This is a genomic window from Streptomyces fuscichromogenes (genome assembly GCF_014645815.1).
In the GTDB taxonomy this organism is placed as follows: Bacteria; Actinomycetota; Actinomycetes; order Streptomycetales; family Streptomycetaceae; genus Streptomyces; species Streptomyces fuscichromogenes.
In genome coordinates this window covers 173,015-229,841 of sequence record NZ_BMML01000003.1, presented here as the reverse complement: position 1 = coordinate 229,841, position 56,827 = coordinate 173,015, and the positions used below count along the sequence as shown (strand labels likewise).

The window sequence follows — 56,827 nt, the reverse complement described above, 5'->3', positions numbered from 1 at the left end:
CACGGTGTGATCGGAGTCGGCCCGGAGTGTGATGAAACGGCAACAGCCGATCCACCGAGGGCTCGTCCCGCGGGTATGTGATCATCCGGTAACAGCCGCTGACCGGCCCGTCCTGGTGCGGATACTGAGCACATGCCACGTGTCCTGCTCATCGAAGACGACCGCGCTGTCCGTGACGGCATCCAGCTCGGCCTGCGCCGCCAGGGACACGACGTCGCCGCCGCCGGGACCGGCGAGGAGGGGCTGGCGCAGCTGGAGTCGTTCCGGCCGGATGCCGTGGTGCTCGATCTGATGCTGCCCGGCATGCCCGGACTGGAGGTGTGCCGCCGTATCCGCGGCGCCGACAACCAGGTCCCGATCATCATGGCGACCGCCCGGGGCGACGACGTGGACATCGTCGTGGGCCTCGAAGCGGGCGCGGACGACTATGTCGTCAAACCCGTCCAGGCCAGGGTGCTCGAAGCCCGGATCCGGGCCGTCCTGCGACGGGTCGGCGGCACACCGGGCGAGGGCGGTCCGCCGAAGACCGAGACCCATGGCGAACTGACCATCGACCGGGCCGCGTTGATCGTCACCCGCGAGGGCGCACCGGTCGCTCTCGCTCCCTCCGAACTACGGCTCCTGCTGACCGTCTCCGCCTCGCCCGGACAGGTCTTCAGCCGGCACCAGCTCCTCGAAGCGGTGTGGGAACACAGCTACCACGGTGACTCACGGCTGGTGGACGCCTGTGTCAAGCGGCTGCGCACCAAGTTGGGCGAGCCCCCGGGGCAGCCGCGCTACATCCAGACCGTGCGCGGCTTCGGCTACCGGTTCACGTCCCGGTGAAGGCCCCTCCCCCACTGCGCGGCCTGCGCGGCCGGCTGCTCGTGGCCTTCCTGCTGGTCGCCTGTGTCGCCACCCTGACCACCGGCGCCCTGACCTTCCGGGAGGCGCGCACCGGGGTGCTCCAGCAGAGCCAGGACAGCGTGATCGCGCAGTTCCGCGACCATGCCAGCACCCTCGCCGCCGACCTGGACTACCCCCCGAACCAGCACGGGCTGGCGGCGTTCGCCCGCCAAGTGGCGCGGTCCGAGCCGTCGAACAACTGGCGGGTGCTGGCCACCTACGGCGGTCTGAGCGCCGCCTCCGCACCGGGAGACCGCTTCGAGGAACTGACGCCCGCCCTGCGCAAGGCCGTCGCCTCCGGCGGGAGCACCGTCTTCCAGCGGGTGACGACGAATGGAAGCCCCGCACTCGTCGTCGGCCTGCCGATCACCTTCGGCACCGCACAGCACCCCACGTCCGAACCCTCCGGCGTCGGAGTCTTCCTCACCGTGCCGCAGACCACCGAACAGGCCTACGTCGAAGCCCTGGTACCCGCCGTCGAGCGGGCCACGGTGCCGGCCCTGGTCCTGGCCGTGCTGCTCGCGCTGCTGGCCGCCCGCGGCGTACTGCGCCCGGTACGCGAACTGCGCCGGGCCACCCGCAGTATCGCCGAGGGGCACCTGGACACCCGGCTCGCCGTCAACGGCTCCGACGAACTCGCGGACCTCTCCCACACCTTCAACGAGACCGCCGCCGCCCTGGAGGAGTCGGTGGCCGAACTACGGCGCATGGAGGCACGCGCGCGCCGCTTCGCCTCCGACGTCTCGCACGAACTGCGCACCCCGCTCGCCGCCATGTCGGCGGTGACCGACGTCCTCGACGAGGACGCCGCCCGGCTCGACCCCGACACCGCCACCGCGGTCCGGCTCATCAGCGAGGAGACCGTCAAACTGGCCCGCCTGGTGGAGGACCTGATGGAGATCTCCCGTTTCGACGCGGGCGCGGCCGGACTTCACCTGGAGGAGGTCGACCTCGCCGACTCGATCCGCCGTACCCTCGCCTCCCGGGCCTGGCTGGGGACGGTCGAGACCCACCTGCCCGAGCCCGACGCGGTCCGCGGCCGCCTCGACACGCGCCGCCTCGACGTCGTCGTCGCGAACCTGGTCGGCAACGCCCTCCGCCACGGCGCGCCCCCCGTACGGCTGCGCATGTACGCGTGGGATCCCGACGACACGGTACGACGAGCGGTCGTCGAGGTGGCGGACAGCGGACCGGGCATCCCCGAGAGCGTTCTGCCCCACGTCTTCGACCGGTTCTACAAGTCGGACACCGCGCGCACCAGAACCGAGGGCAGCGGCCTCGGGCTGGCCATCACCGCGGAGAACGTCCACCTGCACGGCGGCACCGTCACCGCGGCGAACGGGCCGCGCGGCGGCGCGGTCTTCACCGTCGAACTCCCGCTGTGGCCGGACCCGGACGAGCCACCGCCCGCACCGCAGGAGAAGAGCCGCCCATGAGCCGTGCCCACCGAGCCGCCCGCCCCGCACTGCTGGTCGCGGCAGCGTTCCTGCTCTCCGCCTGCGGCATCCCCACGACGGGGGTGGTGGAGTCCGGAGAGCCGGCCACCGGTCTCCGGTCGACGACCACGGTCTACTTCCTCAAGAACCGCGTCCTGACCGCGGTGCCCCGCAGGATCGCCCGCCGGGCCGATACCGAGGCGGCCGTGGAAGCCGTGTTCAGCGGCCCGGACGACTCCGACCGACTCTCGGGCCTGACCAGCAGACTTCCTAGGCTGCCGAAGGACCCGACGGTCCGGACCGCGGGCGCCACGGTCCGGATCGCGCTGGGCTTCGACACCCGGCCCCAGTTCGTCCAGGCCCGCAGGCTGCTGCTGGGGGCCGCCCTCGGCCAACTGGTGTGCACCGCCGCCGCAGCCCGCCGAGCCGAAGACCCGGCCGTCGTCGGACCGGTGTCCGTGACCGTCACCGCCTCCGTGAACAGCGGGGACAGCGGGGACAACCTCTGGAACACCGAGGGGAACAGCACGATCTGCACGAAGCCGGACCGCACCCTCGACACGGCCGCCCGGCCCGGATAGCGGACCCGCCCGCCTATGACCGCCCGCCGAGCAGCCCTGTGCCATCACCCTCCGGGACGTGGGCCGCAACTCACCACTGACACCGCGTAGTTGGCTCCGGCCGCCACGGCGGCCCCGTCCGAGCGGGCGGGGCCGACGACCCGATGGCCTACCGCGAGAAGTTCACGGACGACCGCGGATCCGGTGTACCCGGTGGCACCGGCGACGAAAATGCGCACGATGCCAATCCTCAGTGGCTGTGAGTCGGCCCGGTGACCGCCGCCGGAGGACGGTGGCGACCTGGGCGGAGGCGGTGCGGGCACGGCCGGTTCGGTTCCTGGCCGACGGCTTTCGAACCGCTTGCGCACGGCGGATACGCCCTCGACGGGCCGTGTCCGTCGTCTGTGCGGGGTGGCGAGGGCCGAGCCGACCTGGCGGGGGGCGTTCACGGGGCGGCGGCTGCGGAGTCCGCGGAGTCCTTGGTGGGGTTCCAGTGGGTGCGGGTGAAGGCCGCGGCGGAGTTCAGTGCCTCGTCGGCTTCGTCGAGCATGACGGCGAACGACTGGAAGACGTGCGGGACTCGGGGCCAGACCTGGAGTTCGACACGCACGTCGTGCTCGGCGGCGCGGGCTGCCAGCCGTACGGCGTCGTCCAGCAGGATCTCGTGCGAGCCCACCTGGACGAGCAGCGGGGGCAGGCCCGTGAGATCGGCGAGGACCGGGCTGGCCAGCGGCTCGGTGCCGGCCGACGACCCCAGATAGTCCCGGGCGCGGGTGCGCAGGGCCTCGGGGGTGAGTGACGGGTCGAGGCGGGCCTTGCCGGCCGCGCTGGCGCCGGACACGGTGAGGTCGGTCCAGGGCGAGAACACCGCGGCCGACGCGGGCCGGGGCAGGCCCGCGTCCCTGGCGGCGACCAGTGCCGCAACGGCCAGGCCGCCGCCGGCGGATTCACCGACGAACGCGATCCGCTCGCCGGGGATCCCCTGATCGAGCAGCGCGCGATAGGCGGCCACCGCGTCATCCACGGCCGCGGGGAACGGGTGCTCGGGCGCCAGTCGGTACTCGACGCAGACGGCACGGGCGCCGCAGCGCCGGGACACGTCGGCGGCCAGGCCCGCCGCGTCGGCAGCGGAGCCGATGGCGTAGGCGCCGCCGTGGAAGTACAGCAGGACACGGTCCGGATCGCTGCCGGGTGTGTCGACGGTGACGACGGGGATGCGGCCGAGGTGTCCGGGGGTGGTCGTGACGTCGGGAGGCAGGGGTATCGAGGTCATCATCTCGTGGAAGACGGCGCGCGCTTCGCTGACGTCGCCTCCGACGTCGAGCGGGGCGTGGCGGAGCATCTCGTCGAGGTCACGGCGTTGCTGCCCGGACATGGTGGTGCCTTTCGCGCGGGGGGACTCTGGAGCGGAGGGGTGAGTGCGGTCGGTGTTCAGCGGGGCGGGCCGAGGATGACCTGTCCGTACATGTCGGCGGCCTCGGCCATCAGCTCACGCGAGATCTCGAAGCCGTCGGGCCGCGGGGTGGACAGGTCACGTCCGGCGTGCCGGAACATGCCCTCGATACCGCCCGGGGTGCAGATCATCAGCAGGTCCGCGGTGTCGGAGGTGATCCGGTAACCGTGCGGGACGTTCCTGGGCAGGTAGACGATGCCGCCCTCCGACAGTTCCATCTCCTGATCGTCCGACCACAGCAGCGCGGTGCCCTTGATGAGCATGAAGATCTCGTCCTCACGGGTGTGCAGGTGGTACGGTGGCGCCTCGCCCTTGGCCACGCTGAACCGCCCGACGGTCACCTGCCCCTCGGTGGCCGCGCTGTCCAGGAGCACGGCGAACTGACCACCGTCGAGCCATTCGAGCTTCTGCTGCTGATCGGGCTGTGCGAGATAGGCCATGCTCACGACGATGTCCGTTCTGTGTGCCATTGCCGCTCCGGCGTGGGACGGGGCGAGGCCGCGCGCCGTGCCCGTACCCGGCTCCGCGCCCGGAAGTTCATGGTCCACTTCCGGGACTCGCTGCCGCCAGACGCGAGGGTGGGACCAGCAGTACCACCGGCGGTCTCGGGGTCGGCGACGGCGGAGACGTCCGCGAGCATGCGCGGGGGATCCTCGGTGTGCTGCCGCCAGGCCGGTTTGTCGGTCCAGGCCGGGCAGCCCGCCGGGTTCACCGCATCGGTGACCTCCGACCGCGGCCACCGTGCGCGCGGGCCTCACCGTCGCGTGAGCACCCGGAAGGTGTTGCCGTCCGGGTCGGTCAGCAGCACCGCGCCCTGCTCGCCGTGCGCGTCGCCGAGACGCTTCGCCCCGAGGGAGAGCAGGCGCTCGACCTCCGCGTGTCGATCGCCGTCCGGCGCGAGGTCGAAGTGCAGGTCCTTGCCGGGGTCCGGCATCAGCGGCGGACCACCCCACGTGATCTTCGTACCGCCGTTGGGCGACTGGACGGCGGTCTCCTCGTCCTGGTCCCAGACCAGCGGCCAGCCCAGCGCCTCGCTCCAGAAACAGCCCACGGTCCGCGAACCGTCGCAGGCGAGCGCTCCGATGAAGCCGCACCCGGCCAGGAAACCGTTGCCCGGCTCGATGACACAGAACTCGTTGCCCTCGGGGTCGGCGAGCACCACATGAGACGCGTCCGGCCCCTGGCCCACGTCGGCGTGCCGTGCGCCGAGGTCGAGCGCCCTGGCCACGGTCTCCTGCTGGTCCTCCGGGGAGGAGCTGGTCAGGTCGAAGTGCAGCCTGTTCTGGGCGGTCTTGCGCACCGGGGAGGAACGGAAGCCGAGTCGGTATCCGGCGTCGTTCCCGGACATCAGGGCGACACCGTCGGAGGAATCGTCGGCTCTCTCCAGGCCAAGAACCCCGGCCCAGAAATGCGCCAGGCGCTCCGGTTGGTGAGCGTCGAAGGAGATGGCGACGAGCCGGCTGGTCATTGCGCCCCACTTCCTCGACCCGTCGAGGGCCAACTGTCGGCAGGACGCGAGGTCCACGCCTCGGACGAGGATAGGTGTTGCGCGCGACGGTGCGGAACTCCTTTTGTTGCAGGGGTCGTTGTCGAATCGCCGGCCGGGACGGCACAGCCGCCGGAGGCGCAGATACCCAGGGCGCCGATCCGGTCGGAGTCGATCTCCGGGCGGGGTCGTGGTGGAGTCCGCGCCGGACGCGCTCTCTCAATCCCTTTGCGTGACCGACCAGGTCGCCCCTAGCGTGCAGGCGCATCCGAACCTCGCGCCACACCGATGAGGAGAAGCCGCCGTGGGAACCATGGTCTCGGTCAGGGGCTGGCTGGAGTGTGACGACGGACAGCTGGCCCGGATCAAGGAGATCGTGGCGGCTGACGATCCGGAGCGCACCTACAGCGGGGGCTGGGCCTTCCCGGCTCGGCAGTACAACAACGTCAGGTGGGCCTTCTACGGGGGCGACATCCGCGCGGTGTCCCTCGACTGGTTCGAGGAGAGGTTGCGTCGGATCGCCCGGATCCCGGCCTCTTGTCCGGATGACGAGTACGACGAGCGGCCCCGGGGACTGTTTCTGGTCAGCCACGACGTCGACGGCATGAGCGAGTGGAGGGTCCACGACGGCGGCCTGGTGATCGGCCCCCCGGATGGGGACTACCACTACCTCGACGCCTAGCCGGGCCTCGGACGAGCCCCTTCGGCGGACCGGCGGCGTCTGCCACCGGTCCGCCGGTGCTCCCGCGGCCGGTCGTCGGTCCGGCGGTGGGTCAGCTCGGCAGCTTCCAGTTCTGGGCCGCCGTGCCGTTGCAGGTGTAGAGCTGAAGCTGGGTGCCGTTCGTCGTCGAGGAGTTGGGGTCGTCCAGGCACAGGTTCGACTCGGGGTTGACCAGCGACCCGTTGCTGCCGGCGGTCCACTGCTGGGCGCCGGTGCCGTTGCAGGTCCACAGCTGGATCAGTGTGCCGTTGGTGGTCCCGCTGTGAGTGGCGTCCAGGCACTTGCCGAGGGCCCGGATCGTTCCGTCGCCGGCGATGATCCAGTCCTGGGCGTAGGTGCTGTTGCAGCCCCAGATCTGGACGTGGGTGCCGTCGGAGGTGCCGGAGGACGCGTCGTCCACGCAGAGGGTCGAGGCCACCGACGAGGTGAGCGGACCGATGCGTGGCGAGGCCGGTGCGGTGGTGTCACCCGCGTAGGAGGGAGGTGCCGCGGTGGCCGCCGTCGCCCAGGACGTGTTGGCGCTGGTGCCCAGCGTGAAGTCAAGCGTGCCGCCGGACGTGATCGCCGTGGTGGGGGCGTAGGCGTTGTTCCAGGCCGTGCCGTTCCATGCCGCGGACTGCACGTACGGGGCGTTGTCGGCCGCGCCGTCGCCGTCGACCGTCAGCGTCCCGCCCGCGGGAAGGGCGATCACGGCCTGGGTGAACAGCGGTGATCCCAGGGCGAGATCGGCGGTGCCCGGTGTCTCGGGGAACATGCCGAGCGCCGACCACACGTACCAGGCACTCATCGCGCCGAGATCGTCGTTGCCGTCCGCCAGGCCGCCGGGGGTGTTCGCCCAGATCTGGTCCTGGATCGCCCGTACCGTGCCCTGGGTCTTGTAGGGCTGCCCGGTGTAGTCGTACTCCCACGGGAGCTCGATGCTCGGCTCGTTGCCCACCCAGGCGTAGCCGTTGGCGCCGGTGTAACTGCGCAGCACGGTGTCCAGGTAGTGGCTCATCGCGGTGTTGCCGCCCTTGGCGTGCGCCAGGCCGCCGATGTCGAAGGGGACCATTCCGGTGTAGATCCACGAGTCGGCCTCGACCATGTCGGTGCCGCTGGTGGGGTCGAAGCCACCGGTCCACGAGCCACTGGCGTTACGGGGTTCCACGAAACCGGAGGCGGGGTTGAGCACGTTGCGCCAGTCCTGTGCGCGGTTGGCGTACGTCTTCTGGTCGGCGGTGTCGCCGAGCGCTCCGGCCATCGCGGAGACCGCGAAGTCGGCGGTGTCGTACTCCAGGGTGGTCGCCACCGGGCCGTAGAAGTTGCAGCAGCCGTAGCTGCCGTCGTGCGGCATGTATCCCGGCGAGTTGAGGTACGCGAGGCCGGGGCGGTCGTTGTTGGTGGTGCTCGCCTGTCTGACCATGTCGGCCAGGGCGGTGGTGGTGTCGAAGTTCCGGGCGCCGAAGGCGTAGTAGTCGGCGATGATGGCGTCCGCCGGGTCACCGACCATGACGTACGACTCCCCGTTGTTCTCGGACCACTTGGGGAAGACCCCGGTCTGCGTGTAGTCGTCGACCATCGACTGCGCGGTGTCCGAGGCGACCTGGGGGGCGACGAGGGCTTCGAGCTGGGCCTGGGAGCGGTAGATGTCCCAGCCCGAGTAGTTCGCGTACACCGCGCTGTGGCCGGAGTCCACGGTGTGCGTCCTGCCGTCGAAGCCGTAGTACTGGCCGTTGCTGTCGCTGATCACGTTCGGGTGCAGCAGCGAGTGGTAGAGCGCGGTGTAGAAGGTCTGTTGCTGTGCGGCCGTCCCGCCGGCGATCTGCACCTTGCCGAGGGTGCTGTTCCACGCGTTCTGCGCGGCGGTGCGGGTCGCGTCGAAGTCCCAACCGGTGTTCTCCGCCGTCCGGTTGGCGACCGCGCCCGCGACCGACACGTAGGAGACGCCGACCTTGGCCTGCACGACCGGGTCGGACGTGGTGTTGAAGGTGACGTAGCCGTTCGAGGCCGCGGCGGCGGGGGCGACGCCGGCCTCGGTGGACCGCCCGGACGCCGGGTGCGGGGTGCCGGGGTTCTTTCCGTGCAGCACCGGCTTGCCGGGTTTCTCGGCGGAGTTCTTCGACGCCTTGGCCGACGGGGTGGCAGTGCTGGTCGTCGCCTCGGCCGGCGAGCTGCCCTGTGTGGTGAAGGGCTGGTCGAAGAGCATGTCGAAGTACACGGTGTACGTGTTGCCCGCACCGCAGAAGTGGCCGCTGGTGACCTGCCCGCTCACCTCCGTGCTCGACACCTTGGTGAACTGGGTGGAGCTGGCACCGTTCTGACTGCCTGTCAGTTTGAAGACGAGGTTGGCCTGGCTGGTCGAGGGGAAGGTGAAGCGGGCCATCCCGCTGCGGGTCGTGGTGGTCAGCTCGGTGGTCACCTGGTTGTCGAGCGTGACCTTGTACGACCCGGCGGACGCCGACTCATTGGTGTGCGAGAAGGTGTCCGTGGCACCGGTGTTCACGGCTCCCACCGTGGGCAGCACCGGTATGTCACCGGCCGCGCCACAGCCCGGTCCGGCGATGTGGGTCAGGCTGAAGCCGGTGATCGACGAGTCGTTGTACTCGTAGCCCCCGCCGTCGGGACGCGACGGTGTGTCAGGGCTCCACTGCACCATGCCGAACGGGACGTCGGCACCCGGAAAGTCGTCGGCCTGGTTCGACGTTCCGATGAACGGATTGACGAGCGTCGCCGGCGAGGTGACGAGCGCGGCCTTCCCGGCCGCCCACGCGGGCGTGCACAGCCCGGCCGCGGCCAGCGCCGCGGCGGCGAGGAGACCGATCGCCATGGTTCCGGGAGGTCTGGACGGTCGTGTGATCACGGGATTTGCTCCTCTACTCGGAAGTTGAGGTCCGACAACGTTGTCTCCGCGTCGGGAACGCGGCCCCGGGTGATGAACGGCATGCCGGGAGCGTCTTGGCCACCCAAGGCTGACAACGTTGTCCGACCGTGGAGATGAGGTGCCTGAGGTGCGAACGCCTCGATGGGCCCCTGGGTCATGGGCACCCAAGGAGCCCAGCGGGAACTCCTCGTGAAGCTAGCCACAAGGCAGGGGCATGTCAACGACGCCCGCAAGCCGGTCCCCACCGTGAAGTCCGGGTATCGGCCACGGATCCGGTATTCGGGTACTGCCACGGAGACCGGGGCTCCGCCACGCCTGTCCGAGGTAGAGATGTGATGTGACGGCGTCTCCGGCAGTCGTCCGGCCGCACCGCGCCCGCCCGCCGGGCCGAGCGGCAACCCACGACGGCGCGCCTGGCGCCAAGGGAGGCAGTACATGATCGACGTCGTCCTCGGAGTTGACGTTGGCACCTCCAGCACCAAGGGCGTGGTGGTCGACGCCGACGGCCGCATCCTGGGCGAGGCCGTGCGCGCCCACGCGGTCGACCGCCCCCGTCCGGGGCATGTCGAGATGGACGCCCACGTCTGGTGGGACGAGTTCGTCTCGCTCGCGGCCGAACTGCTCGACCGCGACGACATCGCCGTCCGGGCCGTCGGAGTCAGCGGCATGGGCCCGTGCACCCTCCTGGTCGACGACGCGGGAGAGCCGGTGCGGCCGGCGGTGCTGTACGGCGTGGACACCCGCGCCGGAGCACAGATCGCGCGGCTGAACCGGGAGTTGGGGCCGGACGCGGTCTTCCGCAGGTGCGGGTCGGCGCTGTCGTCCCAGGCCGTCGGGCCGAAACTCGCCTGGATCCGCGAGCGGGAGCCCGAGGTGTGGGCACGTGCCCGCCGCCTCCTCATGCCCGCGTCGTGGCTCGCCCACCGGCTGACCGGCGCCTATGTGCTGGACCTGCATTCCGCCAGCCAGTGCACCCCGCTGTTCGACATCCACGAGCAGTGCTGGATCCCCGAGTGGGCCGAGCACATCGCACCCGGCATCGAGTTCCCTCCGCTGCGCTGGCCTGGTCAGGAGGCCGGCCGGGTGAACGTTCCCGGCACGGGCATCCCGGCCGGGACACCGGTCATCGTGGGGACGATCGACGCCTGGAGCGAGGCCATCAGCGTCGGTGGCCACGGCGTCGGCGACCTGATGCTGATGTACGGCACCACGATGTTCCTGGTGAACACCGTCGACCGGCTGGTGACCAGTCCGTCGATGTGGTCCACGGTCGGCGCCCTGCCCGGCACCCGTTGCCTGGCCGGCGGCATGGCCACGTCCGGAGCCGTCACCGACTGGCTGGGGCACCTGTGCGGGGACGTCGGCCCCGGCGTGCTGTTCGACGAGGCGGCCGCCTCGCCCCCCGGAGCGAACGGCCTGGTGATGCTGCCGTACTTCGCCGGGGAACGCACACCCGTCATGGATCCCGACGCCCGGGGCGTGATCGCGGGCCTGACGCTGGCTCACACCCGGGGCGACCTGATGCGGGCGGCGCTGGAGGCCACCGCCCACGGTGTCCGGCACAACGTCGAGACGATGCTCGCGGCCGGCGCCGACATCCGGCGGATCGTCGCGGTCGGCGGCGGTACCCGGGGCGGGCTGTGGCCTCGGATCGTCAGCGATGTCACCGGCCTCGAACAGGTCGTCCCCCGCACGACCATCGGCGCCAGCTACGGTGCCGCCTTCCTCGCCGCCGGTCTGATCGGCCGGCCGGACATCGCGGCCTGGAATCCCGCCGAGACGGTCGTCCGCCCCGATCCCGCCACCGCGGCTGTCCACGACCGCCGGTTCAGCCAGTACCGGGCCCTGTACGAGAGCACCACCGCGGTCACCCACGCCCTGGCCCACGACCAGAACACCGGCCCTGAAGAAGCCGCGCCATGACGTCACCTCACGCCCTCCGCCTCCGGGTGTCCTGCTCGGCGGGGCGGCCCGGCTCCCTCCGGTCGCCGAAAGGGGGCGCCTGACCGGGCCGGACGTCCGAACGGCGCCGCTCGCGACGCGGACCGGCGCGTTCGTCGACGTACGGCGGCCGGGAGGCCGGTGCCTTGTCCGCGAAGGCCTTCTGCAGCACCTTCAGGCCGACCCGGTGGGCTTTGGTGACGTCGATGTCCAGGATGTACAGCGGGCGGTCGGGGACGCGCGCGGCGTCGACGGCATGGGCGTGGCCCTGGCTGTCGTACGCCGTGATGTCCTTGGCGTGGTCGTCGGCCGCGGCGACGGCGATCCGGGGAGTGACTCCGGCGTCCAGGTGCGGCCGCGTGGACGGCGAGCCCAGCCGGACCCGCAGCGGCGACCCGGTCGACGCGGGCAGGCCCTTCAGCCCCGCGAGGCGGCGGTCCGCGGCAGAGACGGAGGCGAGCGGTTTCCCGCCCGCCGGAGCGGCGGTCCTGCCCGTCAGCGCCTGGAGGTCCACGTCCTCGGTGCCGAGCACGGCCGTACGGACCTGCTCGCGCCACCGCGGGTCACGCAGCGAGGCGGACAGCGTCCGGGCGATCTCCCGTTCGGTCGACCGCACGGGAGACTTCCGGAACGGCGTGGCCCGGTCCCCCGCGTCCCGCACCGGCGCGGCGACCGCCGGCTGGACGGCACCGCCGACGACCGCGGACAGCGGCACCCCGATGAGGCCGCCGCGTCGCTTGCCTGATCTGTTCATCATGCTCCTCGTGCTGTGCGGCGGTGAGGGCTCGAATGCGGTCAGGATTGACGCCCCGTCGGTGAGCGCGCGGAACAGAGGTGCCGTGACGGGATGGTGACGGGCGGACGGGCAGGCTGAGTCGGATCGGCGGCACCTGAGGCGAAGCGGCTCGACACGACTCGACGGAGGCGGACGTGGGCAGTGAGCATGCACCCGAGCCCGGGTCGGCGAAGGCCTGCGGCCCGGCCGAGGTCAGGAGCAGGCTGCGCGCCGCGCCGCGGGCGGGCGGAGCCGGGCGGACGGTCCCGCTGTGGGCCGAGTCCGGTGGCGCGGGCGATGCGCGGCGCGGTCGTACGGACGGGCTGGAGGCCGTCGCGGACGTCGTCGACCGGCGGGCGGGAGAGCCGCTCGGTACGGCGGTCCGGGCTCGGTTGGAGGCGGTCTTCGACCGCGGTCTGGGTCACGTCCGTGTGCACACGGACGCCGAGGCGGCGGAGTCCGCCCGATCCATCGACGCGAGCGCGTGGACGGTGGGGAACCACATCGCCTTCGCCACGGGCCGCTACGCGCCGGACACGACGGCGGGATTCCGGCTGCTCCGGCACGAGGTGAGTCATGTCGTCCAACAGGGCGGCCGCATGCCCACGGCGCCGACCAGGCTCAGCTCCCCCGGTGATACCGCCGAACGGGCCGCCGACGCCGTCGGCGCGGGGGCCGCGCCCGGGACGGCGCTCGCGGGGACCGGGGAGGCAGGGGTCGTCCACCGGCAGGCGGCTTCCGCGCAGAGCCACACCGCGCACGGCGACCCCCGGGATCCGCAGAATCCCGAGAACATGCTCACTGATCAGGAGATGTTCCTGCTCTGGAGCCGGTACTGGTCCAACCGGCACAACCGGGCCGCCGCGCGCGACGCCGTGATCCGGGAAAGGTTGCGGAGCGCCGACGTGCGGAAGTACGTCGACGGACTGTACAAGGTCCGGGATCTGGGGGTTCGATCCGCTCTGGGGCCCGAGTACGAGGCCGCCCTCAACGAGTGGGACCTGTGCAAAGTGATGCTGTCCATCCAGCCGCAGGTGCGCGCCTGGCTCGGATCGCCCCTGCGACACGGCCGGCCGGTGACCTTCGACCAGGTGAACGCCAAGGCCCTGTATCTGGCGGACGTGCGGGAGACTCTCCACCTGTACATGGCCTTCCTGGTGGGAATGGCCGGAGCGGGCCCTCGCCCGCGGACGGGATCCGTACCCGCCGGTCTGCCCGAGGCACCGGTCGAGGAGTCTCTCACCACCGAGATCCCGGCGCCCCGCCCGCAAGGAGCGACCGGCTTCCGCGGGGCCGTCCAAAAGGTCCTGGCCGCCGGGATGCTCGGCGTGTCCACGGCGGAGCCGGTGACCCAGGGACCGGCTGCCGGAGGTCCCCCGCGAGCCGGTGTCACCGAACCGTTGCGGCCGGCGGCGGAAATACCGTCGCCCGTGCCGCCTGCCAGCGGGCCGGCCGTGCGGACCGCCCCCGCACAAGTCCCGGCTCAGGTCCCGGCACAAGTCCCGGCTCAGGTCCCGACCCAGGTCCCGGCCGAAGTCGCCCCGACCGCCTCGGCGGCCGCTCCGAAGGGGCCCGGGCCCGCGGCCGGGTTCGACGCGGCGGGCCGGCAGCGGGCCGCCGAGAGGCTGGAGGGCAAGCAGCAGGCGGTCGCGGCCGCCGAGGCGGCGGTCTCGTCGCACCGGGCGGAGCAGCGCAGTGCCCAGGAGCGGCTGCTGAAGCAGGCGGGAGAGCGACCCGCGAAGCCCGCTTCGCTGCGGGCCCGGCTCGATCGGATCAGCCGGTTGCCGAGTTACGACGACAGGGTGGAGGCCGTCGGAGAACTGCGCCGGGAGGCCGGGCGAACGGCCGAGGAGACGGCGTACCTGGACTGGCTGGGCCGCAACTACGCCCTGCAGCACGAGGCCCAGGACGCCGGGGGCGCGGCCACCGCGGTGACGGACAGGCAGTTGCCGGCCGCCGCCGAGGAGCGGGACGCCGCGCAGAAAGCGCTCGGTCAGGCGAGCAGGAGCCTGAACGACCTCATGCGGAGCAACGGCCCGAACTACGTCGCCGCCGGCCGGGTCCAGGTCGACCAGGTGATGTCCCCCGCCGCGTGGAACGCTCAGGTCACCAAGCCGAAGCTCGCCACGGATCACCTCGTGTCGCTGGACCGCATCACCAGGCTGCCGCAGCTCCGCAGGCTGCTGGCGTTCTACGCGCAGGCACCCGCCGAGGTGCAGGCAGTGCTCAGGACCGAGCTGGCCGCTCTCGGCGACCTGCCGGACAACCTCGTGCGCATGCGGGCGGACGCCAACGGCAGCAGCCTGAAGTCCAACAAGAGCTGGGCGGACATCCCGTACGCGAAGGCGGAGAGGTTCGGGTACAGCGCGGCCGACGTCGACGGCGCCCGGGCCCGCGAGGCGCGGGCGTACGACGAGATCGTCCGGAGGATCGCGGAACTGGAAGCCGAGTACGTCAAGTAGGGGGCGAGACCGGGCCGCTCAGGTCCGCGGGGAGCGGTAGAGATCGAGGTCCGGACCGAGCAGCGCCCGGACCTCCTGCGTCGACGCGGGCGAGGCATGGACGTTGCGGCTCGACTTCGCGACCGTGTTGGCCGGGTGCACCAGGGCCACGAGGGCGTCGCCGGGTGTGGTCAGGGTGGGGGTCCGGTTGATCAGGCGGTGGACGAACGCCGAGTCCTCGGCGACGGCCTGGTCCGGGAAGGGGGAGCGGACCCAGAGGTCGCGACGGAAGCACAGGCTCTGGCCCGCGAGCCGGCGGGGCAGCCGGGACGGCCAGGTGAAGCGCCAGGCCCGGTCGGCCGCGGGGTCGTAGTAGAGCAGGCTGGTCATGCCGCACAGTTCGGCCCGTCCCGCGGTCAGCTGCCGGACCTGCCTGCTCAGGCGGTCGGGGGCCTGCCAGTCGTCGTCGTCCCAGTGCGCGATGACGCTGCCGGCGGCCGCCTCGCAGGCGAGGTTGCGCGCGGCGCCGAGCGTGACGCGCCGGGTGAGCCGGTGGTAGCGGACGGTCGGCAGCTCCGGCACCAGGTCCTCGACGGGGTCCGTTCCGTCGTCGACGATCACGAGTTCTTTGCGGGGGTGGTCCTGGCGCAGGAAGTAGGCGATCGCACGCGGTACGAACCGCCGCCGGTTGTGCGTCGGCATGATGCAGCTCACGAGCGGGAGCACGGGCACGCCCGGTGGTGTGCTCATGCGCGGACCGGGACGTGGTTCGGCAGCGGGCAGGAGGCCCCGGTGCGGCGGTACTCCCGCCGTACCGCCTCGATGAGGTCCTCGTCGCCGACGGGCGTGCCGTTCTCCAGGCCACGGAGGACCGCGTGCAGCGCGGCATTGCGGATCTGACCGCCGGTCAGGTCGCACCGGCGGGCGGTGTCGGCCAGCACCGCGGGGCTGACCCGGTGCTCGCCGGGCAGGTGAGCGGACCACAGCCGGCTGCGCAGTCCGGCGTCGGGCGGCACGAAGTCGACGGTCACGTCCATCCGGCGCAGGAAGGCCGGATCGATGCGGTTGCCGGCGTTCGTGGTGACCACGACGATGCCCTCGAAGGTCTCCAGCCGTTGCAGCAGGAAGTTGGTCTCCAGGTTCGCGTACCGGTCGTTGGCGCTCGCGACGTCGGTACGCCGGGTCATCAGGGCGTCGCCCTCGTCGAGCAGCAGCAGGACGTCCAGTTCCTCGGCCCGGCCCAGGAGTTGGTCGAGGTTGCGTTCGGTCTCGCCGATGTACTTGTTGACGACCGCCGCGAGGTCCACCCGGAACACGTCGAGGCCGAGCGTCGCGGCGAGGTGCCGCGCGGCCAGGGTCTTGCCGGTGCCGCTCGGCCCCCCGAACAGGGCGCGTACGCCGCGGTTCGGACCGCCGCGCCCGCCCCCGGCGGTGGTCGTCAGGCGTTCGCGGTGGCGGCACCGCATGACCAGGGTGCGCAGTTCCGCCGCGGCAGCCGGGGTGAGCACCGGCGGGTCACCGGCCGGCAACGGGTCCAGGGGACGGGCCAGCACCTCCAGGCTCTGCCGGTCGAGCGTGCGGGTCGCGGCGGCGACGTCGGCCGGCGTGACCGCCGTACGGCCTGCGGTGCGCGCTCCAGCGACGGCCAGCGGAGCCGCCCGGTGGATGCTGCCCGGGGTCAGCAGGAACCGGTCCACGATGGTGTCGAGGTCGGTCGCGGCACCCGTCACGCCCAGGGCGTTCCAGAGTCGGCGGCGGTCCGCCGGGCCGCATGGGCCGAGGGTCACGGTCAGCGCCGGGTCCAGGGCCTCGCCGGTCACGCCGCCGGTGCGGCCGATCACGACGCCGAACGGCTGGTCGACGCCGGGCGGCCGGGGCAGCGCCAGGGTCTCGCCCGGCCCGGGTGCGCACCGGACGACGGGGAGCACGTCCGCGACCGAGGCGAGGGCGCCGAACAGCCGCCAGGCGTCGTCGCCCGGCCGTCCCTCGTACACCAGCAGATCCCGGTCCAGCGCGGCGGCCAGCGAGCCGAGCAGGGTGGTCCGGCCGGAGCCCGCCATTCCGCGGACGACGAGGGCGGAGACGGAACCGTCCCGCAGCAGCGCGGGCAGCGTCGGGACCAGGGCGGCCGCGGCCGCCGAGAGCACGACCGCCTCCGGCGGCGGGAACCCCGACCGCGGCCGGAGGGTCAGCCCGGGGGGCAGCGTCTCGGGGCCGATCCGGCCGGTCCGCAGCAGATCCCACACCGGCACCGGAACCTGCACCACCCACTCCGAGCGCGGGTCGGCCGGGTTGTCGACCTCCAGCAGCCCTCGGCGTACGAGGTTCTGCACCCGGCCGGTGAGCTCGGTCGCGGGCCGGGAGTCGTCCGCGAGCAGCCAGCTGAGCAGGCCGACGCAGGGCCGGCGGGACGGGAGGGGGTCCTGGAGATGCGCGAAGAGCGCGCCGAACCGGACGTCCTCCTCGATCAGGCCGGCCGCCATGAGGAGCAGCCTGTCGGGGGCGTCGAGCCGGTGCGGTGACGGCGGCTGTCGTACGTGCTGTGCCGTGGGGGCGTCGGCGTGCGCGGCGGCTCGGTACTCGTCGAGCCAGGGCGGGTTCGCCAGGGGGTCGGACGCCGTGTGCGGCGCCTCGGCGAGCCTGCGGAGGATCCGGTCGAGCAGATCGCGGCCGGTGAGGTCGGTCGTCGGAGCGATGGTCGGCATCTCAGTTCCCGCCGTCGAAGCTGTCGTGGACCAAGCCGTCGCGGACCAAGCCGTCGTGATCCAAAACGTCGTGGTCCAAGCCGTCGTGGTCGAAGCCGTCGTAGTGGAAGGCGATGATCCGGCCGAGGGCCGGGACCCAGCCCGGATCCTGGTCCAGGCCGCTGGACCGGGCGGCGAGGTCGATCTGGTGCAGGCCGAGGAGCACGTCGACGTGGGTCCGGCCGATCACGACGGTCCCGGGCCGCGCGAACACCTCGGGGGTGAGCCGGCGGCGGTCCAGGAGGTCCCGCAGCCGGTCGGTGAGCCGGTCGAGCCGCAGCGACGCGGGAGTGGACGGGTCCCGGCCGTCGAGTTCGGCCAGGGTCCGCCAGATCGGGTCCCGGTCCCCGGTCCCGGGTCCGGTGGCGGACGCGTCGGGCAACAGCCAGGCGCCCAGCGCCTCCAGAGTCGCCCAGCCGGACACGGGCCCCGAGCCCGGCTCGTCGGCGTCGACGTCGATGCGTGGCAGGTCCAGCCAGGTCATGAGGTTGACCGCGTAGAAGAGGGTGGCGAAGCGGGTCTCGATGACGGTGCCCGCACGGGCGGCCGTCCCGACGGCTCGGCTCCCGCCCCTCGTTCGGGCTTCCGCGCGTTGGAGGCCGGCGGTCGGCATTGCGGTCGCATCGGATGGCTGGGGGGTACCGGGCGGGCACGAGTCCGAGAGGTCATCGGTGGGCGCCTCCCACGGTCGCGGCGCGATGCCGGTCGTGGGAGGCCTGCCGGCCGGTTCCGGGCGGCCTGCCGCCGGCGGCCGGACACTCGCCGGACGAGCGGACTCGGCGGCCCCGAAGTCGACGCAGGTGTCCACCGGTTGACGGTCACCGGGACTCGTCGAGCGGTCCGCGATCCGGTCCGGCGTGGCATACGCCTGCGGTCCGGCAGGGTGCGGGGGCGCCGGGGCCGCGGGCCGCAGCAGGTCGTCGATCTCTCCGGCGAGGCGGCCGTCGCGGGCGGCCCAGGGCCTGGCCGCGAGGGTCAGTGCGAGGGCCAGCAGCGCCCGCCCGGCAGGCCGGAGCGCGGCGCCGGTTGTCTCCGGCCCGTACGAGGCCACGGCGAGCGGCCGATCCGGTGCCCGGGCGGACAGCCGATCCGCCGCGGTCACAGCCCCGGCCGACACCGCCCCAGCCCCAGCTCCTGCCCTTGCCTTTGCCCTTGCCCCAGCCCCGACCGGCACCGCCCCCGCGCCGGCATCGACGCCGTCCGGCTCAGCCGAGGCCCCGATTCGCAGCCCCGTCAGCCCAGTTGACTCCCCCGTCGCATGGAATGCCGCCAGGACCGCGCCGATCACGGCCCTGGCCTCGGCGTCCGACAACAGGGCTGTCGCGCGTACCGCGTCCCCCTGCCGTGCGCCCGGGAAACCCGGGGAACGCCGCGCCAGTTGGGCCAGCGTCGCGGGTACCCAGGCCGGCCGGTCCAGCCAGATCCGGGCCAACGCCGTGCCGGTGCCGGTGGAATGCACACCCCTGCGGATCTCGGCGGGCCAGTACCAGCGGTCCGCGGCGCGGCCCGCGAGCAGATCGGTCGTCAGGCAGGTCATCGCCTCGACCTCGTCGCTGAACATCACCGCCGTGCAGTCGGGCGGCGTCGGGCCCAGCGCGGGCCGGGCCGCGCTCCCGCGCAGGGCCGCGACCCGGTCCCGTACCGTACCCGGCTGCGCGGCGGGCACGCTCAGCCGCCGGATCACCAGTACGGACCGGTCCGGCACGGTCGGTGCGAGGTCGAGCGCACGGACCGCGGCGTACGCGTCGGGCGGGCCGTGCCGCGGCCGGGGCAGGCGCATCCTGGCGATGCGTACGGTGTCGCTCACGTGCCGGTGCCCTTCGGCGGGTCCGCGGTCCCGGCGGCCTTGGTGACCGTCCCGCCGGAGCTCTGCTGCCAGGGCAGGTCGGTCATGAACACCACGTAGGTCGGGATGCTCTCGGAGGCGTCGAGGTTCTCCCGGACCCAGTAGAACGTCAGCCGGACTCCCCGTTCGTCGGAGTTGAACGAGGTCAGTTCCGGCGGCAGTTGCCAGGACTGACGCAGCGCGAGGTCGGCCACCGACCAGGTGACGACACCACCGAAGTTCGCCGCGCCGCCGAAGAAGGTCCACGGGTCGAACAGGGACCCGGTGAAGGCGGCCGACAGCTTCCGGCCCGCCGTCGCCGCCGAGGCGGCGTCCTTGCTCGCGGCGATGGTCCCGTTCTGGAAGGCGGCGGGCAGGAACCCGACCGGGGGCAGCAGCCCGAAGTGCTGCGTGGCCTCCATGAAGCGGGCCTCACCGCCGGCGGTGATCAGGTCGACCTGCTCCTGGAACTGCAGGAAGCGCGCCTGGCCGTCGGCGTCGCGCCGGTCGGCCACCGTCGCCGACCAGCCCGAGGTGACCGGATCGGGGGTGGTGATCCGGCGCCGGGCGGACCAGTTGTCGAGGTCGACCACGCGCTGGCCGTCCCAGCGGAAGACCGCCAGGGGCAGGTCCAGTTCGGTGAGGTCCGCCGGGTCGAGTCGGTCGAATCCCGAGTACGCCGGGTCGAAGGTGAAGGGATAGCTGGGCAGTTCGACCAGTTGTTCGGCGCCGAAGCACCAATGGGCTGTCAGATTGCGCAGGTTGTCCGTCGTGGTGTCGACCCCGAAGACCGTGGTGAGGGCGGGCAGCGAGATCGCCCGGACCTCCACCCCGTCCGCGGTCCAGCGGGCCGCGCACCCCGGTGACAGGGTGCTGTCCGGCGACGCGGCCAGTGGCACCTGGCCCTGCCGCTGCTGGGCCGGTCGGGCCGTGAGCAGGTAGCTTCCCGTGGCGACGCCGGTGCTCGTGCCGCCGCCCGAGCAACGCGAGAAGACCGCGGTGTCGACGGTGGTGGTGGCCGACAGGGCCAGCGGCAGTGTGATCGTCCGCGCGGCGACGACGGGCTGCCCGGACGGGGTGATGCCGGTGCCCGCGGCCACCGTGAGGGTGGTGGCGCCCGAGGTCACCCAGAGTCCCTGGACGACCCCGGCACCGGCTGCCCGGCCGATGCGGTTGTCCCGGGCGAGCAGGCTCGCCTGGCCGGTCGCCAGGTCCTCGGCGGCGAGCAGCCGCCCGTTGACGTAGTTCGGCAGCAGCGCGCCGCCGGTGAAGTCCGACCCGATCGTCTGGCTGCTCATCGCTGCTGTCCCCGCCCGCCGGTCGTCCTGGGCGCGGCGGTCTTCGCCCGGGTGGTCCTGGTGCGGGTGGTCGGGGCGGCATCCGGCTGCTCGCCGCCGGAGGCCGGGACGCGGTGGAAGACCACGATGCTCGCCTCGCCCCGGTCCCAGCCGGTGAACTCGACGGCCGCACTGTCGATCCAGCTCGCCAGCGCGGTACTGCCGGAGTCGGCGCCGGTGAGGGTGAAGCCCTCGGCGGGGAAGACGAAGCGCAGGTGGGCCGGGAGCGGGCCACTGCCGGCGGGGGCGCTCGTCGTCACGTGCCAGACGTTGCCGTTGCGTGGGTCCTGGGTCGGGTCGGTGACCGTCAGGGGATCGCCGGTGGTCTCGTCGTACGCCCGGACCTGCGGGGTCTGGACGAGCATGTCGCGCCGGGTGCCCCGGGGGTCGGGGTGGAACCACAGCTCGAAGTCCAGCCGGTCCGCCGTCGCGCCGGTGTCGGTGATGGTCACGAAGGGGGCGGAGGTGAGGGGGGTGGCGGCCGGCGGGGTCTGCGGGTCGGCCGCGGTCCGCTCGCTCTGCGGGGCTTCGGGCAGCAGGGTGCTCGTCGTCCCGTTCGCCGTCGTGTAGGCCAGGACGGCTCCACCGAACTGGGCCGTGTTCAGGAAACGGAGGCTCGACCGGTCACGCCACTGGTTCAGCGTCAAACTGCCCGCGACGTGCACCGCGTCGGACTCGAACCGCGCACTCAGTTGCTGGCCGGCGGTGGGCTTGAACCCGGACGGCGGAGTCAGCGTCCATACGCTCGCGGAGGTCGAGGACTCCCCCGGACCGACCGGCTTCGCGGTCGCCGTGAACGCCAAGGCGATGCCGGCCTCCGTGACGACCTGGATCGGTCCGGTCAGGGTGACGGGGTTGTCCAGGTGGAACCAGGCATCGATGGTGAAGGCACTGGCCGTGGGCGGGGAGGGCACCAGCGTCACCAGTTCGACCGGTTCCCTGTCGGTCCGCTGCGGCGGGGGCAGTTCCTGGATCAGCTGGGTGTTCAGGACGCTGGGCCGGCCCGCGTCTTCGACCTGTATGCCCCAGATGGTTCCGACGTCGGCGCTGATCCCGAAGATATCGATGGCCCCGAGGAGGACCGCGGGATCCGAGGTCTCCGACGGGGTGATCAGATCCGGTTCGAGCCGGGGCCTGACCTCGCTGACCCAGATGGCGAAGACCTCGTCCCAGACGCGCGCCGCCTGCCATCTGCCGATCTCGTAGCCCAAGGGCTGCGTGGGCAGCTGGTCCACGTCCCCTGGTCCGTTGGGCGCGTCGTCGGCCAGGGCACGGACCGCGGCGAACAGGTCGGTCTCGTTCGGGAGACTTCCCACTTGCTGCTCGACCACCGAGACCGAGGCGAGGAGGCGTCCCAGCCGTCGGTCGCTGTCCCAGCGCGGCATCGGTGGGGGGTCCCAGCGCAGCTCGATGGTCCAGGAGTCGCGGATCCGGGACGGCACCTGGGTCTGCTCGCCGGTGCCGCACGGCTGGCCGGGCAGCGGCACCAGACTGTCCAGGCACTCGGCGTAGCTCGCGACGGCGTAGATCGTCGCGCCCCCGGAGCCTTCGTTGTGCTCCTGGATGATGCCCGGCTGCGCCTGTTCCTGGGCCGTCAACCAGTCCTGGAGCCGAAGGCACTGCGGCTCGGGGACGGTGAACTCCCGCCCCCACTGGTCGATGCCCGCACCGCGGCTGACGCCGATGACGTAGTCCCGGCTGCCGCCGGGGCCCGGGTCGATGGACACCTGCAAGCCGTAACTGGTGCCGTACCCGTGCAGCAGACGGCGGTGCCGGTAGGTCTTCTCCTGGTGGTACAGCTGTTCCTGGAGGAACTCGTCGAGGCCGAGCACCATCCCGTACGAATAGTTGACCCGCTGGTCGGGGCAGAGCGTTCCCGTGGACAGGGAGACGCAGGGCCCGGCGGTGGGCTCCGTGGTGGTCATCGCGGACTTCTCCTGATCTCAAGAAGGCATCGTGCGGCGTCTACAGGGCGTGCAGGGCGCCGATCCGGTCGCGGTCGCTCACGACGCGGTCGGTGATGTCGAAGGGGTGGGCGTAGCCGAGGTGGCCGGCGGCGAGCACGCCGCTGCCGGTCACGATCGGCGTGAACTTCGGGCCGGCCACGACCTGGGTGTCGATGCCGAGCCGGGCCCGGCCGATCACGAACAGATCCTGGAAACGGCGGACCTCGAACGCGGTGTGGCCCGGTTTCGCCGCGGCCACGATGCGGGTCACCATGGCGGCGGCGTCCGCCGACAGGTCACCGGGCACCAGCACGTCGAACCGGTGGGCGAAGCGGCGGACCCGGGTCCGTGGGTCCTCGTCGGCGGTGCCCGGTGCCGGGGCGGCGTCCCGGGTCAGGAACCGCTCCACGACCCGGATCGCCGAAGGGGCCGCCGCCCCGGCGCACTCCCCCACCGGGTCGAAGACCCGTTCGTCCACGACCGGGTCGAGGAACACCCGCAGTGTCGCGACGAGGCCGGGGACGGTGCCCCGCCGACGGTAGAACGTGTCGACGTGCCGGATCAGGAAGCGACGCCGTCCGGTGTCCCACAGCGGGTCGAGGGCGAGCCCGAACCAGGCCGCGAGCCACGGCAGATCGGCGGTCGGCGCGGTGCGCGCGTCGAGCAGCAGGTGCAGGTGCTCGATGCGTTCCTCGATCGCGGTGTAGAGACCCTCGGGGTTGGCGAGGAACCGCTCCAGGAAGCGGTCGGGGCCCTGGGTGCCCGTGTAGACCTCGGGCAGGTAGTGCTCGGGGTAGGAGAACCGCGGGTACCAGGCGCGCAGCGAGCGCAGCAGCGGCGAGGAGCGGCCGGTGCCGGTGAGGGTGATCTCCAGTTGGACGTGCCGGCCGGTGATCCCCTGGAACAGCAGCTCCCAGGTGCCGGTGGCGTCGGGCAGGGTGCCGTCGGGCTGCCGGCGGTCGGCCCAGACGTCGGTCCAGGGCAGTTCGGGTCCCCCGGAACGCAGGTACGGGACCGGCTGGTCGAGCCATGGCCGCAGGGACAGCAGGGCGGGGTCGTCGTCGGCGCGTGCCCGGACGGTCATCGCGGTGCCGGTCGGCACCTGGGCGTCGAGGAGGAGCCGGTGCCATACGCACCCCGGCAGCCTGCTGTCGAAGGTGTCCCCGGGGACGGTCCGGGCGCTGTCGACGGCGGTCACGAGTGTCGCCGTGGTGGCGAACCGGCACTCGGTGAACACCTCCAGGGAGATCCAGCGTTCCCCGAAGTCGTACCAGGCGCCGGCGCCGGAGCGGACCAGCGCCCGCCCGGCCCACCGGCGCATCGGCAGGAAGTCGTCGTGCGCCCGCACCGCGCCGGTGTCGGGGTCCAGGTCGAAGGCGATCACCTGGGCGCCCTCGGCGTCGGCCACGTACAGGACGGGCGGCGGCAGCGGGCCCGTCGCGGGCGGCCCCGCCAGGTAGCAGAAGTCGTGGCCGAGCAGCGAGTAGAGGGTCGGGGTGCTGGTCGGGTCCCGGGGGTCGACGGCCTCCACGACGTCCTGGAGGGGTGTCGTCCAGCGCAGTTGTCCCTCGTCGAAGCGGTACAGCGTGGAGTGGCCGGGGCCGGCGTCCAGCACCAGCACGCTGCCGTCGGGCCCGGGTTCGATGGCGACGGCGTGCAGGGGGTTGCCCTCCGCGTCGGCCAGCGGCCAGGGCTCGGGGACGGCGGGACCGCTCGGCATCGTTGCCGGGGTGCCGTCGGCGGGCCCGAACTGCACTGCGGGTGTGCTCTGTCGAGCCTGTCGGCCGCGGAGCCGGAAGTGCTCGTCGAGCCGCCAGTACGCGGAGTGCGTGGCGTCCAGGACGAGGACACCGCCGTCGGCGGTGTCGGCGAGGTCCCACGGGTCGAAGGCGTCGCCGTCCGGCCATACCAGCCGCAGGGGCGCGCCGCCGCCGCGCAGGTCGAACACGAGCAGCCCGGCCTCGCAGGGCGTCTGCCGGCCGCGGTAGCCGACGAGCAGGTACTGGTGGGTGGTGACCGCGAGCCCCTGGAGCAGGATGTCCACCGGCGGGCAGGCCCCCGTGTGCGTGAAGGTGCCCGGTGCGGCGCTCCGGCAGGCGCAGTTGTCCGCGAGGTCGTCGACGGACCACCAGGTGGAGGCCGACCGGGCGGACCCGGTACGGCCGCGGACGGTACGCCGGTCGGTGTCGATCCAGTACCAGTTGCCGTAGGCGTCCCGGCCGGAGCCCCGGCGGCTGTCCGGGGTGAGGAGCGGGGTGCGGCTCGCCCGGCGGAACAGCGGTGTGTCCCGGCGCAGCCGGAGCACACCGAGGTCCGCGTCGTACTCCCAGGCGGTGCCGTCGGCGGCGGGTGCGGTGTCGGACCACGCGTCGGAGAGGGTGCGTCCCGAGGCCGCGTCGGTGCAACGGCCCCAGTCGTCCATCCCGTTGACGACGTGGTACTGGGAACCCTGTACATCCATCGTTCACAGCTCCTTGGCGTGGTGATCCCGGTGCGGCGGTCGCCGGTCAGCAGGTGTCGGGTACGACCGGGACCGGCACCTGGGTCGGCGGTGCGGGCTGGCTGCCGCCGGTCAGGGCGGCCGGGTCGGGCGCGGGCCCGGAGACGACGGTCACGGTCGCGGCGGGCAGGCGCAGGCCGCTGATCGGCACCGCGTCCACCGGTGAGATCACGCTTCCGTCGGCGGCGGTCATGGCGATCAGGACGGAGTCGACGTAGCGCACCCCCGGGACGCGGGTGGCGATCGCCTCGATGTCCTGCGGCCGGACGTCGACGCCCAGGGGCCAGCCGGTGCCGGTCGCCGCGGCGGACGCGACCAGGCCGTCGTCGGCGGCGGCCGGAAGTCCGCCGGTCAGCGGGGAGAGGTAGGTCTCCACGGCCCGGGTGACGGCCTGTTCGACGAGCGAGGGCACCTGGCCGGGCAGGGCGACGATCCCGACGGAGACCCGGATCGGCTGGTACTCCGGTCCGCGCACGTGCAGTTCGGTGGTGACCAGGCGGCGCGGGTCGAGCCAGCCGCAGACCGCGTTCAGGAACTGCCGGTCCGGCAGCGGGGCCGTGGGCCGCAGCGGGTCGGAGCGGGGAACGACCATGACGGTCACCATCCCGGCCCAGTCCTGCGGTTCGCCGGGCCGGTCGGGGTTGAACAGGGGCAGTACCTCGACCCGGCCGAGGTCGACGCCCGGGGTGCGCCGGGTGAGGTCGCGGAAGTCGTCGGCGGTGACGAGCCGGTCGCGGTGGCGCAGCCAGCGGGTCACGGCGCCTTCGCCGTCGGCGGTGGACTCCCCGTCGCCCGCGCCCCATGTCGGCACCGGGTTGGTGAGGCTGAAGCCGCCGGGCAGGGCGGCGCTGCGGTTGATCCCGCCGATCGCGACCTGTCCCTGGAGGCCGCCGCCGAAGGAGTAGGAGGCGCGGATCGCGGCCCCGCGCGGCGGGCGTCGCCCGGACAGGCCGTTGCCGAACAGGAGCTTGCCGGTGGCGCGTTCGAGGGTGAAGACGGTGTCGTCGGGGCCCGCGGCGTAGATGTCGTCGGTCTCGGACCAGGCGTGCCAGGTGCCGTCGGTGTCCTGGACCTCGACGGTGCGGCCGCCCGGCGCGTCGTCGCCCAGGACCGGGGTGCGGGCCAGGGTGAAGGTCTGGAACGGGGTGCCGGTACCGGTGCCGACGCGCTCGGCCGGGACCGTCACGGACTGCACCGCGCGGGTGGCGTTGACTCCGGCCCAGGTGATCCGGCCGGTGGGCCCGCCGGTCGCGGCCGACAGTGCCGCCGAGGTCGTCGTGGACGTGGTGGTGGACGTGCCGGTGGCCGAACCCCCGCATCCGCAACCGCAGTCCGACCCGGCTCCCGTGCCGGTGCCGGTGCCGGCCGCCGTGGGCTCGTACCGCAGGCGGATCCAGGTCACCAGGCGGGCGGCGACCGCCGCGTCGTCGAGCCGGGGCGGGAAGTCGCCGGTGCCCTCCTCCTCGGGGTCGAAGTCCCACAGCAGCAGTTGTTCGTACGGCGGCAGTGTGACCTGGACCAGGCCGGGCCGGTCCAGGACCGGGTCTGCGTAGGTCACCGGCAGCCGGGTGTAGCGGGCCGGGCCGATCCCGAAGCCGGGGCCGGACGGGTCGGGTTCCGGTGCGGCGATCTCGAACACCAGCCCGGGGTCGGTGTTCTGGGTGCCGGTCTGCTGCGGCGGCAGCACCTGACCGGAGACCCGGGTCGCCGGGTAGACGCCGATGGACAGGGTCTGGCCGGCGATCGCCCGCCGTACCGCGTCGAGTTCGGCGTTCTTCGGCGCGAGCAGCGCGACCCAGAGCGAGCGGTCGACGGTGCCGTTCACCGGGTCGCCGAGGTCGACGACCGGATCCGGCTTACCGGTGGCCGGCGGGTCGAGCGCCACCGGTTTGTAGAAGGTGAGGACGTCGGAGTCGGTCTCCAGAAACGTCTGGTAGATGAGCTGGTAGCGGCTGCGGGTGGCGGCGTCCAGGGCGGTCTGCGGCTGCTTGTAGTACAGCGCCGAGGTCACGGGCAGGACGGCGAGCGGGGCGCTCGTGGTGAACGGGACCTGTCCGGCCCGCAGTTCGGTGCCGGCCGGAAGCGGCAGCGGCGGGGCGAGGGGGCCCTTGTCGTTGCCGACCGTGACCAGGCCGGTGCCGGGGCTCGGCGGCTGCAGGGCGATGCCCAGCATGCTCAGGAACTTGAGCCGGTTGGCCTCGGGGATCCGGTTGCTGCGGTAGAGCAGGTTCTCGGTGAGGAACGCGAACAGTTCGAGGAGGGTGACACCGGGGTCGGACTCATTGAGGTTGGACCACTCCGGTGTGTGCACCGGGACGCGGGCCAGCGCCTCCTGGACGAGCTGGTCGAAGGAGCGGTCGTCGAGGACCGGAATCGGCAGGGTCACGGCTGGTCCTGGCCTTCCGCGCCGAGGGTCATGCGCAGTCGTTCGCGGTCCCCGGTGGCGATCAGGGTGTAGACGAGGGTGAGGTCCACGTCGCGCGGGTCGGTGGCGTTGACGTCGGCGGTGACGTCCTCCAGCCGGATGCGCGGCTCCCAGCGGGTCACCGCGCGCTGGACGTCCTCGACGATCAGCCGGAGCGTGGCCACCGTGTTCGGTTCGAACAGGTACCGGTCGAGGCCGCAGCCGAAGTCGGGGCGTTCGACCCGTTCGCCGGGGCGGGTGCGCAGGATGGTGACGACGGACTCGCGGACGTTGGTCTCGCCCGCGGACCGGACGACGCCGCCGTCGGGGCCGACCCGGGGCGGGAACGAGATGCCCTGTCCGTAGAGCGCTGCCGGCGTTGTCATGGTGTGGGTCCTTTCGGGAGGCCCGTTGGGAGGAGGTCCGTGCGCAGGCCGATGGGAGGCGGGAGCGGACCGGCGAAGACGAAGGAGTGGCTCGGTGCGCCGAGCACCGGCGGACAGGGGTCGCGGGCGAGGACGGTGCGGATGACGTAGAGGGTGGGGTCGCGGACGTCGGGGTCGCCGTCGGACACCGGGACGAACCCGTAGAAGAGCGTGCGCGTCGACCGGCCGCCCGCGGCCATGCCGAGCGTGGCCGCCGTGGATGCGGGCGGTGCGAAGGCGGCGACCGGCGCGGCGTGCAGCGGCAGTTGCCGCTCGCCGGGCAGCAGCGCGTCGTCGGGTCCGGCCGCGGCGGCCGGGCGGATGACGAAGAACGGCCGTTCGCCTGACCCGGGCGGTACGGCGTGGTCGGGGATCCCCGGCCGGCGGCAGACGAGGCTCGCCGCGACGAGGTAGTACCGGTGAGCCGTCGGCCAGTACAGCGGGTAGGTTCCGTCGGGGTCCGGGGCGGGCGGCAGGCCGGCCAGGTCCGCGGGGGTCCGGCCGCCGGTGCCGCCCGTCATCGCCAGGAACACGTCGAGGAAGGCGTCGGTGTCCAGTTCGGCGATCAGCGGGCGCAGGAAGGCCGGGCTCGCGGTGCCGACGGTGTCCGCGGTCCACAGCGGTGCCGGGGCGGTCCACTGGAGCCGCTCGGGTCCGGCGCTCACTGGAGGTTCCCGGGGCCGCCGGCGTAGATCTTGCCCACCACGTTGTTGGCGATGAGCGTGTCGCACTTGAGCGCTCCGTCGTGGGACCACATCGCCGGGCTCGACTTGGCCGAACCCGCGTCGATCTGGAGGGCCTGGGCCTTGATGGAGAGCGTGCTCGCGGCGGTGAGGGTGATGCCGGCCGGTGCCAGCTCCAGCGAGTTGCCGCCGGAGTCAGCGAGCCGGATCGTGCTGCCGCCGTCCTCCAGGGTCAGCTGCTGGCCGCCGGGGGTGCTCAGCGACAGGGTGACGGCGCCCTCGGTGTCGTCGAGGGTGATGCGGATCCCGGTCCGGGAGACGATCGACCTGAGGTTGTTGCCGTCGTCCATCGACTCCGGCGGCTCGTCCTGTCCGTTCCACAACGCGCCGATCACATAGGGCCAGTCGGGGTCGCCGCCACCGAAGCCGACCAGCACCTCGTCGCCGGTCTCCGGTACGAACCAGGTGCCCCGGCCGGCGCCGGCCATCGTGGTCGCGAGGCGGGCCCACACGGCGTACTCGTCACCGCCGGAGTCGGGCGACCAGGGCAGCCGTACCTTCACCCGGCCCTGTCGTTCGGGGTCCTGGTTGTCGCAGACGACTGCGGGATACATCCCGAAGTACTGTGCGCGCGGGGTGGTCATCGGGCACTCTCCAGTCCGGGCCGCTCGACGTCGAACTCGGTGCGGTAGCCCTGTGCGAGGTCGTAGCCGTGCCGGACCCGGCAGACGTAGTACTCGCCGTCGAAGAGGGTGCCGAGGCCGGTCAGGCGCACCCGGACACCGACGCGCAGGGCGGGGTTGCCCGCGGTGAGGCCGGTGCCGGACACGAAGCGGCGGGCCCGCTCCAGGTAGGCGGCCCTCGCCTGGGCCCGTGCGTCGTCGCCGGCGAGCGGGGTGGAGCGGACGATCCGTTCCCTGCGGTCGGCGAACGCGGCCGCCAGGGCCGCCGAGCCGCCGCGCTGGCCGGGTGCCAGCTCGGCGGCCAGGTCGGCGTCGTCCGCGGTCTCCAGGACGGCCGCCTTGTCCGCGACGGACCAGCCGGTCACCGCGAGCTCCGTGACCTGGTGCGCCAGGTCCGCGCGGACGGAGAACGACAGCAGGTCGCCGCCGTAGTCGAGGCTCAGCGTGTCCCCGTCCCGGTCAGGGCGGCGCCGGACGCGCAGGGTGTCGCCGTCCAGCTGGATCTCGCCGTCGTCGCCGCGGACGAGGCCGCGCAGGAAGGCGAGGTCGCTCTGGTTGAGCTGGGCGGTGACCTTGCGGACCGGGCCGTCCAGGTCCACGTCCGCGGTCAGACCGTGGTCGCGGGCGAGCCGGTCGGCGATGTCGGCGGTGCTGGCGTCGTCGAAGCTGCGGGTACGACGGGTGAGCCGGAGGTCCTGGAGCCGGTCCTCGGCGAAGACCAGTGCCCGCGCCGGGCGGTCGGCGGGGTAGTCGGCCTGGAGGGCACTGATCTTTCCGTCGAAGACCGGGGTGTCCGTGCCGTCGGTCGCGAAGGACACGCCGAGCGGGGTGCCGAGGTCGATCGGGTCGCCGCCGAGGTAGCGGTATCCGGGCACCGCGTCGCGGGCTCCCCAGTTGCTGAAGGTGGCCTCGCACCAGGACAGGCCGACGGTGGTCTCCTCGACCGTGAGCGCCATGAGGTCGCCGGCCGCGCCGGGGTCGACCGTTCCGTTCAGGACGATGGCCGGGGTGGACACATAGGCCGCGAGCAGGGGGCTCATGGCTCAGTCCGCCAGCAGCCGCTGTTCGCGGGCCAGGGTCTCGCGCTGCCAGCGGCGCAGCTGTTCGCCCAGGTCGGCGGCCGGTCGGCGCGCCGGGCTCGTGTCCTCGGCGGGGTGCGTGTCCGGTCCCGCCGGGGTGTCCGGTTCGAGGATCTCCAGCTCGTTGATGTCGATGCGCACGGGTGGTTCGGTCCTTCCGGGTCAGGAGAGACGGGCGCTGGGGTCGAGGACGGTGCCCGGTGGCAGCAGCCTCGGGTTGTCGATGCCGTTCGCGGCGGCGATGGTCTTCCACGAGACGCCGGCGCCGGACCGTGCCGCGATCGACTGCACGGTGTCCCCGGACTGGCTGAGCGTCAGCGGTGTGGTCCCGACCGGGGCGGCGGGGGCGGCCGCCCCGGCTCCGGCTCCGGCGCCGAAGCTGACAGGCGGGGCGGACGGCGGCGGGGCCGCGCTCTGGTCGGGCGGCCGCACCTCGGTGAGGGTCATCTCCACGGTGGCCCGCAGCGGGACACCGGTGTCGGAGAAGAAGTCGATGGTCTGGCCGAGGCTCTGCACCACGCCCTCGAACAGGAACGAGCCCCAGGCGAACCGCATCCCGCGCCGTGCCGGGGCGCTGGGGTTGGAGGTGTCCGGCTTGGTGAACCGGACGATCTGCTCGGTCTTGGCCTGGACGGTGGTGTTCTCCGCGCTGGTGTCGAAGAGGAGTTCGACGCTGAGCGTGGTCGACTGGCCGGTCTGCTGGGACGCGAACTTGCTCAAGGCGCCCGACCTGGTGGCCGCGTCGGCGCCGGTGACGCCCGTCGGGCTGTAGGTGAGCCGCAGGCTCTTCGGGTCGAAGTCGACGACGAGGTGGACGCCCGGGTCGACCTGGGTGTGCTTGACCAGGTCCCATTCGGTGATGGTCGCCGTGCCCATCAGAGGGACCCCCCGCCCAGTGAGGCCGTGGCCGGGGTGCCGGGCGCGGCGGAGGGGGTGGTGTCGTCGGGCAGCGCGATGTCCAGGTGCTCGTAGACGAGCCCGAGTTCCTCGACGGCGATCAGTCCGTCGCGGGCGTGCAGGGCCGGTGCGCGCATCCGTACCGGCAGACAGTGGGTCAGGGTGAACCGCAGCGTGGGGGTGCCGTCGGCCGCGCGCAGGGTGATCGTGCCGTGTGCCGTGCGGATGTTGCCGGGCCGGGTCCCCCGGGTGAACCACTGCCAGAGCTGGAGATTGTCGGTCATGCCGCGGCGCAGGGTGAGCTGTCCGTGGGTGACGGGTCCGACCAGGTGGACCTGGCCGTCGTTCTTGCCGCCGACCTCGACGGTCCTGGGCTGCATGGTCATCTCCAGGCCCTCGCACTCGGCGAAGGCCGCGTCGCACAGCGGGCCGGTGAAACCGGGGGTGGCGGTGTCCAGGTCGAGGGTCACGTCGAAGCGGAACGCGGTGAAGGGTGGATCGTTGGCCGTCATCGTCAGCCCTCCCGTACGTCGAGCAGGCCCTCGCCGGAGCGGACCAGGCTGACGGTGATGAACTCGACCGGACTGGTCGGGGCGACCTGGAGGGTGATGATCACGGTGCCGTCGTCGCCCTCGGCGGTGGCCACCCGGTAGTCCTCGAACGCGCCCTGGGCGGCCAGCGCGGCGAGCACCCGCTCGAACCGCGCCCGCACCAGCTGCCGGAACCGGTCGTTGTCGGTCTCGAAGGTGTAGCGGGCGCCCTCGGCCAGAGCGGTTCTGCGCAGCAGGATCAGCAGCCGTCGTACGGAGAGCTGGAGCAGCGCCGGGTCGGCGGACAGGGTGTGCGCGCTGAGTGCGGTGATGGTGCCGGGGCGCTGGCGCAGCAGGTTGGCATGCGCGTCGAACAGCTTGGCGGTGTCGGTGCCGGTCAGGGCCGGGACGAGCTGTACAGGACCGCGCAGCGGCAGGTTCGCGGGGGCGATCCAGGCCCCGCGGTCCCGTTCGCGGGCGGCGATCGTGCCGGCCACCGTGCCGTCGGGCGGTACGGTGCGCAGCGGTGCCGTGGAGCGGGGGTCGTTCTCCAGGACCCGCAGCCACGGGTGCCAGTAGGCGGCGTAGCTCAGCGGCGACGTGCCGGAGGTGCCGGCGTCGGACAACGGCCCGCGTGTGGTGAGCCGTTGCTGCCAGCCGAGTACCAGGTCGGCGTCATAGTGCGCCGGGACGCCGAGCAGCGCCACCAGGTCGCCGCGGGCCGCGCACATCGTCACCAGCGCGCTCTGCACGTCGAGCAGTGCGGCCTCGTCGTAACCGGCCGGGTCGTCGAGGACGGGCGGGCCGGCAGCGGTGTCCGGGTCCGCGGGCGCCGGGGACCAGCCGAGGTGGGTGGCGTCGGGTACGGCCACCAGGGCGACCTCGTCGACGTCCAGCAGGGCATGGACGCCGGCGAGCCGGCCGGAGGGCCGGGCCGGGCCGGTCAGTTGGGCCGCGTCCTCGGTCAGGGTGTACACGGTCGCCGTGGCCAGCGCCGGGTCGGTGAAGGACCGTACGGGAAAGGTGCCGAGGTCGTCGGTGCCGTCGACGTCGGGGTCGGCGGGCTCGGTGACGGCGCCGGGCGGGCTCATGCCGACCGGGACCACGAGGCCGGTCGTCACGGCCGACAGGGATTCGGGGTCCGCGCGCAGCACCGTCGACCGGCCGCTGACGGGCGCCTGGTCGTCGGCGGGTTGCAGGACGTCCGTCCACACCGGCCGGACCGTCGGGACCGGGCGGACGACCGCCGAACCGGCCGGGGATGCGGCCGCGTTGAAGGCGAGGTCGGTCTGCCGGTCGAGCAACCGTGAACCGTCGGGCCCGAGTTGCCGGATCACCAGGTCCATACGCAGCAACTCGGCGGAGACGACAGGGAGTTCGGCGGGGAGTGCGGCCAGCGCGCCCGGGTCGGGACGGTCCTCGGCCGCCGGGTCCGAGCCGGCGGTGTACGGCATCTCGATGTCCATGGCGACCGCGGCGGTGCCCGGCAGCTGCCCCCGCACCCGGGTGTACAGGGCGGGGTGGTCCGGGCCGAAGGTGAACCGCAGCAGGTCGCCCGGCTGGACCGGGACCGGCGCGCCGGTCGCGGGCAGGAACTGTCCCGGGGCCGTCGGGGTGGACCGCCGGTAGCTGCCCGTGAGGGCCAGCGGCCGGGACAGCAGCTGGGTGGCGAGCTGGATGCCCGCGGACCAGGCGCCCGGCCAGGCCGCCTCGACGACGGCCCCCGTCACGGTGCCGTCCGGCTGCCAGATCCGCAGGCCCGGCACCGTCCACCGGGCCGGCCGGGCGCCCGGCCCGGCCACCCGCACCACGTGGCAGCGCCGCCCGCCGTTGTCGAAGAACGCCCTGACCGCCCCGGCCAGGCGCGCGTACACCGGTACGCCGGCGTCGGTGGCCAGCACCAGTTCGCCTCCGAAGACGGCGGTGAACTGGTTGACGTCCTCGACCGCGACCGGCAGGTCGAGCGGGCCTAGCGGGGCGAATCCCACGAAGGCCGCGACGTCCAGCCGTAACGGCAGGTCGGCCGCGGGCGGTGCGGCGGCGACGTCGACGCCCGGCAGGCGTCCGGAGAACGTGAGGGTCGAGGCGGCCATGGGGGCTACTCCACGCTCATGTCTTCGACGGACAGGACGAGTTCCTCGATCGCGACCTCGGAGCCCGCCTTGGCGTTGAGCGACGGCGCGGTGTAGCGCAGCGGCCGTGCGTTCAGCAGGGTCCAGGTCATCACGGGGCCGTTGTGCGCCTCGTCCTGCAGGGAGACGTGCACGGTGCGCAGCGCGGACTGGTCGCCGGAGCGGATCGCGGCCACCCACTGGAACAGGTCCAGCGCGCCGATCAGCCCGCGTTTGAAGGTCACGTCGCCGATCTTGTAGACGCCGTTCACCTTGATGGGATGGTTGACCGGTGAGTTCCCGGCGCGGTAGTCCGCCGAGGTCACCTCGATGTTCATGCCGCTGACCTCCTGGAAGCCGCCGCGCACCGTGCTCGCGTCGCCGGTCGCGAAGTCCACCAGGAAGTTGAAGCCGCCGTAGGGGTTGTCACGTTGGGTTGCCATTGCCGCTCCTCATCGGTTGGCCGCTGTCCGGCCGTGGGTGTCGCCGTCTCTCAGGCCGACTGGGTGGCCGTCGACTGGCTGATCCGGAAGACGACGAACTCGGCGGGCTTGGCCGCCGCGACGCCGACGACGCAGATCAGCCGGCCGTTGTCGAGGTCGTCGGCGGTCATCGTGGAGGCGTCGCAGCGCACGAAGTACGCCTGCTCGGGCTTGGCGCCCAGCAGGGCGCCGCTCTTCCACTCGTTGAACAGGAACCCCTCGACCGTGTGCCGTACGGCGTCCCACAGGGCGGGCCCGTTGACCTCGAAGACGACCCACTGGGTGCCCTGGTCGATCGACTTCTCCAGGAAGTTGAAGTACCGGCGAATGCTGAGGTACTTCCACTCCGGGTCGTCGGAGATGGTGCGGGCGCCCCATACGAGGAACCCGGGACCGGGGAAGAAGCGCAGGCAGTTGACGCCCTGCGGGTTGAGCAGCTCCTGCTGGGACTTGTTGAGCCGGGTCTCGAGGTCGAGCGCGGAGCGGACGACCTCGTTGGCCGGTGCCTTGATCACACCGCGGGCACTGTCGCTGCGCGCCCAGATCCCGGCCAGGTAGGCGGCGGGCGGGACGTCGACCCGGCTCCCGTCGACGGGGCTGCTGACGGTGATCCACGGGTAGTACAGCGCGGCGTGCGTCGAGGAGCGCTGGTTGCGGTAGTCCAGCGCCTCGTCGGGCAGGAAGCCCGGCGGCGTGTCCAGCGCGGCCACCCGGTAGATCATCCGCTCGCTGTGGTTGATCACCGCGTTGGCGATCGCGCGGGCCTTGCCCTGGGCGGCGGTCGTGCGGTCCCAGCCGGTGGAGGAGCCGGGCGCGGCGACGATGGAGACGTCGTCGACCGACTCGAAGGCGAGCAGCCCGTTGAAGGGCAGCGCGGTGGCGTTGTCCTGGTAGTCGGCGAAGCCGGTCGGGTCGCCCTCGTACTCGGTGACGTCGGGGGCGTTGCCGTCGCTGCCGCCGGTGAGGGTGACGACGCGCTGCCGCAGTTGCAGCGGGGTCGTCGCCACGGGGCTGGTCTCCAGGATGGTGGCGTCGAAGAGCGCCGCGGCGATCACCCGGGGCAGGTCGTCGGCGGACACCTGGCCCAGCCCCGCCACGCCCTCCACGGCGACCGGAACGCTGAGCGCGGCGCGGCGGGTGGGCGGGTTCGCCGTGAGGACGGTGGTGATGCCGGTGCCGACGGCGCGGGGGTCGAACCCGAACTCGCCGACCGCCTGGGGCGGGCCGAAGGCGGGCAGGCCCTGGGCGTCGACGGTCGGGTGCTGCACCTCGACCAGGGCGGTGAGCGGGTAGACACCGCCGGCCTCGTCCAGCGCCAGCGCGAACGCGCCGCCGGTGAGGGTCCAGGCCCCCGTGGTGGGGTCCCGGCGGACGGTGAACACGCCCTTGTCGTCGGACGCGGTCCTGGTCGCCCAGACGGTGTCGAACTCCCGGACCCGGGTGAGGTCCCCGCCGGCGGTGAGCGCGTTGGTGCCGGAGCGGAGGGTGAGGGTGACGCGCAGGTTCCCGGCCTGTCCGGGGAAGCGCGCCCGCAGGCTGAGCCGGGGGGCGTCGGTGTCGCGGGGCACCGAGCCGAGACCGTGGTCGTCCTCGGGGGCGCCCGCGGCGGTCCGGGCGAAGGTGCGCATCACGTACAGGCTGCTGCCGCCCTCGTCAAAGAAGCCCTTGACGCCGAGCGCGAGGTAGTTGGGGAAGCGGCCGGCGTCCTCGAACTCCAGGTCCACCGCGTCGCCGTAGAGGCGGGTGAAGTCGGCGTAGGAGGTGAGCAGTTCGGGCCGGCCGCTGGTGGGGCCGGAGCGGGTGGGCCCGATGAAGGCCGCCGTGCTGGTGCTGACTCCCTGGATGGTCCGGGGGCCAGCGACCTCTTCGACATAGACACCGGGTGCTAGGTATTGGGGCATCGTCGGGTCGCCTCCGCGGCTCGTTCGACTGGGCTGGGGCTGGGCTTGGTTGGTTCGGGCCGGGGCTCGGTAGTCGAGCCGGGGTTCACGAGGGCACCACCGTGAGGGGCAGTACCAGGGCGGTGCCGAAGGTGAGCGTCTCGGTGACGGTCGGCTGGGGTCCGCCGCCGAGGTCGATCCGCGCGGGCGCCTGCCCGAGGATCGAGTCCAGGTACGGCGGGTCCTGCGCGGCCGAGTCCACGGGCCGGCGCAGGGCGCCGGGCTGGCAGCGGACCGCGACGGTGACCTGCCAGGTGAGGGCGGCGAGGCCCGCGGGTCCGGGTGCGGGGTCCGTAGAGCCGGGTGCGGGGTCCGCCGCCGATCCGCCCGGCAGTTCGGGCAGCGCCTCGGGGTAGGGAAGGCAGAGCAGAAAGCGGCCGTCGGCGTCGCTCACGGTGGCGTGGCGGCCGGCGTCGGTCGACACCTCCACCACCCCCCACCCGAGGGGTCCCCCGTCCGGGTCGCCGTGGAGTTCGCCCCGCACGACCGCCCAGCCGGTCGGCGCCTGCCGCCCCGGGGCCGGATACAGCGGTACGGCGACCGGCGTTCCGGCCGGCACCTCGGCGAGGACCGTCGTCGGCAGATACCGGCGGGCGCGGTCGGTCACCCGGACCACGAACGGCTCGGGAGCCGCCGGGGCCGGCCAGTTCAGCGGCTCGCCGTCGGTGGATCGGGCCCGCTGGTGGGCGCGCCGGCCCGGCACGCTGCCGAAGCCCAGCAGGTCCGAGAACGGTGAGGGGGTGGCGCGGACCGTCGTCGCCGGGTCGTTCTCGGGCCAGGCGACGGCGCTCAGGCCGTCCCGGGCGAACGGGGCACCGGCCGCGTCGAAGCAGCGCACCGCCAGCGGCGCCCGGTATCCGATCCGCTCGCGTTCTCCGGGGACGCCCATCAGCCGGCCGCCGTTCCCACGGCCAGCTCGCGCACCTGGACGGGCGCGCCCTGCGGCACGGTGAGGTCGGACTCGACGCGGACGACCCGGGCGAGGTAGGGCACCGACAGCTGGAGGCTGCCCGGGAGCACCTGCCAGAGCTGGAAGACGTCGTTGTCGCTCATGTCCATGGGCACCAGCTCGACGGTCTCCTCGGGCCGGAACACCCCCGGTACGGCGGCGTTGAGGAAGCCCGACGACAGCACCGGGGTGTCGGCGATGGTACGCATCGCCCAGCCGAGCAGGTCGTGCTCGGTGGACGCGTCCTGTCCCCAGGCCGTGAGCAGGAACGAGATCCGCACCGGCAGCGGGCGACGGTGGTCGGGGGCCGCCGGTGGCAGGGTGCGCTGTACCTGGTCGACGTTGACCTGGTAGACGAAGACCGAGACGCCCTGGGCCATCGGGGTGGAGAAGTCCTTGCCCTGGTACACGTCGAACTGCGGCTCGATCCCGCCGAGCAGCGCCGGCTGCCACGCCTGCCGAAACAGCCGGGCAACGGCCTCGGCCACCGATCCGATCGACTGGTAGTTCGCCACCGCGTCGTCCCTCCGTTCTCTCGTTCCAGGGACGATGGCAGGGCCCCCGTGACCGTGCCGTCACGAGCGCGTCACCGCCGACCGGGCGTCGTGCCGCGAGGGCGGCCTACCGGTCCCGCCGGGCGCGTCGAGGAGGGGATTTCACGGCCCCGGCCGTGACCGGATCGGTCCGGGCCCGGACCCGATGAGGCCTGTCACCGGCTCGGTCCGGCCGGGCAGGCTTGGAGGCATGACCCGAGCACTGATCGTCATCGATGTCCAGGAATCCTTCCGCGCCCGCCCGCTGTGGGAGACCATCTCCGACCCGAAGATCGCCGACCAGGTGGACCGGCTGGTCCGGCTCGCCCGCCGGGCCGGGGACCTGGTGGTGTGGGTGCTGCACTCCGAGCCCGGCAGCGGCGATGTCTTCGACCCCGCCCTCGGACAGGTCCGGCTGATGGAGGAGTTGCAGCGCCTTGACACCGAACCGCTGCTCCACAAGACCTCGCACAACGCCTTCACCACCACCAACCTGCAGCAGCTCCTCACCGAGCGCGGCATCCACGAGCTCACCGTCTGCGGCATCCGCACCGAGCAGTGCGTGGAGACCACCACCCGGGTCGCGAGCGACTTCGGCTATCAGGTCACCTTCGTCGTCGACGCCACCGCGACCAACCCCATCCCGCACCGGGCCGCACCCGCCGACCGGAGCGTGGCGGAACTGCTGTCGGACCCCCGGACCCTGAGCGCCGAGGAGATCATCAGGCGCACGGAGTACGCCCTTGCCGGACGCTTCGCCACCATCGCCACGGTCGGCGAACTGGAGGCCGCGGCCGGGAGTCGGGCATGATGACCGGATCGTGAGCCACATCGTCTTCCTTCTGGTGCCCGGACTCCATCTGCTGGACCTGGCAGGCCCCGCGCAGGTCTTCTCCACGGCCGCCGACTTCGGGCACCCCTACACGCTCGACTACGTCGCGGAGCAGCCGGTGGTCCCCACCGCCCAGGGCCTGCCGCTGGTGGCCCGGCTCGACTGGCCCGAGCTGGGCCCCGAGGACCTGATCGTGGTGCCGGGCTGGCGGGCGCTCACGCTGGCCGGCGGTCCCGCCATCGGCTCGGCCGCCCTGCGGTCGCTCCGGGACCACCACGCCGGGGGCGGGACCGTCGCCAGCGTCTGCGCCGGAGCGGAGGCGCTCGGCCGGGCCGGGCTGCTCGACGGCCGCCGCTGCACCACCCACCACGATGTGCAGGACGAGCTCGCGCGCCGCTACCCGAGGGCGACGGTCGTCCGCGATGTTCTGCACACCGCCGACGACCGGGTGGTCACCTCGGCCGGCATCGCCAGCGGCATCGACCTGGCCCTGCACCTGGTCGCCACCCGGCACGGCCCCGCCGTCGCCGCGCAGGTGGCCCGGGACATGGTCGTCTACGCGCGGCGCAACGGGCATGAACCGCAGGCCAGCGCGATGCTCAGGTACCGGTCCCACCTCGACGACACCGTGCACCACGCCCAGGACCTGCTGGACGCCCGCTTCGACCAGCCGCTGCCCCTGGCCGCCCTGGCCGCGACCGTGGGCGTGAGCGAACGTACGCTCACCCGTCTGTTCACCCGCGCCACCGGCGGCCTCACCCCGCTGCGCTATCAGCAGACTCTCCGGCTGGAACGCGCCGAGCACCTCATCAGCCACGGCGCCACGGTCGATGCCGCGGCCCGCGCCGTCGGCTTCGAGGACGCCCGCATGCTGCGCCGCCTGCGGGCCCGCGAGCACTGAGCCGGGGGCGGCGCGGGCCCGCGAGGGCGTAGCGGGTTCCCGGGGTCAGGGACGGCCCAGGAGGGCGCGCAGCCGGGAGAGCTGGCGACCGCGGATCACGGGTTCGATCACTTGACGCAGCCTGGACTGGTGGGCGGGACCGCCGGCCCGGTAGAGCCGTACGACGGCGTCGATGTCGTCGTTGCTGATCGCTCCGGAGAGCAGGCGCTCCGTCATCCGAACCTTCTCGTCGAGCGGCATGTCGCGAAGGGCTCCCTCGGGCTGGCGCGCGATCCATTCCCTGGCGCGCGTGTCGCCGTTCACGGCCAGCTGTCCCGGCAGCTCCGACCAGGCCAACTGCCCGATCTCCGCGGCGAAGTCGTCCTCTCCCCAGCGGTTCTCGCTCCATTTGTCGACGACCGGTACGAGTTGTTCGGCCGCGAACGGCCCGCTCGGGACCTTGTGTGTGCGCAGGGCCGTCTGGATGTCCGCCTTCGACGCCTCGACGGCCTCGCGGGCGATGCGCACCCCGTCGCCCTCCGTCGCCGGCGAGGGGGGCACCATGCCGGGAATCGGCTGTCGTCCGGCCAGGGCGCCGAAGGCTCCCTGGATGTCCGGCGCACGTGCCTCGAAGGACTTCTGGACCATGTTCTGGACGTGGTTGAGGTTGTCGTCGCCGAACGCGAGCCAGCGGTCGCCCCGCTGGTTGTGGACCGCGACGCCGAACTCGTTGTCGAGGTCGTGCCAGACCTTGCTCTTGACGCTGCCCAGCCCCGGCACCGTGCTGTGCACCTCGTGCTCCCGGTCCGGGCGCAGATGGCCCGAGGCGAACGCGTCGGTGAGGAAGTGGTCCGCGGCCGCGTTCATCGCCCAAGCAGCGCTCGCCTGGCCGGTGGCGGCGAGGGTGAGGGCGGCCTTGTGCCCTTCCCGCCAGGTGCCGATGTTGTTGTGGCCGCCGCCGACGTTGGAGAAGTGCGAGACGTTGTGGGCGGCCAGGGTCAGGTAACGGCCACCGGTCACGGCCTCGATCTTCCCGGTGGAGGCGGTCTCGAACTCCCCGGTGGCCGCGCGCGAGTGCAGGATCGGGATGAGGTCGTAGATCTCCACCAGCGACGCGCTGTTGATCCGCTGCATCGTCCCGGCCACCGAGGTGGCCAGGGTCTGCGGGTCGATGTCGGCGTACATGTCCCCGGACAGCGCCAGGATCTCGCCGTAGGTCAGGCCCTGGGTGATGGCACGGCGCTGGTCCGGCGAGCCGTTGTTGTAGCGGGCGATCCAGTCCGGCGGCCAGCCGACGGTCGGCGTCGCGTGCTGCGGCAGGTCGCGGGTGTGGGCGTCGAGCAGGAGGTATCCGGCGGGACCGCCGGCGGACGTGTCGCCGAGCTGGACGTGCTCGAAGCTGTCGAACCGCTGGACGTGTCCGGCCGTGGCCGGGTCCCGGCGTACCGGCGGGTGGGTGCGGCCGCTGCCGGTGACGCTGCGGGCCACGGCGTTCGCCTCGCGTTCCGCGGCCGCCGGGCCGGGACCGGAGCGCGCCGGGGCGGTCCCGGGTCCCTGCTGCACGACGTGCGTCAGTTCGTGAGCCAGCAGGTACCGGCCGACGGGTGTCGAGGGGGCGTACTGCCCGGCGCCGAAGACGATGTCGGCGCCGACCGTGTAGGCGCGCGCTCCGAGCGAGCGGGCGGCCTCGCCGGCCTCGGTTCCCGTGTGGACGCGTACCGCCCCGAGGTCCGTGGCGAGCCGCGCCTCCATCTCGCTCCGTACCCCGGCGTCGAGGGGCTCACCGCCCGAGTCCAGCGGGCGGGCGGCCGTGCGGCCGGGCCCGCGCGCCCAGATCGGTACGCGCGTCAGGGAGGCCGCGGAGCCCGTGGTCCCGGTGTGGCCTTCGCCGGACTCCGGCGTCGGCGTCGTTCGGCGGAGATCGTGGCGACCGCCTCGCCCGCGTGCGAGTTCGCTCATACCCGGCCATGGTCCTCGGCCCGCGTCACCGTACCGTCAACGGCCGCGGGCGGTACGGGGACCACCCGATGTCGATCTTGAATGTGCTGGTCGTGTTGCGGAGGTCCGCCCGAGATCGGTCTGCACCCACTGGGCGTGCGGGCCGGTGAGGCGGCGAGGGCGGCTCACGCCTGACGAAGTGGTGCGCAGAATCTTGCATTGTTTCATCGAGATATTGCAGAGCAATATGCACCCGTCGTGCCCCTACGACACGGACGCGGAGCGCCGAACGCCCCCGGACCTCGGCAGGTCGGGGGCGTTCGGTTTGCTGTCGGCAGGGCTCCGGTCAGCCGCGCGGCCGCTCGAAGGTGAGGAGCAGGCCCTCCACGGCGCCGGGACCTATCCGGCCCTTGACGTCGGCGGACGTGATCGCCTTGAGGAACCAGCCGTCCTCGGCGTGCTTGTTGAGAACCTTCTCCAGCTTGTCGCTGTCCAGCGCGTCGCCGATCAGCGACTCCCGGAAGGTGACGACCTTGTATTCGTAGGCGTAGGCACTGCTCATAACCGCGGGGTCCTCCTGCCGGCAGAGCCGGGTCGGGATGGAATTGGCCAGGGCCAGACAATCATCCCGGGGCACGGTGGCGCACCGTCGGCCTCCGTTTTGCTCCTTCAGGGGCGGTCGACGCGGAAGTGGTAGCAGCCGTACTCGACGGCGCGCACGTGCACTTGGGCGGTCCGGGGGTCGGCGAAGGCCTCGGCCAGCGCGTGCGCGAAGGCCGTCTGGGCGTCGCCGGGAAGCTCCAGCATGCGACCGCCCGTGAGGTGCCCGGGATCGGCGTCGGTCTGTGCCGCCCAACGGCGCAGCGGGGCGTAGGAGATCAGGGCGATCCGCTCACCTGCGGTACTGGAGCGCAGGCAGCAGCGCAGGGGCGCGCCGCCCGTGTCGTCCGGGTACGGCCGTGGCCGATTCCCGGCGTCGTCACGGACGCGGAGTTCGTCGAGCACCTCGGCGGGACAGGGCTTCTCCCGGCCCCGCCCCTCTCCCCCGTCAGCTCGGCAGGCCCGGGGGCCGCCGCCGGGTCTGCCTCGCGCAGCAGGTCGACGAGGGGCAGGCGGAACGGACGGGCGTACACCCGCGGTGCGGGTCGGAGGCCGCCGATGCCACTAACGGTTTGTGTTCTTTTGCTCACTTTTATCACTTCGGTGAGCAGGGTATCTGTGCTACTCATGAGATGTGCGGTCGAGGGTCCTCGGCGTTCGACCGCATGGACTCGGGAAGATCTGCCGGTACGCGCCGGAGTCAGCGAGCTGTGTGAGCTGCATGGACCCCACGCCCTCCTCCGTTTCGCCGTTCGACTCGGTCAGCGGCGCCCTCGGGGACTACATCCCGAAGGGCGGAACCCCGTCGGCGGCCGCGGGTACCGCCGCTTCGACGGAGGAGGCCGAGGGCGGGGAGCAGATCCTCGGGGTGGTCAGTCTCGACCGGGATCTGCGGATCAGCGGCTCCAATCTGGACGCCGCTCCGTTCGCGGGGGTGACCGCCGCGCCGGGAGCCGCCTTCGCCGACCTGCTGCCGCCCGGGGATGTGCCGATGGTGGTGAAGCGGCTGCGGAGGGTCCTGGAGACGGGAGAGGCGCACGTCGCCCGGGTGCAGCGGCTTCGACGGGACAACGCGACCGAGATGGTGGTCTCGATGAGCATCCTGCCGGCCGCACCACCGCAGCACGGGCTGACCGTCTCCCTGATCGCCATGGCCAAGCGGCTGCACCTGTACGCCTCCGCCACCGCGATCGGGACGTCCCTGGACATCGGGGAGACCGCGCAGTCGCTGGCCCAGTCCCTGCTGGCCTGGGGGGAGGTGGCCGCCGTCAACCTGGACTACGCCGTATGGACGGGCGAGGCGGTCACCGACCAGGCGCAGGAGCGGATCCGGCTGCGTCGGGCGGCCCTGGTACCGGACCGGGCCTGGCCCGAGGGGTACCTGACCCCCGGGGACAACCTTCCGCGCGAGGCGAGCCGACTGCTGGCCGGTGCGGTCATGCGCGACGACGTTCCACAGGCCGTCGTCCTCCGCGACCGCGCGGCGATCGAGCGGGTGCTCGACGATCCGCAGCTGATGCGCGCCCTGGTGCCCGGCGAGCGACCGGTGAGTGTCGCCTGCATACCGCTGGTCGTGGAGGGACCCGGAGGCATGCCGAGGCCCATCGTGCTGGGCGTGACGGAGGTCTGGCGGCGGCCGGACGACCTCTTCCGCGACAGCGAGCTCATGGATCTGCAGGAGCTCGTGGCCAAGACCGCCCGGCACGTGGACCTGGCCCGCCAGCACCAGCGTGAGCACGCCCAGGTCCTGGCGCTGCAGCGGCGGCTGCTGCCGCGGGCCGGCAGCGACACCATCGAGGTCGCCAGTGTCTACGAGCCCACCACCCCGGACAGTGCGGGCGTGGGCGGTGACTGGGTGAACAGCTTTCCGCTGCCGGGTGACCGTACCGCGCTGGTGGTCGGTGACGTCGTGGGGCACGGCCTGGGGGCCGCCGCGGCCATGGGCCAGCTGAGCATGGAGGCTCGGGCGCTGCTGTCGGCGGGGCTGGGTCCCGGGGAGGTGCTGGAGCGGCTGGACGAGACGGTCACGCTCCTGGACGACACGGACGCGGGGCTGGCCGCCGGGTACAGCGCGCTGGGTTCGACGTGCTGCATCGCGGTCTACGATCCGGTCGACCACCGGGTGTCGATCTCCAACGCCGGCCACCTGCCCCCGGTCCTCGTCCATCCCGACGGGTCCGCCGAGACCGTCGCGGCCCAGCCGCACCCGGCGCTGGGCGCCGAGTTCGTCGTACGGGAGCCGTTCGACGTGCACGAGTTCGCCGCGCCGCCCGGCTCACTGCTGGTCCTCTACACCGACGGCCTGGTGGAGGATCCCGCGGTCTCGATCGACCTGGGCATCAGCCGGCTGACGGACGTGGTGCGCGAGGTGCACCCCTGGGACGATCTGCAACAGGCCGCGCGTCGCGTGGTCGCCAGGCTGGCCCCCAAGGAGCCCCTGCGCGACGACGTCACCCTGCTGCTCGCGCGGATGGCCGGCCGCCGCGGCCGGGACACCGCCACCTGGCGGCTGCCCGCCCGTGCCGACACCGCGGCGCGGGCCCGTGCGCTGGCCGCTCCGCTGCTGCGCAGTTGGCACACCGGCGAGCAGGCCCGGGACAGCATGCTGCTGGTGGTCAGCGAACTGGTCACCAACGCCGTCCGGTTCGGCACCGGGCCGGTCACGGTACGGCTGGTGCACGCCGGGAGCCGGATGACCTGCGAGGTCGGCGACACCGGCAACGGCCGGCCGCGGCCGCACCACGGTGACCCGCTCGACGACACCGGGCGGGGTCTGCGCGTCGTCCACAAGCTGACCACGCGCTGGGGGGTTCGGTGGACCGACACCGGCAAGGCCGTCTGGGCGGAGCTGGAGGCGTAGCGCCGGTGCCGGACCGGGCGGGACGGACCCCGGCTACAGCCACTCCCCCTCGACGGCCGTAGCGGTCAGGCCGGGCGCGGCCGCGTACAGCACCGTACGGCTGCCCGACTTCTGGCCGGCGTCGTGCGCGCGGCGCAGGATGTCGAGTACGGCGGCCCCTCCGCGGTTGCCCGTGGTGTAACTGTCCCGGCTGTGGGCCAGCAGCCCTTCCGGCCACGAGTCGGGCATCGTCTGTTCCATGTACTCCAGCACGCGCGTCCCGCCCGGATGCGCGAGCAGCAGATCGGGATGCCAAGGGGTGCCGTCGTCCTGGTGCCGCGCCCGCAGCCACTTCCACATCTCGGTCACCGTCTCCTGCACGGCGCGGGGCCCCCGGCGGTCCATCACGAAGTGCGTGCCGTCGTCCCGGGTCTCCAGCCGGTGCAGGTCCGTGGTGCCGGGCAGGGTGTGGTGCCAGACCGCGTCCAGGCGCAGGACCGACTCCGTCCGGGGGCGGCCGGTGACCACCACGGCGACGGCGGTGTCCGCGAAGAGCAGCCGGACGATGAGTGATTCCAGGGTGTCGTCGGCGGGCTGGTAGGTGGTGCTCAGTGCCTCGGATATCACGACGAGGACCACCCGGTCGGGGTCCGCGGCGACCAGGTCGGCCGCCAGCGCCAGGGACCGGGTGCCGGCGATGCAGGCCCACTGGGTGGCCGGCAGCAGGAGTACGTCGCCGCGCAGCTGAAGGCGGTTGAGCAGGGCCAGGTCCAGACCGGGCAGGGCCGGGGTGGTGGAGTGACTGGTGATCAGACAGTCGACGTCGGCGGTGTCCAGTCCGGCGGTCCGAAGGGCTTCGCGGGCCGCGCGTTCCGCGTAGGTCTGCACGGCCGCCCAGGCCGGTGCGGTGCGCTCCTGGACGGTCTGCGGCGCCGGTATCGCCTCCAGCGCGGCGATCGCGCGGTTCACCTCGTCGTCGGTGAACCCGTTGCGGGCCAGTGCGGTACGGGCCGGACCGGCGCCCGGAGTTCGCAGACCCGTGCCGCCGCCGGGCCCGGCCGCCGCCGCCAGCGGCAGCATCCATCCACGGGACTCGATGCCCGTGCTCGCGGCGATGCCGTCGATCCGCGACAGCCACGGCGCCTGCGGGTGCCGGCCGCGCACCTCCGCCAGGATCTCGCCGGTCTTCACGACATGTTCGCCTTGTACCACCACAGGAGGACACAGATAAGCGCCCATAGCACACGTCTTTCGCAGAAAGCTCATGAATGTTGCGAAGTGTCCGAAACCTGCCTGTTTTTACGGGGCGAGCTCAAGACGCCGTCATTGCAATGTACTTCGCATTCGACAATTCATGGACTGCTTCATCTGCCGCCGAAGCCCTGCCGGTTCGCACTCGACGGCCAGGCCCTGATCGTTGCCGCGCAAACTCCTTGCCGTCTTCGGGAGTTGGGCGACGAACGGATCGAACCACCGTCCGGGACCGCGGCCACCCATGAAGTGCGTCACAGCAGCGGTGTGCGACGGCGCATTTTTCGATCCAATCGCGCCACCTCGCGCTCCACCCATGCTTCATCACCTCCCGACGGAGACCCCGACGTCAGCCCCACCCGCCACGGGCCGCCCGCGCCCGCCGCTGTCGCACCTCTGGCGGAAAACGCCCAGGTCCGGGACCATTACGCCCAGTTCACCCGACCGCGACGCACGACACGGCGTCCTCGACCGACCGGCGCACACGGCTTCCCACGACCTCCCGCCCGCACGGCGTGCGGTCGCCCGAACCGCTCTTCCCGCTCGCGGCTCCGCCACGGCCGGGCGCGGCCCCCATCGAGGAGTTGCCGAAATGTCCTACGATGTGCCTGAATTACCCTCGGACCGGCCTTCGCACGGCCCCTCCCACGACGGCAGGTACGACCGTGTGTACGACCGCCCGTCCCCGACCTGGTCGACCGGCCAGGAGGCGTACGGCACCGGCCGGGCCGGGCCGCGCTCCGGCGCCCACCGCACCCTGCGCCTGCTGCGACGGGCGTACCGGTGGCACCGGCGGGTGGCGACGCTCACCGCGCTCGGCTACTTCGTCGCCTTCCTCACCCTGACCGTCAAGGCCCCTTCCCTGATGGCCCGCCCCGGACCGGGCGGGCTGCCGACCGGGCTGGTCCTGGCCCTCGTCCAGATTCCGGTCACCTGGCTGGCGGTTCTCCTCTACGAAGCCGCCGCGCACCGCTTCGTGGATCCCCTGGCGCGCCGCGCCCGCCGTCAGGCGAGCGTGTCCGGCGCGGACCGGGAGCACGCGCCGTGACCGGGTTCGGCGGCTCCGCCCAGTCCTGGTCCCTGGTCGCGTTCTGCGCGGTCGTCGCCCTCACCCTGCTGCTGTGCGTGCTCACCGGCCCGGAGGCGGACGACCTCCCCGAGTTCTACACCGGGTACCGGTCCCTGTCGCCGTTGCGCAACGGGCTGGCCGTCGCCGGTGACTACATCTCCGCCGCCACCGTCCTCACCATCGGGGGGATCATCGCCCTGTGCGGCTACGACGGCATCGTCCTGGCCCTCAGCGCCCTGCTGTCGCTGCTGTTGCTGATGTTCCTGCTGGCCGAACCCCTCCACAACACCGGCCGTTACACCATGGGCGACGCGCTGGCCCGCCGCCACCCGGCCCGCTCGGTCCGCGTCACGGCCTGCCTGGTCACCCTCGCCGCGCTCGTCCCGATGATGGTCGTCCAGCTCGCCGGGGTGGGGGAACTCCTGGCGTACGTCCTCGGGTTCTCCGACATCGGCATGCGGGACGGGTGTGTGGCCGGGGCCGGAGTCCTCATGATCAGTTACGCGGCGCTGGGCGGGATGCCCGGCACCGCACTGGTCCAGATCATCAAGACCGTGGCGCTGCTCGGCTCCGGGCTGGTCGTGAGTGTGCTGATCCTGCGCGCGTTCGACTGGCAGCCCCAGACGCTGTTCCACGCGGCGGCCCGGCAGAGCGGGGCCGGCGACGCCTATCTGACCTGGGGTCTCCAGTACTCCAGCAGCCCGCACCCCGCTCTGGACATGGCCAGCACCCAGTGCGCCATCGTGCTGGGCGGCGCCTGCCTGCCGCACGTCACCATGCGGATGTACACGGCGGGCACACCGCGCCAGGTCCGGCGCGCGATGTCCTGGGCGGTCTCCTCGGTGACCCTGTTCATCCTGATGCTCACGGTGATCTGCACCGGTGCGACCGCGCTGGTCGGGCACGACCGCATCACCGCCGCCGACGCGCACGGCACGACCGCCTATCTGCTGGGCGCCCGCGCCGCGTTCGGCGCCACTCTGTCCCGGCCGGAGAGCCTGCTCTTCGCCACCGTCACCACCGCCGTCTTCCTCACCCTGCTCGCCTCCGTCGCGAGCATGACGCTGGCCTGCGCCAACACCCTCGCGCACGACCTGACCGCGTCCCGGGCCACTCCCCCGGCCCCGGCCCGGGAACTCGCCCTCGCCCGGTTCAGCGCCCTGGCCGTCGGCGTCCCCACCGTCCTGCTGGCCGTACTCGCCCAGCGCCGCAGCCTCCAGCCGCTGGCCACGGTCTCCTTCACCCTCGGCGCCTCCGCCATCGCGCCCGCGCTCCTCTACACCCTCTTCTGGCGCCGGTACACGCGCACGGCGCTCCTGGCCACCCTCGTCGTGGGCGCGCTCAGCGTGCTCGCCCTCACCCCGGGCACCACCCTGGTCTCCGGAACGCCGCTGTCCGCCTTCCCCGACGCCGACTTCGCCTGGTTCCCCTACAACACGCCCGCGCTCGTGTCCGTGCCCGCGGGCTTCCTCGCCGGCTGGCTCACCACCGTCCTGTCCGGCCGCCGGGCCACCGACCGTGAACGCACCCGCTACGCGTCCCACGAGCACCACCTGCTCACCGGGCCACCACCACGGCGCTCGCCCCGGTAGGACCGCGTCGGGGGTCGCCCGGGAACACGAACGGCCCGCTGCGGCAGCCGCTCACGCAAGACGCCGGGCCGGCCAGGTCCTGACCGGCCAGGTGCGATCGCCCGACCGCCGCCGGGTCCGGGCGGAGCCCGTCCCGGAGGCGATGCCGGGATCTCATGGAACCGTGGTCCGAGTCGGGCTGGGGACGACGGGAGATGTGCGCCGACCGCACCGAGGACGAGCGCACCCTGTCGTACCGGCACATGCGGCGCACCGTCGAACTCTCCCGTCAACCGGTCCCCCGCCTGCGCGGCCAGGGATGACGGCCGGGGTCACCTGGCCGGGGGCGGGTCCTGGAGGCCGGTGGTCATGGACGTGGCGGCCGCGTTGAGACCCGCCACCGCGGCCTTGGGGAGCGCCCCGGCGACCTTGGTGGCGAGGTCACGGGACGGGCCGGAGGCGGATCCGTCCGCATGGGCAGGGGCGGCAAGGGCCAGACCGGTCAGAGCGAGCGCGGTGGCAGTGATGATCCTCTTCATGCCCTGAGGAACGACCGGCACCGGCCGGGGACACGACCGACAGCGCCTCACCTCGAAAAACGGCCCCTGCCCGCGAGTGGCCACTCCGCCTCCGCACGCCACCAGAGTGAGCGGTGCTCACATATTGACGCGGTCGCACACCATGCGTAGGTTCCGGGCCGAGCCGGTCCAAGAGCTGTGTCGCCGCGCCCTCGGTGCGGCCCGCCCCCCACTCCAGCTTCGAAGGGACGCGCCATGCGTGGTTCCCCGCCCGCCCGCAATGTCATGAACTCGCCAATCACGGAGTTACGGGGATCGCGGATGGCGGCCGTGCTGGCCGTCCTCGGTCTCGCTCTGGGGACGCTGCTCGGGTTTCCGGCCGCCTCGCAGGCCGCCGGATCGCTGCCGTGCGACATCTACGCCGCTGCCGGTACCCCGTGCGTGGCCGCGCACAGCGTCACCCGTGCGCTGCTCTCCTCCTACGACGGCCCGCTCTACCAGGTGACCCGTGTCCCGGACGGGGCCACCGCCGACATCGGACCGCTGACGCAGGGCGGTTACGCCGACGCGGCGGCCCAGGACGCCTTCTGCGCCGTCGACGGCGGCTGCCGGATCACGAGGATCTACGACCAGAGCGGACGCCACAACGACCTCACCCCCGCGCCCGCCGGCACCTCCGGCACAGGTGCCGACCGGGGTGCCGACGCGTCCGAGACCGCCGTCACCGCGGGCGGCCACAAGGTGTACGGCCTCTGGATCTCGCCCGCAGTGGGCTACCGCTACACCGGGGTCGCCTCCGGCGTCGCGGTGAACGGGCAGCCGGAAGGCGCCTACATGGTGGCCAGCGGCACCCACGTCGGCTCCGCCTGCTGCTTCGACTACGGCAACGCCGAGAGCACCCCCGCCGACACCGGCAACGGGCACATGGACGCCGTCTCGATCGCCACCACCTGCTATTTCGCTCCGTGCACCGGCAACGGCCCATGGGTGGAGGCCGATCTGGAGAACGGCATGTTCCAGGGCGACAACGGCTCGAACACCGCCAACCTGGGCAACAGCGGCGCCTTCGTCACCGCCGTACTGAAGAACGACGGCCGGACCAACTACGCGCTCAAGGGCGGCGACTCCCGGTCGGGCGGGCTGAGCACCTGGTGGGACGGCGCGCTGCCCACCCGGGGCGGCTACCGGCCGATGCAGCAGGAGGGCGGCATCATCCTGGGCATCGGCGGCGACAACAGCAACTGGAACCGGGGCACCTTCTTCGAGGGCGTCATGGTCTCCGGCTGTCCCACCGACGCGGCCGAGAACGCCGTCCAGGCGAACATCGTCTCCGTCGGCTACAGCGGCCGGACGGACGTGCCGAACGGCCCGCAGGGGACGATCACCGGTCCGGGCGGCACGTGCGTGGACGTCGCCGCCGACGACACCGGCACCGACGGCGCCGCCGTACAGCTGTGGGACTGCCAGACGTACGCCGAGGACCAGTACTGGACACACAACCCGGACGGCTCGCTGTCCACCCTCGGGCGGTGCCTCGACATCGTGGGCAACGGCACGGCGGCCGGCACCGAGGTCGAGCTGTGGGACTGCAACGGCGTCGGCGGCCAGAAATGGGCGCAACAGGCCGACGGTTCCCTCCTCAACCCCCAGTCCGGACGCTGCCTCGACTCCCCCGGCGGCGCCACCGCCAACGGCACCCGCCTCCGGATCTGGGACTGCGACGGCTCCGCCGCGCAGGCGTTCAGCCTGAGTTGAGCGGTCGGTCACGCCTCGGGCACCGGTCCTCCGTGCGCTCCCCAGGACACGAGTGAGCGCGCGTCGCTCGCGGCCGCCCGCCGGAAGGTCTGGCCGTACCCCTTCAGTCCCATGCGGTGCACGAGCCTGTCCTCGCACTCGTTGCGCAGTGCCGCCATCTCCGGCGTGCCGCGTTGCGGGTGCCCGACCGTCTCCCAGAAGCGCGCCGCCGCGCCGAAGGCGTACGCGGCGGCGGGCTCCTCCCCCGCGTCGGCGAGGGCGATGGCAAGGAGATCCATGACCATGGCGATCCCGAAGGCGTCCCCGATGTGCTGTTTGGCGTCGAGGGCGGCCCGTGCGTGGCGCACGGCATCGCGTGGCCGACCCGTGAGGAAGGCGATGAGGGCCAGTTGGTGCTCCGCGTAGGAGCGGGTCCAGTGCTCGTCCAACCCCGCACAGAGGTCGCGGAGTTCCAGTGCCTCCTGGCGGGCCTGGTCCAGCCGGCCGGAGCCGGTGAGCCCGAAGACGTGGACCAGGCGGCACAGCACCGCCGGTGCGGTCAGGTGTTCCGGGCGGACGTGGAGGGCGGCGGCCTCCGTCGTCTCGACACCGCTGACCGCGGCGAGGGGGCGCCCTTCCAGCAGGTGCAGCAGGCCGTCCAGGTAGACGGCTCGCCCGAGCCCGTCGGCGTCGCGGACCGCCGTGGCGGTGCGCCGGCAGGCGGCGGCCGTCTCGTGCGCCGCGGCCTGCTCGCCCTGGAGGGTCAGCGTCAGTCCCAGGCTCCACAGCCCCTGCACCCAGATCTCGTTCGGCACCCGGACGGCCGGATCGGTCGCCTTCTCCAGGTACTGGCGGGCCTCGTACAGGTATCCCGAGCAGACCCAGAAGAAGGTGACATTGCCGATCAGCTCCAGCGCGGCGGCCGGGTCGGTGGCCAGGAGATGGTCGGCCGCCAGCCGGATGTCCGCGTGCAGGAACCCGATCCGCCGGTACCAGTCGCGCTGCGCCGGGCCGAACCACTCCCGATGCGCCTGCCGGGTCCGGGCGAGCACGTACTGGGCGTGGCGCTGGGCCAGTTCCTGCTCGGCGTCCAGCTCGGACAGCCACATCCGGCCGTACTCACGCACGGCGTCCAGCATCCGGTACGTTCCGTCCTTCCGGATGACGACGGACTTGTCGCACAGTGCGACCAGGGTCCACCCGACGCCACCGGGTGAGAGCGGACCGCCGCCGGCCAGCTGTCCGGCCAGTTCGTCGTCGAACGAGGCGGGCAGATACGAGAGCCGCGCCCACAACAGCCGCTCCACGGGGGTGCACAGTTCGTGGCTCCAGCCGATGGTGGTGCGCAGGGCCGAGTGCCGCGGCGGCCATCTGCGGGCCGGTGCCCGGGGCAGGTCCACCGCCGCGTACGGGCCCGCGCAGAGATCCCGCAACGACATGCTGCGTAACTGCCCGGCCGCGAGCTCCAACGCCAGCGGCAGCCGCTCCAGCTGGTCGCACAGGCTCGCGGCCAGTCGCCGGTCGGTGTCGTCCTCGATCGGGCTCCCCGCCGCCGCGGCACGGTCGGTGAACAGCGCGACCGCCTCCTCCGCGGTGCCGAACGGCTCGATCTCGACGACCGCCTCGTCGCGGACCCGTAGCGGCTCCCTGCTGGTGGCCAGGATGCGCAGGTTCGGGCAGGCCGTCAGGAGGTCGCCGGCCAGGTTGCGGCACTCGGCCGGCAGGTGCTCGCACGAGTCCAGGACCAGCAGCGTCCGACGGTCGCCGATCCACGCGCAGATCGCGTCCGCCGGCAGCCTCGGGGTGTGGTCGGACAGCCCCAGCGCGTCCGCGACGGTGGCCGCGAGCAGGTGTGCGTTGCGCAGCGGGGAGAGGTCGGCCCAGGCGACCTCCGCGCCGCCCTCGGCCACCGCCCCGCCCAGGGACACCACCCGCTGGGCGAGCCGGGTCTTGCCGACCCCTCCCGCGCCGCTCAGGGTGACCAGTCTGCTCCTGCTCATCACCGAGGCGATCAGGTCGAGTTCAGCCGTGCGGCCGACGAACGAGGTCTCCGCGTCCCACATCATCCACACCATGCGCACATCCTCGGGGGCGAGCCGATGCGCGATGAGCGGATCAAAGCATTGCCGCATGGCCCGCGCCCCCGGCCTCTACCCTGGATCGAGCCCTGCCGTGCGCGCGCGGGGATCACCCACCCGAGTGAATCGGCCTCGTCGGGAGCCGGTCACTCGCCACCGGGGGTGCGGGCCTCCTCCAGGCGCGAGAGCCAGCCGGTGAGAAGCGTTTCGAGCTGCTGGGCCTCGGCGGGCGTCAACAGGTCCACCAGGTTGTGCTCGTTGCGCAGGTGATCCGTGAAGGCGCGGTCGATGAGGTCGCGCCCCGGTGCGGTGAGAGCGACGATACGGCCGCGCTGGTCGTCGTCGGAGCGGCGGCGGGTGACGAGTCCGGCCCGTTCCAGGCGGTCGATCCGCTTCGTCATCGCGCCGGTGGTGACCATGGTGTGCGCGGCGAGCTCGCCGGGTGCCCGCTCGTACGGCTCCCCGGCACGGCGCAGGGCGCACAGGACGTCGAACTCCCCCTCGCTCAGGCCGTAGCGGCCGTAGACGAGGCAGAGCTCGTCGGTGAGCCGGCCGGCCAGGCGGTGCAGTCTGCCGATCACCCCCAGCGGCGCGGTGTCCAGGTCGGGCCGCTCGCGGCGCCAGTCGGCCTGGATGCGGGTCACGCGGTCGATCGGTTCACCGTGCTTCATGCGCCCATGATAGCTTCCCGGGAAGCTATATTGGCTTCCATGGAAGCCAATTCGCGTTGGGTGGCGGTGACCGCGGTGGCACCGGTGGCCTGGGGTGCCAACTACTACGTGACACACGAGTTCCTGCCGGCCGACCACCCGCTCTACGGGGCCGCCCTGCGGGCGCTGCCCGCCGGCCTCGTCCTGCTGGCCCTGCGCAGGCAGCGGCCGCGCGGCGTGTGGTGGTGGCGGTCGGCGGTGCTCGGACTCGTCAACATGAGCGGGTTCTTCGTCCTCGTCTACGCGGCCTCCCAGCTGCTTCCGACGAGCGTCGCCTCGACCGTCATGGCCGTGTCCCCGCTGACGATGATGCTCATGGCCTGGCCCCTGGTCGCCGAGCGGCCCCGGGCCGCCCAGCTGGCCTGCGCCCTGATCGGACTCGGCGGGGTCTGCCTCATGCTGCTCACGGGGGTGCGGGGGACGAGCGTGGCAGGAGTCCTCGCGTCCGCCGCCGCCATGCTGGTGTCGGCGTTCGGGCACGTCCTGACGAAGCGGTGGAGCGACGGTGCCGACGTGCTCGCCTCGACGGCCTGGCAGCTCACGGCCGGAGGTCTCGTCCTGCTCCCGGTCGCCGCGGTGGTCGAGGGCGCTCCGCCCGCCCTCTCCGTCCCGGCGCTCCTCGCGTTCGGCTACGTCTCCCTGGTCGCCACCGCGCTGGCCTTCGTCGCCTGGTTCACCGGTCTGCGGCACCTGTCCGCGGGAACGGTCGGGCTGATAGGCCTGCTCAACCCCGTCACGGGCGTCCTGCTCGGCACGGCGGTGGCCGGAGAGGTGCTGACCGTCCAGCAACTGTGCGGGCTGGTCCTGGTCCTGGCCGGCGTCGTCCTGGGCCGGCCCAGGCGGGCGGGCGCCTCCTCCGTGGCGGAGCAGCGGCGCCCGTCCCGCCGCGGGTCACAGCGTCGCGGTCGTCTGCTGTCCTGACGCGCTGCCCGTGAGCCACTGGTCCCAGCCCAGGTTGAAGTCGGCGTAGCCGTTGTCGGCCGGGGCCTTGCCCCGGGGCGAGCCGGTGATGGTGATGGGGTCGCCCTGCTTGACCTGGCCGTAGAACCACTTGGCGTCGGACAGCGACAGGTGGACGCAGCCGTGCGAACCGCGGGCGCTGCCGCTGCCCGGGTACGGGTCGCCGGTCGAGTAGTGCACGTACGTACCGGACTGGGTCAGGTGGACGTCCCAGGGCAGCGTCAGGTCGTAGAAGTTGGGGCTGCCCTTGTCGCAGCTGATGCCGACACTGCAGGAGGTCATGTGGACCTTCTCCTGCTTGTCGATGACGGCCATCGTGCCGTCCCACGTCGGGTACTGGGCGCTGCCCGCGTTGATCGACAGGGTGCGCACCGCCTTGCCGTCGCGGGTCACCTTCATGGTGTGGCCGGTCACCGAGACGTCCGCGCGCACGTCGTCGCCGATCGTGAAGGTGTGCGTGTAGCCGTGCACGCCGTAACGCCCGTTGCCGTTGCTGACGCCCGTCATGTCGGCGTCGATCTTCACCTTGGTGCCGGAGGGCCAGTACGTCTTCGGCCGCCAGTCGGCGCGCCGGTCGCCCATCCAGTGCCAGGCGCCGACCACCGGCTGCGAGGTGCTGACCTTCATGTGCTTCTCGACCGTGGACCGCGCCTTCGCCGCCACCGGGTTCGTGAAGATGACCGAGATCGGCATGGCCACGCCGACCGTGGTGCCGGTCTGCGGGGTGATGGTGTCCAGCAGCATCGGCGGGCCCGCGGGCTTCGTGGGACTGGGCGAGGCACTGGCGCTCTGCTTCCCCGAGGCCTTCGCGTCGTCCCCGCTCGCCTTGTCGCTGCTGCTGCCTCCGCCGCAGGCGGTCACCCCCACCAGCATTGCGACCGTACCGACTGCGATGCCTATGCCGCCCTTGCGCCGTCCCACGCCTGCCCCACTCATCTCGCTCCGCGGCCTCGACAGGCCCCACTGTCCGTCAGACACCCGAAGCAGGCGATGTAGTTCCGCGCGGCAAGTAAAACTTGGATCAAGGCGCGCTGCGCGGCGCCGGACGGGAACCGACCAGGCCCCCGGCCCGCCCGAAGGGGGTGGAGCGAGGCCCTCGGCGGTCCGCAGCTCTGCGCGCTGCCGGTGCGGCACGAGAGGGACCGGAGGACGGCCCCGCCCGCCGGTGCACGTGGTCCGGCGGGCGGGGTGCCCGAAGCGCTGGGGGTGCTCGGGGTGACTAGGCCTGGGCGGCCGGTTCCAGTGCCTCCACGGCCGCGGCCGCCGCGGACGAGTCCTGGCCGTAGAAGATGTCGATGTCGACCTCCTCGCCGCCCATCGTCAGCGTGTCCCAGGCGCCGCTGAGGACGAGCATCCGCAGGGTGGCCGGCTGGAGGGTGCGGAGGCGTTCCAGGATCGCCTCGTCGTCCGGCATGCCGGGCAGACGGAGCGCCAGGCGGGCGCGGATGGCCTGCATGCGCTCCAGCAGCGTCTTGGTGTCCGCCTCACGGTCGGGCTCTTCGGGGATCCCGTCGATGCCGTGGCCGATGATGTCCTTGATCGCCCAGGTGACGCCCCGGTCGTCGGTGGTGACCATCGCCTTCCAGGCCCGGCTCTTGTGCCGGTACTGCAGCATCGACATCGCCGCCTCGTGCCGCAGGAAGTCCGCGTCCCGGAACGACCTGCCGTTCCAGGCCCCGTTGAGGGAGCGGGCCAGCGAGATGGCGGAGGCGAGGCCGCTGTTGAGGCCACGGCCCGGCCAGAAGTGGATCGCGTTCGCGGCGTCGCCGAGCAGGAAGCCGTAGGTGCCCGGCGAGGTGGTCGTGGGAGGCAGCAACTCGGCGGAGAACCGGGGGCGTTGCACCATGTCCAAGCGGAAGCTGGTGACCGCCGACAGGTCGTCGGCCTCGACGCCGAACAGCAGCAGGCCCTCCTGCACCCGCCGCCACAGGGCCGAGCCCTTGACCAGCGCGGGCAGGAACAGCGTGCCGTGCGTCGAGCACTGGAAGTCGCCGTACTCGTCGCGGTCCATCAGACACGGCCGGGAGGCGATGCACTCCTCGAAGACCCGGCGGACCGGGTCCAGGCCGATCACCTCGGCCGCCTCGGCGTCGGTCAGCCGCATGTTGAGGAAGCCCTCACCGCGCAGCGAGTTGAGCAGGAAGCGGTTCTGGGCGACCGTCATCAGGACGGCCATGGGGTCGGTCAGACCGGACTTCACGCGCAGTCCGAGGACGACGTC

48 protein-coding genes (1 of these 48 only partly in view) are annotated in these 56,827 nt (G+C 72.7%); 14 read left to right on the top strand and 34 right to left on the bottom strand.

Translation table 11 applies throughout. From position 1 onward, the window contains the following. Window positions 1–132 precede the first annotated feature (132 nt). From IEZ11_RS08070 to IEZ11_RS08060, 3 genes are read left to right on the top strand one after another with little or no spacing between them, the layout of a single operon-like run. A complete protein-coding gene (locus IEZ11_RS08070; RefSeq protein WP_189261924.1) occupies window positions 133–825 on the top strand; it encodes a response regulator in 693 nt (230 codons plus the stop codon). Further along, window positions 822–2,321, top strand: coding sequence for a sensor histidine kinase (locus IEZ11_RS08065; protein ID WP_189261923.1), 1,500 nt, complete (start codon window positions 822–824; stop codon window positions 2,319–2,321). The genes IEZ11_RS08070 and IEZ11_RS08065 overlap by 4 nt, the downstream gene beginning before the upstream one ends. After that, on the top strand, window positions 2,318–2,902 hold the full coding sequence (locus IEZ11_RS08060) for a hypothetical protein (RefSeq protein WP_189261922.1): 585 nt from the start codon (window positions 2,318–2,320) through the stop codon (window positions 2,900–2,902). The genes IEZ11_RS08065 and IEZ11_RS08060 overlap by 4 nt, the downstream gene beginning before the upstream one ends. A 44-nt stretch (window positions 2,903–2,946) precedes the next feature. Here IEZ11_RS08060 and IEZ11_RS50630 read toward each other — a convergent pair whose 3' ends face one another. The 4 genes from IEZ11_RS50630 to IEZ11_RS08045 all read right to left on the bottom strand — a co-directional run bounded on the left by IEZ11_RS50630 (window position 2,947) and on the right by IEZ11_RS08045 (window position 5,802). Further along, entirely contained in the window at window positions 2,947–3,120 is a 174-nt protein-coding gene (locus IEZ11_RS50630; protein WP_373294856.1) for an NAD-dependent epimerase/dehydratase family protein, read from the bottom strand. A 206-nt stretch (window positions 3,121–3,326) separates the two neighbouring features. Continuing rightward, entirely contained in the window at window positions 3,327–4,256 is a 930-nt protein-coding gene (locus tag IEZ11_RS08055; protein ID WP_189261921.1) for an alpha/beta hydrolase, read from the bottom strand. A 56-nt stretch (window positions 4,257–4,312) separates the two neighbouring features. Then, window positions 4,313–4,804: a cupin domain-containing protein gene (locus IEZ11_RS08050; protein ID WP_229712871.1), complete on the bottom strand. Its 492-nt coding sequence runs from the start codon at window positions 4,802–4,804 to the stop codon at window positions 4,313–4,315. Between the two features lie 284 nt (window positions 4,805–5,088). Beyond that, complete coding sequence (locus IEZ11_RS08045; protein WP_189261920.1) at window positions 5,089–5,802, bottom strand: VOC family protein; 714 nt, start codon at window positions 5,800–5,802, stop codon at window positions 5,089–5,091. A 331-nt stretch (window positions 5,803–6,133) separates the two neighbouring features. Here IEZ11_RS08045 and IEZ11_RS08040 point away from each other — a divergent pair, with 331 nt between their 5' ends. Continuing rightward, window positions 6,134–6,502, top strand: a complete 369-nt coding sequence (locus IEZ11_RS08040) for a hypothetical protein (RefSeq protein WP_229712920.1) — start codon at window positions 6,134–6,136, stop codon at window positions 6,500–6,502. 91 nt (window positions 6,503–6,593) lie between these two features. On the opposite strand, the gene IEZ11_RS08035 is transcribed toward IEZ11_RS08040, so the two are convergent. Further along, entirely contained in the window at window positions 6,594–9,380 is a 2,787-nt protein-coding gene (locus IEZ11_RS08035) for a lectin (protein WP_229712870.1), read from the bottom strand. A gap of 456 nt (window positions 9,381–9,836) precedes the next feature. Between IEZ11_RS08035 and IEZ11_RS08030 the strand changes: the two genes are divergently transcribed. After that, the gene (locus tag IEZ11_RS08030) at window positions 9,837–11,324 is read left to right on the top strand and encodes an FGGY-family carbohydrate kinase (protein WP_189261918.1); all 1,488 of its coding nucleotides are present in this window, start codon (window positions 9,837–9,839) and stop codon (window positions 11,322–11,324) included. A 7-nt stretch (window positions 11,325–11,331) separates the two neighbouring features. Here the strand turns inward: IEZ11_RS08030 and IEZ11_RS08025 are convergent, their stop codons facing one another. After that, the gene (locus tag IEZ11_RS08025) at window positions 11,332–12,096 is read right to left on the bottom strand and encodes a DUF3103 family protein (protein WP_189261917.1); all 765 of its coding nucleotides are present in this window, start codon (window positions 12,094–12,096) and stop codon (window positions 11,332–11,334) included. A 176-nt stretch (window positions 12,097–12,272) separates the two neighbouring features. Here IEZ11_RS08025 and IEZ11_RS08020 point away from each other — a divergent pair, with 176 nt between their 5' ends. Continuing rightward, window positions 12,273–14,579, top strand: a complete 2,307-nt coding sequence (locus IEZ11_RS08020) for an eCIS core domain-containing protein (protein WP_189261916.1) — start codon at window positions 12,273–12,275, stop codon at window positions 14,577–14,579. Between the two features lie 18 nt (window positions 14,580–14,597). Here IEZ11_RS08020 and IEZ11_RS08015 read toward each other — a convergent pair whose 3' ends face one another. From IEZ11_RS08015 to IEZ11_RS07925, 19 genes are all read right to left on the bottom strand, one after another. After that, window positions 14,598–15,308: a glycosyltransferase family 2 protein gene (locus tag IEZ11_RS08015; protein ID WP_189261915.1), complete on the bottom strand. Its 711-nt coding sequence runs from the start codon at window positions 15,306–15,308 to the stop codon at window positions 14,598–14,600. Then, window positions 15,305–17,263, bottom strand: a complete 1,959-nt coding sequence (locus tag IEZ11_RS08010; RefSeq protein WP_189261914.1) for an ATP-binding protein — start codon at window positions 17,261–17,263, stop codon at window positions 15,305–15,307. Before IEZ11_RS08010 ends, IEZ11_RS08015 begins: the two co-directional genes overlap by 4 nt. Before the next feature lies 1 nt (window position 17,264). Then, entirely contained in the window at window positions 17,265–19,109 is a 1,845-nt protein-coding gene (locus IEZ11_RS08005; RefSeq protein WP_189261913.1) for a hypothetical protein, read from the bottom strand. Further along, on the bottom strand, window positions 19,106–20,425 hold the full coding sequence (locus tag IEZ11_RS08000) for a hypothetical protein (RefSeq protein WP_189261912.1): 1,320 nt from the start codon (window positions 20,423–20,425) through the stop codon (window positions 19,106–19,108). Before IEZ11_RS08000 ends, IEZ11_RS08005 begins: the two co-directional genes overlap by 4 nt. Continuing rightward, window positions 20,422–22,389, bottom strand: coding sequence for a hypothetical protein (locus IEZ11_RS07995; RefSeq protein WP_189261911.1), 1,968 nt, complete (start codon window positions 22,387–22,389; stop codon window positions 20,422–20,424). Before IEZ11_RS07995 ends, IEZ11_RS08000 begins: the two co-directional genes overlap by 4 nt. A 40-nt stretch (window positions 22,390–22,429) precedes the next feature. Further along, window positions 22,430–24,871, bottom strand: a complete 2,442-nt coding sequence (locus IEZ11_RS07990; RefSeq protein ID WP_189261910.1) for a phage tail protein — start codon at window positions 24,869–24,871, stop codon at window positions 22,430–22,432. Between the two features lie 46 nt (window positions 24,872–24,917). Further along, the gene (locus tag IEZ11_RS07985; protein ID WP_189261909.1) at window positions 24,918–27,296 is read right to left on the bottom strand and encodes a putative baseplate assembly protein; all 2,379 of its coding nucleotides are present in this window, start codon (window positions 27,294–27,296) and stop codon (window positions 24,918–24,920) included. After that, a complete protein-coding gene (locus IEZ11_RS07980; RefSeq protein ID WP_189261908.1) occupies window positions 27,293–27,700 on the bottom strand; it encodes a GPW/gp25 family protein in 408 nt (135 codons plus the stop codon). Before IEZ11_RS07980 ends, IEZ11_RS07985 begins: the two co-directional genes overlap by 4 nt. Next, window positions 27,697–28,404 (bottom strand): hypothetical protein, encoded by a 708-nt coding sequence (locus tag IEZ11_RS07975; protein ID WP_189261907.1) that lies wholly within the window; start codon window positions 28,402–28,404, stop codon window positions 27,697–27,699. The genes IEZ11_RS07980 and IEZ11_RS07975 overlap by 4 nt, the downstream gene beginning before the upstream one ends. Further along, window positions 28,401–29,066, bottom strand: a complete 666-nt coding sequence (locus IEZ11_RS07970) for a phage baseplate assembly protein V (RefSeq protein WP_189261906.1) — start codon at window positions 29,064–29,066, stop codon at window positions 28,401–28,403. Before IEZ11_RS07970 ends, IEZ11_RS07975 begins: the two co-directional genes overlap by 4 nt. Next, window positions 29,063–30,145, bottom strand: coding sequence for a phage late control D family protein (locus tag IEZ11_RS07965; RefSeq protein WP_189261905.1), 1,083 nt, complete (start codon window positions 30,143–30,145; stop codon window positions 29,063–29,065). Before IEZ11_RS07965 ends, IEZ11_RS07970 begins: the two co-directional genes overlap by 4 nt. Before the next feature lie 3 nt (window positions 30,146–30,148). Next, window positions 30,149–30,325, bottom strand: a complete 177-nt coding sequence (locus IEZ11_RS07960; protein WP_189261904.1) for a hypothetical protein — start codon at window positions 30,323–30,325, stop codon at window positions 30,149–30,151. A 21-nt stretch (window positions 30,326–30,346) separates the two neighbouring features. Continuing rightward, complete coding sequence (locus IEZ11_RS07955; RefSeq protein WP_189261903.1) at window positions 30,347–31,060, bottom strand: CIS tube protein; 714 nt, start codon at window positions 31,058–31,060, stop codon at window positions 30,347–30,349. Then, on the bottom strand, window positions 31,060–31,593 hold the full coding sequence (locus IEZ11_RS07950) for a phage tail protein (RefSeq protein ID WP_189261902.1): 534 nt from the start codon (window positions 31,591–31,593) through the stop codon (window positions 31,060–31,062). The genes IEZ11_RS07955 and IEZ11_RS07950 overlap by 1 nt, the downstream gene beginning before the upstream one ends. Window positions 31,594–31,595: 2 nt before the next feature. Further along, the gene (locus IEZ11_RS07945; RefSeq protein ID WP_189261901.1) at window positions 31,596–33,704 is read right to left on the bottom strand and encodes a phage tail sheath protein; all 2,109 of its coding nucleotides are present in this window, start codon (window positions 33,702–33,704) and stop codon (window positions 31,596–31,598) included. Between the two features lie 5 nt (window positions 33,705–33,709). Next, window positions 33,710–34,165 (bottom strand): phage tail protein, encoded by a 456-nt coding sequence (locus IEZ11_RS07940; RefSeq protein WP_189261900.1) that lies wholly within the window; start codon window positions 34,163–34,165, stop codon window positions 33,710–33,712. Between the two features lie 50 nt (window positions 34,166–34,215). Further along, the gene (locus IEZ11_RS07935; RefSeq protein ID WP_189261899.1) at window positions 34,216–36,105 is read right to left on the bottom strand and encodes a phage tail sheath subtilisin-like domain-containing protein; all 1,890 of its coding nucleotides are present in this window, start codon (window positions 36,103–36,105) and stop codon (window positions 34,216–34,218) included. Between the two features lie 85 nt (window positions 36,106–36,190). Further along, the gene (locus IEZ11_RS07930; RefSeq protein WP_189261898.1) at window positions 36,191–37,033 is read right to left on the bottom strand and encodes a hypothetical protein; all 843 of its coding nucleotides are present in this window, start codon (window positions 37,031–37,033) and stop codon (window positions 36,191–36,193) included. After that, a complete protein-coding gene (locus tag IEZ11_RS07925; RefSeq protein ID WP_189261897.1) occupies window positions 37,033–37,608 on the bottom strand; it encodes a Pvc16 family protein in 576 nt (191 codons plus the stop codon). The genes IEZ11_RS07930 and IEZ11_RS07925 overlap by 1 nt, the downstream gene beginning before the upstream one ends. A 229-nt stretch (window positions 37,609–37,837) precedes the next feature. Here IEZ11_RS07925 and IEZ11_RS07920 point away from each other — a divergent pair, with 229 nt between their 5' ends. Continuing rightward, window positions 37,838–38,437, top strand: coding sequence for an isochorismatase family protein (locus IEZ11_RS07920; RefSeq protein ID WP_189261896.1), 600 nt, complete (start codon window positions 37,838–37,840; stop codon window positions 38,435–38,437). Window positions 38,438–38,447: 10 nt separating this feature from the next. Then, window positions 38,448–39,359, top strand: coding sequence for a GlxA family transcriptional regulator (locus IEZ11_RS07915; protein ID WP_189261895.1), 912 nt, complete (start codon window positions 38,448–38,450; stop codon window positions 39,357–39,359). Between the two features lie 45 nt (window positions 39,360–39,404). Here the strand turns inward: IEZ11_RS07915 and IEZ11_RS50625 are convergent, their stop codons facing one another. The 3 genes from IEZ11_RS50625 to IEZ11_RS07900 all read right to left on the bottom strand — a co-directional run bounded on the left by IEZ11_RS50625 (window position 39,405) and on the right by IEZ11_RS07900 (window position 42,281). Continuing rightward, on the bottom strand, window positions 39,405–41,297 hold the full coding sequence (locus tag IEZ11_RS50625) for an eCIS core domain-containing protein (RefSeq protein ID WP_229712869.1): 1,893 nt from the start codon (window positions 41,295–41,297) through the stop codon (window positions 39,405–39,407). Between the two features lie 325 nt (window positions 41,298–41,622). Next, entirely contained in the window at window positions 41,623–41,838 is a 216-nt protein-coding gene (locus IEZ11_RS07905; protein ID WP_189261894.1) for a DUF4177 domain-containing protein, read from the bottom strand. Window positions 41,839–41,945: 107 nt separating this feature from the next. After that, window positions 41,946–42,281, bottom strand: coding sequence for a DUF1203 domain-containing protein (locus IEZ11_RS07900; protein ID WP_189261893.1), 336 nt, complete (start codon window positions 42,279–42,281; stop codon window positions 41,946–41,948). A gap of 316 nt (window positions 42,282–42,597) precedes the next feature. Between IEZ11_RS07900 and IEZ11_RS07895 the strand changes: the two genes are divergently transcribed. Next, window positions 42,598–44,736, top strand: coding sequence for an ATP-binding SpoIIE family protein phosphatase (locus IEZ11_RS07895; protein ID WP_189261892.1), 2,139 nt, complete (start codon window positions 42,598–42,600; stop codon window positions 44,734–44,736). Between the two features lie 33 nt (window positions 44,737–44,769). Here the strand turns inward: IEZ11_RS07895 and IEZ11_RS07890 are convergent, their stop codons facing one another. Next, on the bottom strand, window positions 44,770–45,954 hold the full coding sequence (locus IEZ11_RS07890; RefSeq protein ID WP_189261891.1) for a beta-ketoacyl-[acyl-carrier-protein] synthase family protein: 1,185 nt from the start codon (window positions 45,952–45,954) through the stop codon (window positions 44,770–44,772). Between the two features lie 604 nt (window positions 45,955–46,558). Between IEZ11_RS07890 and IEZ11_RS07885 the strand changes: the two genes are divergently transcribed. The 3 genes from IEZ11_RS07885 (at window position 46,559) to IEZ11_RS07875 (ending at window position 48,929) form a co-directional block, all read left to right on the top strand. Continuing rightward, complete coding sequence (locus IEZ11_RS07885) at window positions 46,559–47,014, top strand: DUF485 domain-containing protein (RefSeq protein WP_189261890.1); 456 nt, start codon at window positions 46,559–46,561, stop codon at window positions 47,012–47,014. Next, window positions 47,011–48,627 (top strand): sodium/solute symporter, encoded by a 1,617-nt coding sequence (locus tag IEZ11_RS07880; protein WP_189261889.1) that lies wholly within the window; start codon window positions 47,011–47,013, stop codon window positions 48,625–48,627. The genes IEZ11_RS07885 and IEZ11_RS07880 overlap by 4 nt, the downstream gene beginning before the upstream one ends. Window positions 48,628–48,782: 155 nt before the next feature. Beyond that, window positions 48,783–48,929 (top strand): hypothetical protein, encoded by a 147-nt coding sequence (locus tag IEZ11_RS07875; protein WP_189261888.1) that lies wholly within the window; start codon window positions 48,783–48,785, stop codon window positions 48,927–48,929. Window positions 48,930–48,938: 9 nt separating this feature from the next. On the opposite strand, the gene IEZ11_RS07870 is transcribed toward IEZ11_RS07875, so the two are convergent. Continuing rightward, entirely contained in the window at window positions 48,939–49,145 is a 207-nt protein-coding gene (locus IEZ11_RS07870) for a hypothetical protein (protein ID WP_089106986.1), read from the bottom strand. A gap of 300 nt (window positions 49,146–49,445) precedes the next feature. Here IEZ11_RS07870 and IEZ11_RS07865 point away from each other — a divergent pair, with 300 nt between their 5' ends. After that, window positions 49,446–50,879 (top strand): arabinofuranosidase catalytic domain-containing protein, encoded by a 1,434-nt coding sequence (locus IEZ11_RS07865; RefSeq protein ID WP_229712868.1) that lies wholly within the window; start codon window positions 49,446–49,448, stop codon window positions 50,877–50,879. A gap of 8 nt (window positions 50,880–50,887) precedes the next feature. Here IEZ11_RS07865 and IEZ11_RS07860 read toward each other — a convergent pair whose 3' ends face one another. Both IEZ11_RS07860 and IEZ11_RS07855 read right to left on the bottom strand, forming a co-directional pair. Further along, window positions 50,888–52,933: an ATP-binding protein gene (locus IEZ11_RS07860; protein WP_189261887.1), complete on the bottom strand. Its 2,046-nt coding sequence runs from the start codon at window positions 52,931–52,933 to the stop codon at window positions 50,888–50,890. Between the two features lie 149 nt (window positions 52,934–53,082). Further along, window positions 53,083–53,607, bottom strand: coding sequence for a MarR family winged helix-turn-helix transcriptional regulator (locus IEZ11_RS07855; RefSeq protein ID WP_189261886.1), 525 nt, complete (start codon window positions 53,605–53,607; stop codon window positions 53,083–53,085). A gap of 39 nt (window positions 53,608–53,646) precedes the next feature. Between IEZ11_RS07855 and IEZ11_RS07850 the strand changes: the two genes are divergently transcribed. Then, window positions 53,647–54,567: an EamA family transporter gene (locus IEZ11_RS07850; protein ID WP_189261885.1), complete on the top strand. Its 921-nt coding sequence runs from the start codon at window positions 53,647–53,649 to the stop codon at window positions 54,565–54,567. On the opposite strand, the gene IEZ11_RS07845 is transcribed toward IEZ11_RS07850, so the two are convergent. Together IEZ11_RS07845 and IEZ11_RS07840 are read right to left on the bottom strand one after the other, a co-directional pair. Continuing rightward, window positions 54,538–55,542, bottom strand: a complete 1,005-nt coding sequence (locus IEZ11_RS07845) for a L,D-transpeptidase (RefSeq protein WP_189261884.1) — start codon at window positions 55,540–55,542, stop codon at window positions 54,538–54,540. The two genes, IEZ11_RS07850 and IEZ11_RS07845, sit on opposite strands and share 30 nt — an antisense overlap. A 283-nt stretch (window positions 55,543–55,825) precedes the next feature. Beyond that, on the bottom strand, window positions 55,826–56,827 hold the 3' portion of the coding sequence (locus IEZ11_RS07840; RefSeq protein ID WP_229712867.1) for an FHA domain-containing protein. Its footprint extends 906 nt past the window's final position; the window shows 1,002 of its 1,908 coding nt (coding positions 907–1,908); its start codon lies beyond the right edge, outside the window; it ends in the stop codon at window positions 55,826–55,828.

Coding starts and splice junctions, on each gene's coding strand:
- IEZ11_RS07895 (WP_189261892.1), top strand. CDS start 42,598: ATGGACCCCACGCCCTCCTCCGTTTCGCCGTTCGACTCGGTCAGCGGC.
- IEZ11_RS07890 (WP_189261891.1), bottom strand. CDS start 45,954: ATGGGCGCTTATCTGTGTCCTCCTGTGGTGGTACAAGGCGAACATGTC.
- IEZ11_RS08045 (WP_189261920.1), bottom strand. CDS start 5,802: ATGACCAGCCGGCTCGTCGCCATCTCCTTCGACGCTCACCAACCGGAG.
- IEZ11_RS07905 (WP_189261894.1), bottom strand. CDS start 41,838: ATGAGCAGTGCCTACGCCTACGAATACAAGGTCGTCACCTTCCGGGAG.
- IEZ11_RS08030 (WP_189261918.1), top strand. CDS start 9,837: ATGATCGACGTCGTCCTCGGAGTTGACGTTGGCACCTCCAGCACCAAG.
- IEZ11_RS07860 (WP_189261887.1), bottom strand. CDS start 52,933: ATGGTGTGGATGATGTGGGACGCGGAGACCTCGTTCGTCGGCCGCACG.
- IEZ11_RS07970 (WP_189261906.1), bottom strand. CDS start 29,066: ATGACCACCCCGCGCGCACAGTACTTCGGGATGTATCCCGCAGTCGTC.
- IEZ11_RS08000 (WP_189261912.1), bottom strand. CDS start 20,425: ATGAGCAGCCAGACGATCGGGTCGGACTTCACCGGCGGCGCGCTGCTG.
- IEZ11_RS07875 (WP_189261888.1), top strand. CDS start 48,783: ATGGAACCGTGGTCCGAGTCGGGCTGGGGACGACGGGAGATGTGCGCC.
- IEZ11_RS08040 (WP_229712920.1), top strand. CDS start 6,134: ATGGTCTCGGTCAGGGGCTGGCTGGAGTGTGACGACGGACAGCTGGCC.
- IEZ11_RS07845 (WP_189261884.1), bottom strand. CDS start 55,542: ATGAGTGGGGCAGGCGTGGGACGGCGCAAGGGCGGCATAGGCATCGCA.
- IEZ11_RS07850 (WP_189261885.1), top strand. CDS start 53,647: ATGGAAGCCAATTCGCGTTGGGTGGCGGTGACCGCGGTGGCACCGGTG.
- IEZ11_RS07940 (WP_189261900.1), bottom strand. CDS start 34,165: ATGGCAACCCAACGTGACAACCCCTACGGCGGCTTCAACTTCCTGGTG.
- IEZ11_RS07950 (WP_189261902.1), bottom strand. CDS start 31,593: ATGACGGCCAACGATCCACCCTTCACCGCGTTCCGCTTCGACGTGACC.
- IEZ11_RS07935 (WP_189261899.1), bottom strand. CDS start 36,105: ATGCCCCAATACCTAGCACCCGGTGTCTATGTCGAAGAGGTCGCTGGC.
- IEZ11_RS07955 (WP_189261903.1), bottom strand. CDS start 31,060: ATGGGCACGGCGACCATCACCGAATGGGACCTGGTCAAGCACACCCAG.
- IEZ11_RS07995 (WP_189261911.1), bottom strand. CDS start 22,389: ATGACCACCACGGAGCCCACCGCCGGGCCCTGCGTCTCCCTGTCCACG.
- IEZ11_RS07855 (WP_189261886.1), bottom strand. CDS start 53,607: ATGAAGCACGGTGAACCGATCGACCGCGTGACCCGCATCCAGGCCGAC.
- IEZ11_RS50625 (WP_229712869.1), bottom strand. CDS start 41,297: ATGAGCGAACTCGCACGCGGGCGAGGCGGTCGCCACGATCTCCGCCGA.
- IEZ11_RS08050 (WP_229712871.1), bottom strand. CDS start 4,804: ATGGCACACAGAACGGACATCGTCGTGAGCATGGCCTATCTCGCACAG.
- IEZ11_RS08060 (WP_189261922.1), top strand. CDS start 2,318: ATGAGCCGTGCCCACCGAGCCGCCCGCCCCGCACTGCTGGTCGCGGCA.
- IEZ11_RS07965 (WP_189261905.1), bottom strand. CDS start 30,145: ATGAGCCCCCTGCTCGCGGCCTATGTGTCCACCCCGGCCATCGTCCTG.
- IEZ11_RS08025 (WP_189261917.1), bottom strand. CDS start 12,096: ATGAACAGATCAGGCAAGCGACGCGGCGGCCTCATCGGGGTGCCGCTG.
- IEZ11_RS07980 (WP_189261908.1), bottom strand. CDS start 27,700: ATGACAACGCCGGCAGCGCTCTACGGACAGGGCATCTCGTTCCCGCCC.
- IEZ11_RS07990 (WP_189261910.1), bottom strand. CDS start 24,871: ATGGATGTACAGGGTTCCCAGTACCACGTCGTCAACGGGATGGACGAC.
- IEZ11_RS07945 (WP_189261901.1), bottom strand. CDS start 33,704: ATGGCCGCCTCGACCCTCACGTTCTCCGGACGCCTGCCGGGCGTCGAC.
- IEZ11_RS08010 (WP_189261914.1), bottom strand. CDS start 17,263: ATGCCGACCATCGCTCCGACGACCGACCTCACCGGCCGCGATCTGCTC.
- IEZ11_RS08070 (WP_189261924.1), top strand. CDS start 133: ATGCCACGTGTCCTGCTCATCGAAGACGACCGCGCTGTCCGTGACGGC.
- IEZ11_RS07885 (WP_189261890.1), top strand. CDS start 46,559: ATGTCCTACGATGTGCCTGAATTACCCTCGGACCGGCCTTCGCACGGC.
- IEZ11_RS08015 (WP_189261915.1), bottom strand. CDS start 15,308: ATGAGCACACCACCGGGCGTGCCCGTGCTCCCGCTCGTGAGCTGCATC.
- IEZ11_RS08055 (WP_189261921.1), bottom strand. CDS start 4,256: ATGTCCGGGCAGCAACGCCGTGACCTCGACGAGATGCTCCGCCACGCC.
- IEZ11_RS07865 (WP_229712868.1), top strand. CDS start 49,446: ATGGCGGCCGTGCTGGCCGTCCTCGGTCTCGCTCTGGGGACGCTGCTC.
- IEZ11_RS07870 (WP_089106986.1), bottom strand. CDS start 49,145: ATGAAGAGGATCATCACTGCCACCGCGCTCGCTCTGACCGGTCTGGCC.
- IEZ11_RS07920 (WP_189261896.1), top strand. CDS start 37,838: ATGACCCGAGCACTGATCGTCATCGATGTCCAGGAATCCTTCCGCGCC.
- IEZ11_RS07930 (WP_189261898.1), bottom strand. CDS start 37,033: ATGGGCGTCCCCGGAGAACGCGAGCGGATCGGATACCGGGCGCCGCTG.